Raw genomic sequence first — 49,727 nt, 5'->3', positions numbered from 1 at the left:
GTCCTGGCGCCTGCTGCGCAAGCTCCGCTGCAGCACCACCCGCATCACCGACCTGGTCAAGGCCGTACTCGCCCTTCACCTGGCCACGTCAAGCTAAGGTTGGAAAAGCCTCATTGTCAAAAACTCTGGATCGACCGTGTCGACGGCGTCCACGATGGGCATGAACCCTCGTCGCCGTCCCCGGGGCCCCTTGGCAGCCGCCTGATCCGGCGGTGCCGTCGCTGCCTACCGCAGGTGCGAGGGATCCACGTCGGCCGACGAAGCGTCAGCCCGCGTCGAGGTGTTCGGACAGGCGGAAGAGCCCAGGCAGTGCGGCCGCCACCGCCGCGCGGTCGGCCTCGTCGAGGGCGGACAGGGCGGCGTCCAGCCGGCGTTCGTGGGCGCGGGTCCACGCGGCGAGCTGGTCACGGCCGGAGTCGGTGAGGGTGACGACGGACGCGCGACGGTCGGCCGGGTCGACGTCACGGGACACGAGACCGGCGTTGATCATCTGGCCGATGAGGCCGCTGACGGTGCTGGGGGCCAGGCGCTGGCGGTCGGCGAGGTCGCTGATCCGGGCCGGAGAGTGCTCGCCGAGTGCCTGCAGCAGCTCGACCTGTGCCATGGGCAGGGTCTCCCACGGGTAGTCGGTGCCGATCGAGGCGCGCAGCGCGCGGCGCAGCCGGGTGACGGCCTCGGTGAGCAGACGCGCGTCCGACGCCGCGTCGGCGGGCCGGGGCGGAGCGGCCTCGGAGCGGGGCTGCGCAGACATGCTGCAAGGGTAGCCGGGCCCGCATGTGTGCCCGATGGGCCGGTTCCCGCCGGGGCGTTCCCTGCTGGGCGGGCCCGGCCACGGAGGCTTCGGTGTCCGACGTGGTGTCGGGTGGCTCGTCACCCCGGCTCACGGCAAGGTCCCGGTGTGCGCGAGGCCCGGTGGTGCCCGGCGGCAGCGCATCTCGTACTCAGGCGGGTGCGTAGGTCAGGCAGTCGGCCTCGGTCTGCACGTATCCCACGGTGATGCCGGGGGCGCGGCATTCGAGGTCGGCGTTGTGCCGGCAGCCGGACATCTTGCAGGCCCCGACCCGGCCGGTGGCGGACGGGTCTCCGCCCTTGGACGGGGAGGCGAAGAAGGTGTCGCAGCGTGCGTGCCCGGGGTCTCCCACGGTGATGGCCATGGCGTGGCAGGCGTGCTCCCGGTTGTAGGCGCAGTCCTCGACTGCGCACTCGTTCACGACGGGCATGTCCATGGGTGTGCCCTCCTCGGTGTCTGTTTCCGGCTCGTGGGCGAGGGGCGGCAGGTGGCCGGCTTCGGCGCGCCGCGTCCCCCGTGTCGAGCGTGACCGTGAGTGCCGCCGACGGCCAGCGGACCTCCGCCGAACAGGGCAATCCGGTCAGCGACCGCCTTGCCGGGAGTGCCGTTCAGGACCGCTGACAGCGGTCCGGCCTGCCCGTAGCCGCGCCGGTACGCCCTGACGGCCAGCCGGCCCTGACGGGATGCCGGCACCGCCCCCACCGCCCCACCCCGGCCGGCGCGGCCGGCCGGTCGGCCCGCGACAGCACCGCGCCGGTCACCCGTTCCAGCCGTGACCAGGACGGCCAGGCCTGTCGTCCAGGCGTCCCGCACCCGCTCGGACTTGTTCCGGAGCACTGTGCCGCTCCTTCCGCGATCCGGTTCAGCGGGCGTCTCGCGCCCCGGTCGCCGCCTGCCCGGGCCCAGCCAGGCCGAGGTGAGCGCGACGGCCGAGACTCCCGTGAGGATCAGCGCGGACCACTGGGCTCCGGCTTCGGTCCCGCCGCCGGAGCCCAGGTGCAGGGCGAGGGTGACCAGCGCGACGCCCAGGGCGGTGCCCAGACCTCGGGTCATATTGACCAGGCCGCCACCGGTGCCGGACGAGCGGGCCGGGATCGCGCCCATGATCATGGTGTTGTCGGCCGGGGTGAAGGTGCCCAGTCCCAGCCCGGCCAGCGCCAGCACCGGCACCAGCCCGGCAACCGTCAACGGGACGACCAGCAGCGCGGCCGCGGCGGCGGTGAACATGACGGCGCCGAGCAGGCACCGGCTCCGGTCCGTCAGGGAGCCGGGCAGCAGCCGGTCGCGGCCGACGCGAACCCGGCGGGCAGCGCCGTCAGCACCGCACCCGCGGTCAGTTCGGAGCAGCCACCCGCGGACAGCACGACCGGCACCAGCACCAGCGGCCCGAACAGCACCAGGTAGCCGCTCAGGGCGCCGACCAGCCCGAATGCCACCGCCCGCACCCGAACCAGCGCCAGGTCCAGCAGCGGCGAGGCGGCCCGGTGCTGCCGCCGGACGAACCCCCATCTTGGACGTACGAGGAGTCGTACGGGCGGCCATGAACGCCAGATTACATCGGTAACCGAAATATTCTGGTGCCGTCATGAACGGAACCCATCGGCCAGGACAGGGCCGAAGGTCCCTTGGCGTGCGCGTGCGCACAGGTGTCCGCTGGAGGCAGAAGAGACCAGGGAGGTCAGGCAGTGGGCGGCGATTTCTCCCAGCAGCCGATCGTGGTGGGCGTGGACGGATCGGAGTCGAGCAGAGCCGCGCTGCGGTGGGCGGCCCGCCAGGCGGAGCTCACCGGTGCGGAACTGCGCCCCGTTCAAGCGTGGCGGCTGCCGCCCGCCCTCGGCATGCCGGCGGGTTACGGGGAGGCCGACTTCGAGGAGCAGGCCCGCGACAGCCTGCGCCTGACCGTGGAGGAGGTGCTGGGAGAGCACCCGGGCGTACCGGTCACCCCGCAGGTCGTGGAGGGCCACCCGGCCGCCGTGCTGACCGAGGCGGCCGAACACGCCGGCCTGCTGGTGGTCGGCAGCCATGGTCACGGCGCCTTCGCCGGGATGCTCCTCGGCTCGGTCAGTCAGCACTGCGTACAGCACGCCGCCTGCCCCGTACTCGTCGTACGCACCACCGAACGCTGATCCCGCCCTTGCCCGATCACCATGCCGCGCGGCATCGCCGAGGCCGCCAGGGCTCGCAGCGGCCCCTCGGGACCGTCCGGGCCCCTCGGGGCTGTCCGGGCCCCTCGGGGCTGTCCGGGCCCCTCGGGATCGTCCGGGCCCCTCGGGGCTGTCCGGCCAGGTGGCCGCCGTCGTCGCCCGCCGGCTGGAGCGGGACAACCTCAGCGGAGCAACCTCAGGGACCCATGGGGCCGAGCGGCCCACCGCGGGAGGACATGCAGCACCTCCCGTGCCGTGTCGTGGCATCGGAGGCTGGATGGGCACCGAAGCGAGCAGAAGCGAACAGCCTTGAGGAGCCTGTGATGAAGGCAGCAGTGGTCCGGTCTTTCGGCGAGCCGTTGGTGATCGAGGAGCGGCCGGACCCGCAGCCCGGTCCCGGTCAGGTCCGTATCCGGCTCGAGGCGTCCGGGCTGTGCCACACCGACATCCACGCCGCGCACGGCGACTGGCCGATCAAGCCGAACCCGCCGTTCGTCCCCGGTCACGAGGGCGTCGGCATCGTGGAGGCGCTCGGTGAGGGCGTGACGCACCTGGACGTCGGGCAGCGGGTGGCCGTGCCGTGGCTCGGCTGGGCCTGCGGGCGGTGCGAGCACTGCCTGTCCGGCTGGGAGACGCTGTGCGAGCAGCAGATCAACACCGGCTACGGCTGCGACGGCGGGTACGCCGAGAAGATGCTGGCCCCCGCCGACTTCGCCGCCCGCGTCCCCGACGGCATCGACCCGCGTGACGCCGCCCCGCTGACCTGCGCCGGCGTGACGACGTACAAGGCGCTGAAGGTCGCGGGCGTGCGGCCGACCCAACTGGTGGCGATCTCCGGCGTCGGCGGACTCGGTCACCTGGCCGTGCAGTACGCCAAGATCGCCGGAGCGACGGTCGCCGCGATCGACGTCACCGACGACAAGCTCGAACTCGCCCGGGAACTCGGCGCCGACATCCTGATCGACGCCCGCAAGGAGGACCCCGCCGAGGTGCTGAAGCAGCACGGCGGTGCGCACGCCGCCGTCGCGCTCGCCGTGAACGAGGCCGCGTTCGCCGCCGTCTACGGCGGACTGCGGCGCGGCGGCAAGCTGGTCATGGTCGCCCTGCCCGCCGGCGGCACCATCCAGGTCCCGATCTTCGACACCGTGCTCAACGGCACCTCCGTCATCGGTTCGATCGTCGGCACCCGCCAGGACCTCGACGAGGTGTTCCAGCTGCACGCCGCCGGGCGGACGAAGGTCATCTACGAAACCCGGCCCCTGGAGTCGGTCAACGAGTCCATGGCCGACGTCCTGGACGGCCGCGTCAAGGCGCGTATCGTCTTCGAGATGTGACCCTCCCTGCCCAGGTCCACGCGAGGCGGCGCCGGAGCTTCCCAGCCGGCGCCGCTCGCGTGTGCCGGACCGCAGGGGCTGCCGGGGCGTCCGCCCCGCTGTGCTGAAAGGTGCTGACATGGGCGAGCCGCGCGGCGCGGACCGGCATCACCCGGCGGTGGTGGCGCACCGCCTGAAGCGGGCGGAGGACGTGCAACTGCGCATCGCCGACGCCATCACCCGGTTCGCCGGTTCGATGCCGTTCGTCTACGTGCACGCGGTCGGGTTCGCCGTGTGGATGCTGTTCCTCGAAGGGAGCCCCTGGCCCTCGCTGACCCTGGTGGTGTCGCTGGAGGCCATCTTCCTGTCCACGTTCGTCATGATCGGGCAGAACCGGCAGGCCGCGTTCCAGCAGATGAAGGCCGACCACGACTTCGTCGAGCAGGAACTGGAGCTGAAGACCAACACCGAGCTGACCCGCGCGATCCACGTCATGACGCAGGAACTCCACCGCCGCCTGCTGGAGGAGCAGGACGAGGACCCGGTCGTGCGCTGACCGACGGCGCCGGCGACGGCAGCCGCCGTGGTTGCGGTTGCGGGCGCGGGCGCGCGGAGGTATGGGCGTACGGGGTACTCGTTCCCTCGTCGGCGGGGGCCGCTCGGGGCCGCCGCCGGGAAGGGGCGGAGATGCATTCCGTCGTCGAGTGGCTCACCGGGCTGCCGGGGCCCTTGGTCTATGCCGTGGTCTCGGCGCTGGCGTTCGCCGAGGACGCCCTGTTCTTCGGGTTCGTGCTGCCGGGCGAGACCGCCGTGATCGTCGGCGGTGTGCTGGCCGGACGGGGCGTCGTCGACCTGCGTCTGCTGATGGCCGTGGTGGTGCTCGCGGCGGTCGCCGGGGACAGCGTGGGGTACGAGGTCGGGCGGCGCCTCGGGCCGCCCGTGCTGCACAGCAAGCCGCTGCGGCGGCGCGCCCGGCACGTGGATCACGCGCGGGAGCTGGTGCGGCGGCGCGGTCCGGCCGCCGTGTTCATCGGCCGGTTCGTCGCCCTCCTGCGGTCCCTGGTGCCGGCCGCGGCCGGTGTCGCCGGCCTGCCGTACCGCCGTTTCCTGCTCTACAACGCCCTCGGCGGGCTGGTCTGGAGCGTCGGCAACGCCCTCCTCGGCTACGGCGCGGGCGCCGCCTACGAGCGGGCGGAGCGCCTGGTCGGAGGCACCTTCGCCCTGCTGGCGGCGGTGGCCGTGGTCGTGGCGCTCGTCGTCTGGCGGGTCCGCCGCCGGCGCCGGGAGCGGGACGGGCAGGGCCGGGCGGACGATCGTCACCGGCCCGCCGACGGGACGGCCTGACCACCGCGGGAGTCCGGCCCGCTTGCGCCGGTCAGGCCGACCGTTTGCGCCGTTCAGGCCGACCGTTTGCGCCGGTCAGGCCGACCGTTTGCGGGGCGCGGCCTTCTTCGCCGCCGTCTTCTTGGCGCCGCCCTTGGCCGACGTGGACCTGGCGGCCGTCTTCTTGGCGGTGGTCCTGGTCGCCGCCGTCTTCTTCGCACCCCGCGCCGACTTCGCCGGGGTCTCCTTGGCCGCCGCCGTCTTCTTCGCCGCGGACGTCGACTTCTTGCCGCCGGTCTCCTTCGGGGTCGCGCGCGCCGACTCGCGGCGGGACAGACGCGTGACCTCCGCCTCCTCCCCGGCCTCCGCGCCGGCCTTCTCCGCCGGCTCGCCCCTCGACTCCTTCGCCGCCTTGACGCTCTTCTCCAGCGCCGCCATCAGGTCCAGGACCTTGCCGCCCGCGGCCGGCTGCGGGGCCTCCGGCGGAGCCTCGCCGGCGGCCTTCGCGGCGACGACCTCCTCCACCGCCTCGCGGTACTCGTCGTGCAGGTCCCCGAGGTCGATCTCGCCGAGGGTGTCCATCAGGGCGTCCGCGAGGTCGAGTTCCTTGTCGTTCACCGTGACCTTCGTGTCGGGGGCGACGCCCTCGGGGGCGCGGACCTCGTCCGGCCACAGCAGGCCGTGCATGGCGATCGCGTCGCCCACCACCCGGAGCATGCCCAGGCGCTCCTTGCCGCGGAGGGCGAACTTGGCGACGGCGACCTTGTTGCTGCGCTTGAGCGCCTCACGCAGCAGGGTGTACGGCTTCGCGGCCTGGGCGCCGCCCGCCGCCAGGTAGTACGCCGCGTCCATCTGGAGCGGGTCGATGCGGTCCCCGGGGACGAAGGCCACGATCTCGATCGTCTTCGCCGTGGGGATCGGCAGGTGGGCCAGGTCCTCGTCGGTGATCGGGACGACCGAGCCGTCCGCGTCCTCGTAGGCCTTGCCGATCTCCGACTGGGTGACCTCGCGGTCCTCCAGCTCGCAGACCTTGCGGTAGCGGATGCGGCCGCCGTCCTCCGTGTGGATCTGGCGGAAGGAGATCGAGTGGTTCTCGGTGGCGTTCACCAGCTTGATCGGGATGCTGACCAAACCGAAGGAGATGGCGCCGTTCCAGATGGATCTCACGTGCAGCATCCTTTCGGTCGTTATGCACCATTGGTCACCATTCGCATGAGATTCTCATCGTATGACGCCTATCACCGAGGTGGAGGGGAGACGGGTCGCGCTCAGCAACCTGGAGAAGGTGCTGTATCCCGCGACCGGCTTCACCAAGGGCGAGATGCTGCACTACTACGCCACCACCGCCGACGTCCTGCTCCCCCATCTGCGTGATCGGCCCGTCTCCTTCCTCAGGTATCCCGACGGGCCGGACGGGCAGGTCTTCTTCGCCAAGAACGTGCCGCCGGGTACCCCCGGCTGGGTCACGACGGCCGAGGTGCCGCGGTCGGAGGGGCCGGTGCGGATGGTGCTGGTGCAGGATCTGGCGAGCCTGATGTGGGCCGCGAACCTCGTCACCGAGTTCCACACCCACCAGTGGCTCGTCGGCACGCCGGGGGTGGCCGACCGGATCGTCTTCGACCTCGATCCCGGGGCGCCCGCCGACATCGTCCAGTGCTGCGAGGTCGCGCTGTGGCTGCGGGAGCGGCTGGCGGCGGACGGGATCGAGGCCCTCGCCAAGACCTCCGGGTCGAAGGGGCTGCACCTGCTCGCGGCGGTCGCGCCTGCCCCTTCGGAGCAGGTGAGCGACTACGCCAGACGGCTCGCCGTCGAGGCCGAGCGGGCCATGCCCCGGCTCGTGGTGCACCGGATGACGCGGAGTCTGCGGCCGGGCAAGGTGTTCGTCGACTGGAGCCAGAACGCCGCCCGCAAGACCACCGCGGCCGCCTACACGCTGCGGGCCCGCCCCGAGCCGACCGTGTCGGCGCCCGTGACCTGGCGCGAGGTCGAGGACTGCGGCGCGCCCGCGCAGTTGACCTTCCGGGCGCCGGACATCGCGCCCCGCGTACAGGACTACGGCGACCTGCTCGCCCCGCTCCTGGAACCGCAGCGCGCGGGCAGCCTGCCCTGAGGCCCGGACGGCGGAGACACCAGTGGACCCCGGCACCCGGGAGCCCGGCGCCCGCCCACCGGATCAGCGCCCGCCCACAGGATCGACGCCCGCCCACCGGATCAGCGCCCGCCCACCGGATCGGCGCCCGCCCACAGGATCAGCGCCCGGTCACACCCGCGTCCATGTGTGCCGGTCGCGGGCCATCGCGTGCAGGGCCTCCACGTCGGCCGGCTTGAGGATGCCGCCCAGGCTGGCCAGATCCTCGATGTCCGCGTCCGTGACGACGCGGACCCCGCGGGGCGGGACGGGGACCGAGACCTCGGCGGGGCCGGCCAGGGCCAGGACGGGGCGGACCTCGGCGGTCAGGGCGTAGGAGGCGCGGCCCGCGTCGGCGCGCACCCGGCGCAGCAGCGGCCGGGGCTCGCGGCGGCCCAGGGCCACCATCGGGTCGGCGACCGTCACCCGCTGCTTGTGGGCGGGCAGCGCGTGCACGGCGAACAGGCCGCCGGGGCCGATCGCGAGGTGGTGGATGCGGTCACCGCCCGGCAGCGGGATCGAGTGCAGCGCGTGCCAGCCCGCGCCGTCCAGCCGGTCCAGGGCCTCGCCCACCGCCTGCTCGGCCGCGAGGGCCTTGCGGCGGGGGTCGGGGCGGAAGCGGTGCGGCGGGCCGGGATCACGGTCCAGGTCGATCTGGAGCGCCTCGCCGGGGCGGTTGGGCGCCAGGTCGTCGTCCGGATGGAGCGACAGCCGGGCCAGCTCGGCCGGGGTCGGCACCGGGGGCGGGCCGACCGTCACCGAACCGGTGAGGAAGGGGCCCAGGACCTCCAGCACGTCCTGTCTCCGGTCGTCGCTGAGCAGGTTGACCCGGCCCGCCTCCCGGTCGTACCAGGCGATGTTCCGGCCGTCCTCGAGGCAGACGTAGAGCCGTTCCTGACCGTGTCGCCAGGTCGGTATGACGCGCAGTCCGCTCATGCTCATCACCCCTTCGACCATGGGAACAGGCGGGGTGCTCCAGGGGCAAGAACCCGGTTACCTTGGAGAGGCGCTGGAGGCATGTTACGTACGGGCATGTTGGGGAGGCGTTGTTGCGCAGCCGCAGGAAGCAACCCGACGTACCGGCTCCGGACGCTCCGTGGAACGAGATCGTGCCCGGCCTGTGGATGGGCGGGCACGAGTTCCGGGGGCATTCCGGGCAGGTGGAGTTCGCCGTCGTGCGGGACGAGTTCGACCTGGTGCAGACCCTGCTGAGGCTGCCGGGGCACGGGCCCGATCCGGGCGTGGAGCACCATGTGTGGCCGATTCCGGACGGCCCGCTGGACGGCACGCAGCTCGCGGGCGTGATGCGCCTGGCGCAGGCGGCGGGCGACGCACTGGAGGAGGGCCGGAAGATCCTCGTCCGCTGTTACCACGGGTACAACCGCTCGGGGCTGGTCGTCGCGCACGCCCTGGTGCGGCGCGGGGCTTCCGCGGACGAGGCGATCCGGCTGATCCGGGACCGCCGTTCCCCCTGGGCGTTGCACAACGACCTCTTCGTCGAGTACCTGCGCGCCGGGCTGGCGACGGCGCGGCTGCTGGAGGAGCTCACCGAGTGACGCGCCCCTATGGCCCAGCGTGACGGGCGACGCGATCATTCCCCTCCTAATGTGGCGATCAGTCAGCTTCCATCCACATTCACGGAGGTATCGCCATGTCCCTGCGTTCCGCCCTCACGCGTCTGGCCATAGCCGCTGCCGCCGGTGCCCTCGTCACGTCGGCCGTCGCCACCCCCGCCCTCGCCGACGACTGGGACCAGGACGACGGCCAGAGCAGCGGCCAGTACGAAGGTCAGTGGGACGACCAGAGCAGCGGCCGGTACGAGGGCCAGAGCAGCGGCCAGTACGACGGTCAGCACGACGGCGGCCGGCACGACCGGTTCGCCCGGGGCGTGGTGACCGCGAGCACGCTGCTGCTGCGCAGCGCGCCGAACCGTGGCAGCCAGGTCATCCGCGTGGCCCACCGGGGCGAACACGTGTCGATCTTCTGCAAGACCACGGGCGAGAGCGTCCAGGGCGACCGGCTCTGGTACCTCCTCCCGGACGGGACCTGGGCCTGGGGGGCGGCGCGCTTCATCGAAGTGATCGGGGCGTCACCACGCTGGTGCTGAGCCCCGGAGATCACAAGACGCACTATTTGGGTAGGTTCCGGGCATGATCAACGCCGGAACGACCGTGGAGCGGACGGACGACCCCGCCCCCGCGGTGCACCTCCCCCGGCGCCGTGGCATCGAGCTCGCCCTCATCGTCGTCGCCGTACTGCTGTCCGTGTGCGGCTACTGCGGTGTCGGGCTCGCCCGGCACGGCGCCGTCCCGCCCGGCGCCGCCGGTTACGGCGCCGGGCTCGGCGTGCTCGCGCTGCTGGCGCATCTCGCGGTGCGGCTGCGCGCCCCGTACGCCGACCCGCTGCCGCTGCCGATCGGCGTGCTGCTCAACGGCCTCGGGCTGGTCCTGATCTACCGGCTCGACCTGGAGACCCCGGGCGGCCCGGCGGCCCCCGCCCAGCTGGTGTGGTCCGCGCTGGGCGTGGCCCTGTTCACCGTGACCGTTCTGCTGCTGCGCGACCACCGCCTCCTGCAGCGCCACGCCCGCGGCTGCGTGGTCGCCGCGCTGCTGCTGCTCACGCTGCCGATCCTCTTCCCGCCGGTCAACGGCGCCCGGATCTGGATCCGGATCGCCGGGTTCTCCATCCAGCCGGGCGAGTTCGCGAAGGTGCTGCTGGCGGTGTTCTTCGCCGCGTACCTGGCCTCGGACCAGGGCGGGCCGGGGTTCGCGGGCCGCCGCGTCTGGCGGCTGCGGCTGCCCACCGGCCGGGCCCTCGGCCCGATCCTCACCGTCTGGCTGGTGAGCGTCGGCGTGCTGGTGCTGGAGCACGACCTGGGCACGTCGCTGCTGTTCTTCGCCCTGTTCGTGGTCCTGCTGTACGTGGCCACCGGCCGCACCGGCTGGATCGCGGTCGGCCTGCTGCTGGCCGCCCTGGGCGCCGTGGCCGTCGGGGCGCTGGAGCCGCACGTGCACGACAGGGTCGAGGACTGGCTGCACCCGTTCGCCTCCATCGAGGCCGGCCGGGGCCCCGGCCAGCTCGCGCAGTCGCTGTTCGCCTTCGCCGCGGGCGGCGTCCTCGGCACCGGGCTGGGGCTCGGCCACTCCGTCCTGATCGGCTTCGCCGTCAAGTCGGACTTCATCCTGGCGACCGCGGGCGAGGAGCTGGGCCTGGCGGGCCTGTCCGCGATCTTCATCCTGTACGGCCTGCTCGTGGAGCGCGGCTACCGGGCCGCCCTCGCCACCCGGGACGCCTTCGGCCGGCTCCTCGCGGTGGGCCTCTCCTCGATCATCGCCCTTCAGGTGTTCGTGATCGCGGGCGGGGTGACGGGCCTGATCCCGCTGACCGGCATGGCGATGCCGTTCCTCGCGCAGGGCGGCTCCTCGGTCGTCACCAACTGGGCGATGACGGCGCTGCTGATCCGGCTGAGCGACTCGGCCCGGCGCCCCCGCACCCCGCAGGCGGCGCCGTGACGCGCCACATCCGCCACGCCGCCCTCTTCTGCGCCCTGCTGCTCGTGGCGCTGCTGGTCAACGCCGCCCGCGTCCAGGTCGTCCAGGCCCCCTCCTACGACGGCAACCCGGCCGACCGCCGCCCGACGATCGCCCGTTACGGCCAGCCGCGCGGCGACATCCTGGTCGGCGGCGAGGCGGTCACCGGCTCCCGCGACTCCGGCGAGCAGCTCCGCTACGAACGCACGTACACCAACGGCCCGTTGTACGCGCCCGTCACCGGCTTCGCCTCGCAGAGGTACGGCACGACGCTGCTGGAGCACACCGAGGACGGCGTCCTGTCCGGCACCGATCCGCTGCTCGCGCCGCTGCCGCTGTGGAGCGACCTCACCCGCGCCCGCGGCCCGGGCGGGCACGTCGTCACCACCCTGGACCCGGCCGCGCAGCAGGCGGCGTACGAGGGGCTCGCCGGGCGCAAGGGCGCGGTGGCGGCGATCGAACCGGCGACGGGCCGGGTGCTGGCGCTGGTGTCGTCCCCGTCGTACGACCCCGCGGTGCTGTCCGGGAACGCGGCGTCGACGACGCGGGCGTGGGCGCGGCTGAACGCCGATCCGGACAAGCCGATGCTTAACCGGGCAGTCCGCCAGACGTACCCGCCGGGTTCGACGTTCAAGGTGGTCACCGCCGCGGCCGCGCTGGACGCGGGCGTGGTCGCGGACATCGACGCGCCGACCCGCTCGCCGGACCCGTACACCCTGCCGGGCACCTCGACCGCGCTGACGAACGAGTCCGGCGGCTGCGCGGACGCCTCACTGCGGAAGGCGTTCGTACGGTCCTGCAACACGGTGTTCGCCAAGCTGGGCTTGGCCGTCGGCCGGGCCGCCATGGCCCGGACGGCATCGGCCTTCGGCTTCAACGACCCGGCGCTGCGCATCCCCTTCTCCGTCTCGCCGAGCACCTTCGACACCTCGGTGGACCGGGCGCAGCTGGCGCTGTCGTCGATCGGGCAGTACAACACGCGGGCCACGCCGCTGCAGATGGCGATGGTCGCGGCGGCCGTCGCGAACGGGGGGCTGGTGCGGCCGCCGTACCTGGTGCGGCGGACGACGACGCACGACGGCGACCTGGTGTCCCAGACGGCCCCGCCGCCCGCCCGCCGGGCGATGCGGCCGGCGACGGCCGCCCGGCTGAGAGAGCTGATGGAGGACGTCGTGGCCGCGGGCACGGGCCGGAACGCGTTCGTCCCCGGCGCGGTCGTCGGCGGCAAGACCGGCACCGCCCAGCACGGCCTCGGCAACGCCGGCACGCCGTACGCCTGGTTCGTCTCCTGGGCGCGTGGTGAAGGGGACCTGGAGGCGCGGGTGGCGGTCGCGGTGGTCGTGGAGGACGCGTCGGCGCAGCGCCGGGAGATCACCGGGGGCGGGATGGCGGCGCCGATCGCCCGCGCGGTGACGGAAGCGGTGCTGCACTCCCGCCCGGACCAGCTCTAGACAGCTCGGCAGCGGCCGACGGCACGGCGCGCCCTTCCAGCGGAGCGCTCAGGCACCGCCGGGCAGCGCCTCCCGGCGGTGCAGCCACTCCGGGGGAACGCCGTCGGCGCCGGTCCGGGCGGCGACGACGCCTCCGGTGATGGCGCAGGTGGTGTCGACGTCGCCGAAGCCCTCGGCGGTGGTCCACAGGGCGGCGGTCAGGTCGTCCGGGTGGCGGGCGGCGGACCAGAGGGCGAACGGCACGGTGTCGTCGGCGCGGACGCGCTGCCCGTTGCCGAGGAGGTCGGAGGCCTTCCAGGGCTCGGTGGCGAACGGCAGCCGGGCGGCACGCAGGAGCCCGTCCCGCACCGCGCTGTCCGGGGTGAGCGCGGCGACGGCCGCCACGGTCAGTTCGTGCCGTGCCGACAGCGCCGCCGCCACGGCCACGGCGACCGCCCCGGCGACGCCCTCCGGGTGGGCGTGGGTGACCTCGGCGGACAGCACCGCCTGCTCGACGACGCGCGGGAGGCTGTCGTGGAACCAGGCGCCGAGGGGCGCCACCCGCATCGCGGCGCCGTTGCCCAGGCTGCCCTCCCCGCCGAACAGCCCGCGCGCCAGTTCCGGCCAGCGGTCCGGCTCCGCGAGCAGCCGGGGCAGCAGGTCGTGCATGCCGTGGCCGTAGCCGCGGGCCGGATCGGCGTCGTAGCCGAGCGCGAAGGCCAGGGCGAGGTCCCGCTGCCGGATCTCGCCGTGCTCGTCGAGGACCCGCAGGACGCCCAGCGCCATCGCCGTGTCGTCCGTCCAGTGCCACCGGGGCTCCGGCGGTGTGCGCCGGGCGCGGACCTCCTCGTAGGCCTGGCGCGGGTCGCGGAAGAGGGGGAACCAGCGCTCGCCGAACGCATCACCGAGGGACAGTCCTTCGAGGCTGCGGCGGGCGGCGGCACGGTTCGTCGGCGTCATCCGGTCAGCCTCCCACGGCCGCCGTCAGCCCTCGGCTCCGGCCTCGATCGCCTCCTCCACCTCCGCCACGCGTTCCCGTTCCTCCGCCGCGAACCGCTCGGCGTCCAGCCGCTCCGCGATCTCCTCGTCCTGGGCCATCAGCAGATCCAGGTTGGAGTCGCCCATCTCGAACACGCCCATGTCGACATACGCCTGCTGCAGCCGCTTCCCCCACAGCCCGATGTCCTTCACGCACGGCACGATCCGGGAGAACAGCAGCTGCCGGAACAGCGCGAGGAACTCGGACCGCTCGCTGAACTCCTCCGCCTCAGCCCGCGGAATGCCGAAGTTCTCCAGGACCTCCACGCCCCGCAGCCGGTCCCGCATCAGGTAGCAGCCCTCGATGACGAACTCCTCCCGTTCCCGGAGTTCGGCGTCGCTCAGCTGCCGGTAGTAGTCCCGCAGCGCCATGCGGCCGAAGGCGACGTGCCGGGCCTCGTCCTGCATGACGTAGGCGAGGATCTGCTTGGGCAGCGGCTTGTCGGTGGTGTCCCTGATCATGCCGAAGGCGGCCAGCGCCAGCCCCTCGATCAGCACCTGCATGCCCAGGTAGGGCATGTCCCAGCGCGAGTCCCGCAGGGTGTCCTCGAGCAGCGACCGCAGATTGTCGTTGATCGGGTAGAGCATCCCGATCTTCTCGTGCAGGAAGCGGCCGTAGACCTCGGCGTGCCGGGCCTCGTCCATGGTCTGGGTCGCCGAGTAGAACTTGGCGTCCAGATCGGGCACGGACTCCACGATCCGCGCCGCGCACACCATCGCGCCCTGCTCACCGTGCAGGAACTGGCTGAACTGCCAGGACGCGTAGTGCTTGCGCAGCTCGCCCTTCTCCCGCTCGGTGAACTTCGCCCAGTATCTGGTGCCGTACAGGGTCATCGCCTCGTCCGGCGTGCCCAGCGGATCGTACGGGTCGACCTCCAGGTCCCAGTCGATCCGCCGCTGTCCGTCCCACTGCTTGTCCTTGCCCTTCTGGTACAGGGCGAGCAGGCGGTCACGGCCGTCGTCGTACTCCCAGCTGAATCGGGCCGCGCCGCTCGCCGGCACCTGCCAGAGGGGGTCTCCGGGGTCCTTGGCGTACAGCTCGTATGTCGGCATGTCTCGCAGGCTCACACGCGGTAGACGCGGGGTCAACAAGTCGCGCGCAGGGGATTGACGAGCTTGCTGACAGGCAGTCTCATAAGAGGCGATGTGACCGCCGGTAACGAAGCGAGGGAACGATGACGACCCTGACGGAAGCCGACGCGCTCGAAGGACTGCGCGACGCGCTCGGACTGCTCAAGGACCGGGAGCAGGTGGCCGAGCGGCTGCTCGCCTCTTCCGCCAAGCACTCCTTCGACCCGGACAGGGAGCTGGACTGGGACGCGCCCTTCGAGGAGGGCAAGTGGTTCTGGCCGCCGGAGCTGGTGTCGCTGTACGACACGCCGATGTGGAAGCGGATGGGCGAGGAGCAGCGCATCCTGCTCTCCCAGCACGAGGCCGCGTCCCTGGCCTCGCTCGGCATCTGGTTCGAGCTGATCCTCATGCAGCTCCTGGTCCGGCACATCTACGACAAGTCGGCCACCAGCGCCCACGTCCGCTACGCCCTCACCGAGATCGAGGACGAGTGCCGGCACTCGAAGATGTTCGCCCGCCTGATCTCGCACGGCGGCACCCCCTGGTACCCGGTGAGCCGGACGCACCAGCACCTGGGCCGCCTGTTCAAGACGATCTCCACCACGCCCGGCTCCTTCACCGCCACCCTGCTCGGCGAGGAGGTCCTGGACTGGATGCAGCGCCTGACCTTCCCGGACGAGCGCGTCCAGACCCTCATCCGGGGCGTCACCCGCATCCACGTCGTGGAGGAGGCCCGCCACGTCCGCTACGCCCGCGAGGAGCTGCGCCGCCAGATGGTGACCGCCCCGCGCTGGTCGCAGGAGTTCACCCGGGTCACCTCCGGCGAGTTCGCCCGCGTCTTCTCCGTCGCCTTCATCAACCCCGACGTCTACACGAACGTAGGCCTGGACAAGCGCGAGGCCATGGCACAGGTGAAGGCCAGCGCCCACCGCCGCGAGGTCATGCAGACCGGCGCGAAGCGCCTGACGGACTTCCTGGACGACATCGGCGTCCTGCGCGGCGTGGGCCGCCGCCTGTGGAAGTCGTCGGGCCTCCTGGCGTAGCGGTGTCCGGGCCGTCGCGCGACCCGCGCCCGCCGACGGCGGGAAGGGGACGGGACGGGGGTGTCCGCCCGCAGCGGTTGGCGCGTCAACCCCCGCACCTCCCGAACCCCCGATTCCGCGCCGTTCCGAGGACGGACACCCCCGTCCCGGCCCCGACGTACACGCACCGCAGGCGCAACGCGCACCCCCCGATACCCGCGCATGCCGCCGCAGGCACTGCGCACCCCCACCGAACCCGCACAGCCGCCGCAGGCACTGCGCACCCCCACCGAACCCCCACAGCCGCCGCAGGCACCCCGCACCCCCGCGGACGCGAAGCGCGTCACACCTGCTCGGCCCCCGCGACCTCGGCGTCCGAAGGCTCCGCCTCCCGAACGTCCCCGCCCACAGCGCCGTCCGCCGGAAGAACGCCGAAATCCGAAGGAACGACAGGCCCCTCCGCCCCGCACCACTGATGCAGCGCCCGCCGCACCCGCTCCTCGCAGCCGTCCGGGTCCGACTCGCCGTCCACCCAAGCCGCATAGCCGTCGGGCCGGACCAACAGCGCGGCCACGCCACCTAGTCCGGCCACCGGCCCGGCGACCCGGACCGGACAGACCCGCGACCCCCAGGCCTCGGCGAGCGAGGCGGCCCGCCCGTCCGCGGTGAGGTCGAGCAGCAGAAAGCGGCCGTCGCGCATCAGCTCGTACAGCCGTACCGGAGCCGCCTCCGGCCGCGGCACCGTCATATCCGGCACCCGCTGCCCCGAACGCACCCGCACACCACGTCCGAGCCCGCCACGCCCAAGTCCGCCACGCCCAAGTCCGCCACGTCCGAGCCCGCCACGCCCAAGTCCGCCACGCCCGCCGTACCCCGACCGCAGCCCCGATACCGCCTCCCCGGCGAACCGGCGGATCCGCCGCTGCCCGAGGAGCCGCCCCAGCATCACCCGGCGCAGCGTGGTCACCGCCGCCGACGGACTGGTGGCCATCCAGGTCGCCCGGTCGGTGGCCCGCAGGATGCGCTCGGCCTGCGGCCGCCGCTCGGCCTCGTAGGAGTCGAGCAGCCCCGCCGGCGCCCACCCCTGCACCGCCGCGGCCAGCTTCCAGCCCAGGTTCACCGCGTCCTGGATGCCCAGGTTCAGCCCCTGCCCGCCCAGCGGCGAGTGCAGGTGCGCCGCGTCCCCGGCGAGCAGCACCCGCCCGGACCGGTACTGGTCCGCGATCCGCTGGTGGATCTTGAACCGGGCGAGCCAGACGGGATCGTACGGCTCCGGGTCGAAACCCAGCGACCGCGTCATCAGCTCGGCCAGTTCCTCCACCGTCACCGGCTCCCGCGTCCACGGCCGGTCCCGGCGCGCCACCGCGATCCGGTACAGCCCGTCGCCGTACGGCACGGTCACCACCACTCCGCCGCCGCCGGACACCATCAGCACGTCGTCCGGCGGCTGCCGGCGCAGCCGTACGTCGGCGAGGACCGGCGAGATGTCGTAGGAACGGCCGCGGAACGCGATGCCCGACAGCTCGCGCACGGCGCTGTGCGCGCCGTCGCAGCCGACGACGTAGTCGGCGCTCTCCTCCCACTCCCCGCTCTCGCCCCGCACCTGCACCGAGACGCCGGAGCCGTCCTGCTCCAGGCCGTACACCTCGGCCCCGCGCTGGATGATCACCCCGAGGTCGAGGGCCCGCTGCTGCAGCACCTCCTCGGTACGGCTCTGCGGCACGACGTGCAGCGCGGGGAAGCGCGTGTCGAGTTCGGTGAAGTCGACGACCGCGCCGCGCGCGGGCACCATGCGGCCCACCGGCCGCCCGACGGCCGACAGCGCGTCGGCGTGCCCGCGCAGGTCGAGCACCTCCATGGTCCTGCTGTACAGGCCCATGGCGCGGGACTGCTCGGACGTGGTCAGGCGGCGTTCGAGCACGGTGCAGGACACTCCGGCGGCGGCCAGCTCACAGGCCAGCGCGAGTCCGGTGGGTCCGGCTCCGGCGATGATGACGGACTGTTCAGGGGCGTTGCCCACGGGTTCCTCCTTGGACGTCGGTCAGCGGTTCGGCCTGGACGGGCCGGACGCCGGATTCGGCGGCGGGACCGCTGAACCGGGCCGCCCACGCACCGGCGCCGAGCACGAGGGCGCCGAGCAGCAGCCAGCCCGGGGCGCCGGGCCGCACCACGAGGAAGGTGACGACCAGCGGCCCGTAGGTGTTGCGGGCGGCGTTGCCCAGGCTGAAGAAGGCGAGGTAGACCTGGCGCCGGTCCTCGGGGGCGAGCTCGTAGGAGATCGCCCAGGCCCCCGCCTGCTGGTGCATCTCCGCGAACGCCTGGAAGGCCACCGCGACGAGCAGCAGCGCGACGGCGGCAGCCGTCGGCAGCGAGCCGGTGACGGCCAGCCCGCAGCAGCTCACGGCGAGCAGCACACCGCTCAGCCGGAGGGCGCGGCCGCCGTCCTCGGCGGTCTGCGTGGCGCGGGTCGCCCGCACCTGGAAGAGCACCACGACGACGGTGTTGAGCACCACCGCCCAGGCGATCACGGCGTGGGGCAGGCGGTCGTGGGCGAGCACCCACAGCGGAACGCCCGCCGTCAGCACGGTCACGTGCAGGCTCACCACGGAGTTGAGCACGGTCAGCGCGGCGAAGCGGCGGTCCCGGAACACCCCGAGCCGCCGCCGCCAGGGCAGCGGCCGACTCCCACCCGGTGCTCCGCCCGGCGCCCCGCCCCCGCCCCCGGCCCCGCCCGGCACCCCGGTGCGCAGCCGGCCGACCAGCACCGCGGCGATCACGAACGACGCCGAGTTGGCGTACACCACCGCGAGGTACACCGGGTCGCTGTCGGAGACGAGCGCCGCGCCCGCCACCAGACCGCCCAGCGCCAGGCCCAGGTTCTGCAGCGAGCGCGCCCGGCCCATCGCCCGCACCCGCTGCCCGCCGTCCACGGCCGCCCCGAACAGCCCCTGCACCAGCGGCGAGGCGGCCCGGTCGGCCACCGCGAGCAGGGACACCACGCACAGGAACGGCACGAAGCCGGAGGCGAACGGGTACACGGTCAGCAGCGCCGCCCGCACCAGGTGCGCGGCGATCAGCATCCGGCGCGCGCCGGCCCGGTCCGCCAGGATCCCGGTGGGCACCAGCAGCGCGAACGACAGCGCGCCCGCGACGGACAGCCCGACGCCCACCTGGCCGTCGCCCAGGTCGAGGTAGCGGGTGAGGAAGACGACGGACACCGACATGTACAGCCCGCTGCCGAGGGCGTCGACGAACACGGCGGCGAGCAGGGCGAGCACCGTGCGCGGCAGCCGCTCCCGTGCGGCCTCACTGTTCATGTCGGCTCCCGGTCAGAGCAGTCGGTCGAGGAGAACGCACCGGCCGAACGCCCGGCGTCAGCCGGAGTCGGACGGGGCGTAGTAGTCACGCATCAGGTCGTCCACCCACTCCGGCTGTACGACCTCCTCGCGCGGCCCGAACTGCCGCAGGTAGGGCTTGATGTCGAGTACCGGAGTGCCGTCCACCGCGTCGAGCCCCACGACGTGCACGTCGAGCCCGTCCACCTTCACCAGCCGGCAGCGCGAGACACCGATGCGGTTGGGCCGGTTCTTGCCGCGCTGGGCGAAGATCCCGGCGAGCGGCCAGTCGGGGTTGTTGCGCGGGTGCCGGGCGGACGTCTGCACCTTCTCCGGCGGGACCCGGTGGAAGTGGAAGACGACCTCGAGGTGGGAGAAGGAGTCGAGGGAGAGCAGCGCCTCGGGGGTGAACCGGCGCTCGTCCAGCCGGATCACCGCGGGTACGTCTCCCCAGTGGTCGTCGGTGAGTTCGCGCCGCTCACTGTGGACATGGGCGACGGGCACCAGCTCGTCGATCCCCGCGGGGACCGCTGCCGCGGGGACCGCTGCCGCGGGGACCGCCGTCGCGGCGTCCGCCGCCGTGGCCTCCGCCGCCCAGACCTCGCCACGCACCAGCAACTCGCCCGCGGCGACGCGCTGCACGGCCAGGTAGATCTCCTCCGGCCGCACGTCCAGCAGTTCGCCCAGGCGCGTCCGCAGCAGCCGCAGCAGCGCGCTCACCTGATCGGTGCCGTAGCTCTCCTTGCAGACGACGAACCCGGCCGGGGCCGGACCGCGCTCACCCTCGCGCCACTCCGGACGGTGATACGTCCCCGGCGCGAGCTGCTCCCACCACACCCAGCAGTGCCCGGCCGGCAGACCGAGCAACTCCGTGACGGAGTTGGCAAGTTGCTCCAGGACCGCGGCGCCCGGACTCGGCGCCGGAGAGTGCAGCCTGATCACCGGCATCTCAGCGCACCCCGCCCAGCGGCTTGACGCCGATCAGCATGCAGGTGCGCACCGGGATGAGGAACTCGTCGCCGTCCTGACGGATGCCGAGCGCGGCGCGGTGCGCCTCGGGCGCCGCGGCCAGCCGGCGGCGGATCGCGTGCTCGGCCTCGGCCCCCGAGGAGGCGATCTCGCACCACCGCTTGACCGGCACGCCGGTCCGGCTCTCGGCCTGCTCACCGCGGGCGACCGGGACGTTCAGCCCGGCGCCCTGCAGGAATCCGATCCATTCGGTGAGGGTGTAGCTGCGCATGTGGGTCGGGTCGTGCAGGACCTCCAGCTCGTGGTTGAGCGTGTCGATCTCCGGGTCCTCGTTGCCCTCCAGGTCGATCACGGCCAGCCGTCCGCCGGGGCGCAGCAGCCGGGTCATCTCGGCGACCGCCTTCCGGATGTCCAGGAAGTGGTGCGGGGCGAGCCGGGAGACCACCAGGTCGAACGAGGCGTCGGGGAAGGGCAGTTCCTCGGCGGCGGCCTGCGCGGTCTCGACGGTGACCGACCGCTCCGCCGCCAGTGCGCGGAAGGACTCCAGCATCGACGGCGCGGGGTCCACGCCGACGAGCCGGGCCGGGTGCTCGTCGGCGAAGGACAGCGCCAGGTGGCCTGCGCCGCAGGCGACGTCGCAGATCGCGCTGCCGGTCTGCGAGCCGAGCGTCTCGTGGAGCGCCTCCATCGTCGGGCTCGACCGGTGCACCTCGCTGGTGGCGAAGTTACCGGCGATCTTGTCGAAACGCCGGCTGGAGAGCGTCTCGGTGGCGGGCATGTCGTCCTCTTTCCTTCGGCGGACCGGAGTGACCGGGAGGTACTGAACGGTGCTGATGGAGCCGAGCTGCTGGAGCTGACCTGCTGATGGAGCCGACGGATCCTCCCCGGGCGCCCGTCCCCGAGCACCCGTCCCCGAGCGCCCGTCCCCGAGGGCCGCCCCCGAGCCCCGTCACCAGGCGGGCACCACCAGCGAGCCGAGCTCCGCGAGCGGGTCCCGGGCGGGGCCGGAACCGCACGGGTGGAGGGTGTGGCCGAGCCCTTCGAGCACATGGACCCGGACCGCCGGCGTGGGGGAGCCGATGAGGTGGCGTGCGGACCAGTCGGCGTAGACGGTGGGCTCGAAGACGACCGGCGGCAGTGAGGTGTCGAAGCTGTCGACGAAGCCGAGCAGGTCGTGGCCGCCGTAGACGAGTTCGATGGCGGGGATGCGGGAGGTCAGGAAGACGTCGTCGTCGACCACGGTGCCCACCAGGACCAGCCGGTCCGCGCGCGCGGGCGCGCCCGACTCCAGCAGCCGCAGCAGGGCCTGCCCGCCGAGCGAGAACCCGATCAGGACGAGCGGCCCGGTCAGCAGGTGGCGGTGGCCGTCCAGGAGCTGTTGCAGCCGTTCGGCCCGCGCGCGCACGTCCGGCTCCCCGGCGGGCGTGCCGGGGTCCCGGGCGGGCATGTCGCACTCCAGCACCTGCGCGCCGGAAGCGACCAGACCGGCCGTCAGCCGCCCGAGCAGCAGGTCGTCCCGGCCCTCGCCGTCGAGGGCCGAGACGGCTCCGGGACCGGCGAGCAGCACGGTGCGGCTCGCCGGCGTGGCGGGGAACGACCGCCTGGTGCGGTACGCCGTCCCGCCGCCGTCCCTGCGCCACCGCAGGTGCCGGTGGACCCGGTGGGCCCGGTCCACCCCATGCGGCCGCTGGACCTGCTGGAGGTCCTGGACCTGATCGACGCTCACCGGATCACCTCCGGCACACGGCGTCGGCGAAGCTGCCGATGCGCTGGTGGAAGTAGACGCTGATGATCTCCTCGTGCAGGGCCTCGCCGTCCAGCGTCGGCACCACGCTCTCCGCCGTCCCCGGCACCGGCTCGACGAGCCGGCGCTCCAGCAGTTCGGCGAACACCGAGGCGAACGGCTCGTCCCGGAACAGCTCGACGCCGAACCGGCGGCGGAACCGGCCCGCGTCGATGGGCTGGTTGGCCTTGAAGTTGAAGCCGAGCACCAGCCCGGCCGCCTCCAGGCCCGCCAGCCGGCGCCCGAAGGCCAGCGGCAGACCGGGGCCCTGCTTCAGGTGCCGGGCGTAGCCGCTGATGTCGGCGATGTTGTGGGTCTGCACCACCGTGTCGTCGTCGCCGGTGAGCCAGCCGTAGGCGCCGGGGCCGTAGGCGATCATGGAGTCGTGGCGCTGCCACTTGTTGCGCGACACCCGCGGGATGTTGCCGTCCGGGTAGACGCCGGGCCGGTTCCACCAGCCGCACGGGCTCGGGTGGTAGCCGGCGTCGAGCAGCAGCTCCACGATGGCCTCGCGCATCGCGTAGGTGTCGTCGAGGCCGGGGAACAGGTCGTCCTCGCGCAGCCGGTCCCGGACGCTCTCGACGTTCCACAGGGCCCGGTTGCCGATGCCCATCTTCGCCCGGTCCGCGTTGCGCAGCCGGTAGATGGTGATCGTCGGCACGCCCCGGTCGATCAGGCAGCGGATGTCGTCGGCCACCTTCGCCGGGGTCTGGTGCGGCAGGCCGAACATCATGTCGACGTTGAACGGCTTGCCGGTGGCCCGGAGTTTGTCGATGGCCGTGAGCGACATGGCCGCGTCGTGGCCCCGGCCCGCGAAGGCGTTGACCTCGCTCTGCAGCGACTGCACGCCCACGCTGAACCGGTTGAAGCCGATCTCGCAGGCCTCGGCCAGCTCGTCGTGCTGGAAGTTGTCGGGGTTTCCCTCGAGAGAGATCTCGCAGTCCCCGGTCAGCGTGTAGGAGGCCCGCATGTGGCCGGTCAGGCGCCGCAGCTGCTCGGTGCCCAGCAGCGAGGCGGTGCCGCCCCCGAGGTAGACGGACTCGATCGCGGCCTCGGCCAGCCAGGGGGCGTGGGCGAGCCGGCGGCGGGACTCGTCGAGCAGCATGTCGGTCCACTTCTGCGGCGCCCTGTCCCCCTCGGGGCCGCTGGGGACCTTGCGCTTGACGTAGTTGCAGAAGTGGCAGATGTACGCGCACAGCGGCACGTGGAAGTACAGGTGGGCGGGCCGCCCGGCGCCGGGGTGGGCGCGCAGGGCGTCGGCGACCTCGGCGGGCGTCAGCCGCTCGCCGTAGTTGGCCGTGACGTTGATGTTGTAGTCGTCCTGGCCGATCCGCAGCGCGGGGTTCTCCCGGAGCAGCCGCGCGAGACCCGTGCCGGGGCGCACGGCGGTGGTGCCGGCTGAAGCAACCGTCTTGCTCATCGCGACCTCGTCTCCTCACACCTCGTCGGACTCGGCCGTTCCCGGCCCGTCCCTCTGCGGGCCGGGAAGGCCGTGCGGCGCCCGCCCCTGTGGGTCCTTGTCGGGGTGCTCGTCGGGCGCGCTCCCCGGCCCATCCCTCTACGGGCCGGGAAGACCGTGCGGCGCCCGCCCCCGCGCGTCGTCGGGGGCTCGTCGGGCGCGCTCCCCGGCTCGTCCCTCTACGGGCCCAGGAGGTGGTGCTCCGCTCCGGTCGTCACCCGGGTGGATCAGATCTCGACCTCGATGACCGTGGCCTCGGTGATGTTGGTGGCCTCCACCAGGGTCTCGGCGGGTGCGGTGGCCGACGCGGCGCCGACGGCGCTCAGGGTCACGCCGTCCTGCCCCGGCTCCAGGTGGATGCGGATGACCTTCTTCTCTTCCGGCATGTCGTGTTCCCTTCACTGGTGGGGCGGCGGCTCGGTGCGCCGCCCGCGGACGGGGGCCCGCTCACGTCGTCGGGAGCGGGGGCGGTGGGGCCCGGCGGATCGCCGGGCGGCCTGCGCTACCGCGGGGTGAGCGTCAGGCGTACGTCGCGCTGCTTGCGCTCGCGCCAGTAGCGGCCGGCGCGCAGCATGAACTCCTGGAGGTACTCGGTGGCCCCGCAGCCGCGCGGATCACCGGAGAGGTTGCGGGCCAGCGGGGGGCAGCGGAACTGGCACCAGATGTCCTCGCGGGCCACCGGGCACGTCCCGCACACCGTGTGGTCCGCGAAGCGGATGTCGCGGAACTCGTCGAAGCCGGTCTCCCAGATCTCGGCGAACGGCCGCTCGGTGACGTTCCCGGCCCGGTGCAGCTGCCCGGACATGCAGTTGCTGCACGGGTAGACGTCGCCGCGGCTGTTCACGTAGACGACGGAGCGTCCGCACTTCTCCTGGCCGACGGCCCGTTCCAGCCGCTGGCAGAACTGGATGGTGTCCACCCCGCGGATCTCGTCCGCGGCGCGCCGCGCCGACTGCCCGGCGGAGGCCTCGGTGCCCCCGGTGACCCCGGCGGCCTCCGCCGCCTCGGCGGCCATGTCGTCGGGGCCGCTGGAGTAGCGCTCCATGCAGCGCCGGTAGACGTCGAAGACCTCGTCCACGTCCTCGGGACGCAGCAGCATGTCCGGGTGCAGCAGGGCGCGGCCCACCGGATGGGTCTCCAGCCACTGCGGCCGGGGGTACCCGCGCTCGGCGCACCACTCGAAGATCTCCTCGGCGTCCTGGATGTTGCCGCGGTGGACGGAGATCGCGGTACGGAAGACGTGCCCGTGGGCGCGCATCATCTCGAAGGCGCGCTCCAGCTTGGGGAAGTCCATCCGGCCGCGGACCGTGCGCTCGGGGTCGGCGGTGTCGAAACTGATGAAGAAGGACTGTCCCGCGGGGATGGCGGCGAGCCGTTCCTCGGTGATCAGCAGCCCGTTGGTGAAGATCTGCGTGCTGAACGGCTTGCTGCGCGCATGCCGGATGATCTCGACCGCGTCCCGGTGCGAGAAGATCTCACCGCCCGTCAGGAACACCTGCAGCACGCCGCTGTCGGCGAAGTCGTCGAGCAGCGCCTTGATCTTCTCGGTGGGCATCTCGTCGGGCCGCTTGAGCGCGGAGTCCGCGTAGCAGTGCTTGCAGCGCAGGTTGCACAGGTTGGTGGTCTCCACGAACGCGATGGCCGGGGCCGGCAGGTGGAAGCGGTCCAGCGTCACCAGCGGGTCGGACAGCGCGTGCGCCATCAGCTCCTCGGACGCCACCGGCAGCCCGGAGTTGTGCCGCAGGATCAGTTCTCGCGCCGAGGCGGCCAGGAACTCGACGTGCCCGTTCGGCAGCAGCGCGACGAGCCCGCCTTCGTTCGTCTGGAACGGAATCTTCTGCACGAGTCCCGCCTCTCCCTGCCTAAGTCAACGGACGTTGAACTCATGACGCGTTGAACTCTACGAGGGATGAATAACCTTGGCAAGAGGTGGTGAGCGGGCGGTGTCCCGCGCGCCTGTGGTGCGGTGGCCGGAGTCGATGCGAGGCTGAAGATATGAACATCCGTTTTCTGGGACACCGGCGCGAGCCTTCACGACCCCGTGACGCGGAGGGCCTCGCCGACCTCCTGGCCGAGTGCGAACTGCTGCGCTCCCAGGCGGCCCGGGAGGGGGTGCGGCTCGACGACTCCGCCGGCTCGCTGGAGGAACTCGACCAGGTACTGCCGCGCTGGCGCGACGACGAGGAGACGCTCGCCTGGCTGGGCAACGACGCGGGCCTGTACCTGGGCACCGTCATCGTGCGGACGGTGCCCGGCGCCGGGTGGGAGATCCGGCCCGACGGCCAGCCCGTCGTCCGGCTCGCCTCCGGCCGCGAGTTCGACGTGGTCGACTCGGGCCGCGAGTGGGCGGCCGGCGGCGTTCCCGAGCTGTCCCAGCTGTACGCCGAGGTCGCCGAGACGTGAGCCGCCGCCGCGCCCTCACCTCGGACGGCGGCTGTCCAAGATCGTCGAACACCGGCCGGAGGACGCCGGCCGCGCGAACCTCGACTACGATGTTCCGCTCACCCCCACGGTGAAGCCCGAACCGCCTTCAGGGGCACCGCTGCCGGGTGGGGCCCACGGTCCTCGCGACCGCGGGGGGCGGCAGTCGCAGAGCCATACCCGGCCGGCGCCGGCCGGAGATCACTGCTCGCGCGGTGGGACCGACACGTACGACGGGTCGTCCGCCGGCGAGGAGAAGGTCAGCCGCGCGCCGGACGGGTTGTGCTCGACGCCCACCGGGCGCACGCACCCTGACCGGCTCGACGCCCACCGGGCGCACGCACCCTGACCGGCTCGACGTCCACCGGGCGCACGCACCCGTGACCGGCCCGACGCGTCGTCACAACGCGGCCGGAGGGGCCGAACCTCCGCCCGAGCTCCGCCCGACCTCCGCCGTGCCACCACCCGAACTCCGGCTCCCCGACGCCCTCCCGCCCTCCCGCCCTCTCCTCCGCCCCGCGCTGCCGGATCAAGTGGCCCGGTGCTAGGTGCGGTCCGGCGTCGGTGCCGGAGCCGACGCGGGCAGCGGCGTCTGCGCGGCCCGCGTCACGTCGGCGACCAGCTCCACCACGTCCGGGCCGTAAGCCTGCGAGTTGACGACCCGCAGCAGCAGGACGAAGGAGTTGTTGCCGTACTTGCGGGACAACCGCTCGTGATTGCGGGCGAGATAGCGCGTCGCGGCCTGGTTGTTGATCGCGCGCTGCCCGCAGAACAGGAACACCGGCCGCGTCTCACGGCGGTCACCGGCGGTCAGCCGGGCGAGGATCGCGTACTCGCTGCGGCCGCCCTCCAGCCGGTAGCGTTCGCTGCCGATCAGTAACGCGGCCCGGTCCGGGCCCGGTTCGGCGTCCACGTTGACGTGGATGCCGGGCAGCAGGGAGTCGAGATGGGCCGCCATCCGGCGGTTGGACGCGGGGCCGCCGACGCAGAACTCGGTGCGCTCGCCGAAGCCCTGCTGGGCGGCGTCGTGCGCGACGACCTGCGCGTGCGCGTTGCAGTCCTTGATGAGCGCCGAGAGTTCCAGCAGCGCGAAGACGTCGTGGCGCTTGACGGACAGTTCGGCGCCGCCCGGCTCCCGGTTGACCACCAGCAGCGTCTCGGAGTTGTCGGGCAGCCCGAAGAAGGCCTGCTTGCGACGGAGCTTGCGCTTCCACAGGTAGGTGCGGGCCAGCCAGCCGAGGGCCGCGCTGATGCCGGCCGCGACCACGCCCAGCACGATGTTGCGCACGTCGTCATTCATGGGCGCGCATGGTAGCGGGCCCACGCAAACCCGTGTTCGAGCAAGGCGCTACGCACGGCGTCACGCGCTCCTGACGGGGCCCTGGCGATGCAATAGGCTGCGCGGACGGTTCCCGACTGGAGGTGCGCATGCGTCGGCCTGTCTTACGGAAACTGCCGGTCCTCGCGGTCTCGGCCGCCGTGGTGTCGGTGGGGGCTGCGGCCCCGCCCGCCGCCGGGACGACGGCCCCCGAGAAGGTCCCGGTCGCCGTCGGCTACGGCGGCGCGGTCGCGAGCGTCGACGCGGACGCCTCGGCGGCCGGCATCGAGGTGCTCAGGAAGGGCGGCAACGCCGTCGACGCGGCCGTCGCCACCGCCGCCGCCCTCGGCGTCACCGAGCCGTACTCCTCCGGCATCGGGGGCGGCGGCTACTTCGTCTACTACGACGCCAAGTCCCGCACCGTGCACACCATCGACGGCCGGGAGACGGCGCCCCTGACGGCCGACTCCGGCCTCTTCCTGGAGAACGGCAAGCCGCTCGCCTTCGCCGACGCCGTCAGCAGCGGTCTGAGCGTCGGCACACCGGGCACGCCGGCCACCTGGCAGACGGCGCTGGAGAAGTGGGGCAGCAGAAAGCTGGGCACGGTGCTCAAGCCGGCCGAGCGGATCGCCCGCGACGGCTTCACCGTCGACGACACGTTCCGCTCGCAGACGGCCGCCAACGAGACCCGGTTCCGCTACTTCCCGGACACCGCCGAGCTGTTCCTGCCGGGCGGACAACTCCCGGTCGTCGGGTCCACCTTCAAGAACCCCGACCTCGCCCGCACCTACGAGGAACTCGGCAGGAAGGGCACCGGCGCGCTCTACCGCGGCGACCTCGGCGACGACATCGTCGACACCGTCAACCACCCGCCGGTGGAACCCGCTTCGGGCTGGAACGCCCGCCCGGGCAAGCTGTCCGGCAAGGACCTCGCCGCGTACCGCGCCAAGCTCCAGGCGCCGACGAAGACCTCCTACCGCGGTCTCGGGGTGTACTCCATGGCGCCCTCCTCCTCCGGCGGCACCACGGTGGGCGAGGCCCTCAACATCCTCGAGGGCACCGACCTGTCGAAGGCGAGCGAGGTCCGCTACCTGCACCGCTACATCGAGGCGAGCCGCATAGCGTTCGCCGACCGCGGGCGCTGGGTCGGCGACCCCGCCTTCGAGGACGTCCCGACGAAGGAACTGCTGTCGCAGAAGTACGCCGACTCGCGCGCCTGCCTCATCGAGGACGACGCCGTCCTCACCAGCCCGCTGGCACCCGGCGACCCGCGCGACCCGGCCGCCTGCGCGTCCGGCGGCACGGCGGCCCCCACCACGTACGAGGGGGAGAACACCACGCACCTGACGGTCGCCGACAAGTGGGGCGACGTCGTCTCCTACACCCTCACCATCGAGCAGACCGGCGGCAGCGGCATCACGGTGCCCGGCCGCGGCTTCCTGCTCAACAACGAACTGACGGACTTCTCCTTCGCCCCGGCCAACCCGGCCGTGCACGACCCGAACCTGCCCGGGCCGGGCAAGCGGCCGCGCTCGTCGATGTCGCCCACGATCGTGCTCGACCGGCACAACAGGCCCGTGGTGGCGGTGGGTTCGCCCGGCGGTTCCACCATCATCACCACGGTGCTGCAGACGCTCACCGGGTTCCTCGACCGGCACCTGCCACTGGTCGACGCCATCGCCGCGCCGCGCGCCAGCCAGCGCAACGCGGCGCAGACCGAACTCGAACCGGGCCTGTACGACAGCCCGCTGAGGGCTCAACTGGAGGCCATAGGGCACTCCTTCAAGCTGAACGCGGAGATCGGCGCGGCCACCGGTGTGCAGCGCCTGCCCGACGGCAGGTGGCTGGCGGCCGCCGAGAAGGTCCGGCGCGGCGGCGGCTCGGCGATGGTGGTACGCCCGGCGTTGTAGCTCCGGCGAGGGTGTGCGCGCCCGGCGTTGTAGCTCCGGCGAGGGTGTGCGCGCCCGGCGTTGTAGCTCCGGCGAGGGTGTGCGCGCCCGGCGTTGTAGCTCCGGCGAGGGTGTGCGCGCCCGGCGTCGTAGGTCCGGCGAGGGTGTGCGCGCCCGGCGTCGTAGGTCCGGCGAGGGTGTGCGCGCCCGGCGTCGTAGGTCCGGCGGTGGTCGTGCGCCCGCGCGTCGTCGTTCCGGCGATGGCGGTGCACCCGGCGGCGCAGGGCGCGGTGCTCACAGTTCGGGGGCGGGCGGCAGGTCTTCCGTGGAGAAGGCGAGCCGCCCGTCCGCGACGCCCACCGTGACCCGGCCGCCCTCGACGACCCGGCCGTCGAGGAGCAGCTTGGAGAGCTCGTTGTCGACCTCGCGCTGAATGGTGCGGCGCAGCGGGCGGGCGCCGTACTCCGGCTGGTACCCGCGCTCGGCCAGCCAGTCGACGGCCGCGTCGGTGAACTCCACCGTCACGCCCTGCGCGTGCAGCAGCCGGCGGGTCCTCTCCAGCAACAGGTCGGTGATCCGCCGCAGTTGGTCGCCGGTCAGCTGGCGGAAGACGACGATCTCGTCGATGCGGTTGAGGAACTCCGGCCGGAAGTGCTCCCGCAGCGGCCGCAGGACCTGTTCGCGCCGCGCCTCCTCGTCGGCGTCGGCGCCGCCCGGCCCGAAGCCGATGCCCGCGCCCCGCCGCGTGATCACGTCCGAGCCCAGGTTGCTGGTCATCACGATGACCGTGTTGGTGAAGTCCACCGTGCGGCCCTGCGAGTCGGTCAGCCGCCCGTCGTCCAGGACCTGCAGGAGGATGTTGAAGACGTCGGGGTGGGCCTTCTCCACCTCGTCGAGCAGCAGCAGCGAGTACGGGTGGCGGCGCACCACCTCGGTGAGCTGGCCGGCCTCCTCGTGGCCGACGTACCCGGGCGGGGCGCCGACCAGACGGCTGACGGTGTGCCGCTCCTGGTACTCGCTCATGTCCAGGCGGACCATGCGCTCCTCGCTGCCGAACAGCGCCTCGGCGAGCGCCCGGGCCAGCTCGGTCTTGCCGACGCCGGTCGGGCCGAGGAAGAGGAAGCTGCCGATCGGCCGATCGGGGCTGGCCAGCCCGGCGCGGGAGCGCAGCACCGCCTCGGAGACGACGCGCACGGCCTCGTCCTGCCCGACGACCCGCTCGTGCAGGTGCACCTCCAGGCCGAGCAGGCGTTCCTTCTCCTCCTGGGTGAGACTGCTGACCGGGATGCCCGTCTGCCGGGACACCACCTCGGCGACGGCCTCGGCGGTGACCTCCAGGTGCTGCCCCTCGTCGGCCTGCCCGTCGCCGCCGGCGGCCGTGATCCGCTGCTTCAACTCCACGATGCGGTCGCGCAGTTGAGTGGCCTGCTCGTACTGTTCGTCGGCGACCGCCTGGTCCTTGTCGAGGGTGAGCTGCTCGACCTCGCGCTCCATGGTGCGGACGTCGGTGCCCTTCGTCTTCGCGCGCAGCCGCACCCGGGCGCCGGCCTGGTCGATCAGGTCGATCGCCTTGTCGGGCAGCCGGCGGTCGGTCAGGTAGCGGTCGGACAGCTCCACCGCCGCCACCAGCGCCTCGTCGGTGTACCGGACCTGGTGGTGGGCCTCGTAGCGGTCGCGCAGCCCGCGCAGGATCTCGATGGCGTCGGGCACGGACGGCTCGGGCACCAGGATCGGCTGGAACCGGCGGGCCAGCGCCGCGTCCTTCTCCACCCGGCGGTACTCGACCAGCGTGGTGGCTCCGACGACGTGCAGTTCGCCGCGGGCCAGGGCCGGCTTGAGGATGTTGCCCGCGTCCATGGTGCCGCCCTCGCCGCCCGCGCCGGCGCCGACGACGGTGTGCAGTTCGTCGATGAAGACGATCAGCCGGTCGGAGTTGGCCCGGATCTCGCCGACGATGTTGTTCAGGCGCTCCTCGAAGTCGCCCCGGTAGCGGGTGCCGGCGACGACGGCGGTCAGGTCCAGGGCGACCACCCGGCGCCCGGCCAGCACGTCGGGCACGTCGCCGTCGGCGATGCGCTGCGCGAGCCCCTCCACCACGGCGGTCTTGCCGACGCCCGCGTCGCCGATCAGCACCGGGTTGTTCTTGCCGCGGCGGGAGAGCACCTCGATGGTCTGCTCGATCTCGTCGTCCCGCCCGATCACCGGGTCGATGCGGCCCTGCCGGGCCAGGTCGGTCAGGTCACGCGCGTACTTGTCCAGGGTGGGCGTGCCCGTGGTCCGGGGCCGTTCGGCGCGGCCCTGCGGCGTCTCGGGGGCCTCGGGCGGGCCGGACGGTGTGTAGCGGGCCGAGTTGAGGATGTGCCCGGCGGCGGAGTCGGGGTTCGCGGCGAGCGCGCTGAGCACGTGCTCCGGGCCGATGTAGCCGGCGCCGGCGGCCCGGGCCAGCTCGTGCGCGTCCAGCAGGGCCCGCTTCACGGCCGGGGTCAGGGACAGCGAGGTCGGCGGCGGTGTCTCGCCCGCCGGGTGCTGGACCGGCCCGGAGCGCTTGTCGATCTCCGTCGCCAGTACGTCGGGGTCCGCGCCCGCGCGGCTGAGCAGGCTGCGGGTCGGTTCGGCGGCCAGGGCGGCCCGCAGCAGGTGCTGGGTGTCCAGGTCCCGGCTGCCGTGCTCGGCCGCGTACTGCGCGGCGCCGCGGACGAGGTCCCGCGCGGGCTGGCTGAGCAGCCGGCCGATGTCGATCTGCCGGGGACTCTGGCGGGGGCCGCCGAAGAAGCGGGCCAGGAATTCACCGAAGGGGTCGCCCTCCGGGCCGAGGTAGCCGCTGGTCATCGTGTTGGGTCCTTCGCTGACGAAGTGCCGGAGTCGGGCGGGTAACCCGGACAAAGGGCGCTCATGCCACGATGGCACGTTCTGGTCCGTCGGGCACGTCCAGCGCCCGCTCCGGAGCCCTGAGTCGCTGCCCGGCGCCACCCCGCCCCACCCCGCCCCGCCCTGCCGGACCTGGGCTGCCGCATCGCGCCAATTACTATACCGGTATTACTATGACGTCATGGTGCGCACCCCTCTCACCCCCGAAGAGCACGAGCGCGGCGAGCGGCTCGGCAGGCTGCTGCGTGAGGCCCGCGGCGGGCGGAGCATGACGGACGTCGCGGCCGAGGCGGGCATCTCCGCCGAGACCCTCCGCAAGATCGAGACGGGCCGCGCCCCGACGCCCGCCTTCTTCACGGTCGCCGCGCTCGCCGGTGCCCTCGGGATGTCGATGGACGAACTGGCTGGACGGTGCGCGCCGGTCCCGCTGTGAACGGCGGTCGCACGTCACGTTCCGGCAGGATCGGCGTACTCCGCGTCGAGCCCGAAAACTCTCTGTAGCGCCGCCGTAACACGGCGGGTGTTGGCTACGGGCCGGAGTATTCCGGTCTGGCGGGAGTTGGGCGATGGCTGTGGATCGACTCCCCGGCAGGGTACGGGAGTTCGCGAACTACCTGAATGGCCTGCTGGGGCGCCTGGACCAGGGCGGCGGCTGGTGCGCGGTGTTCTGGCAGCGCGACCCGGACGGGATGCGGGCGTGCCGCGACGGACGCGAGATACCGCCCTGGGACGTGGTGGAGGCGCTGCTGCAGGATCTCGCCGCGGCGGCCGGGCCGGGGCCGGTGGCCCGCGAGCGGGAGCACGCCCGCGCCCTGCACGCCGCCGCGGTCGCCGCGTACGACGCCCGGCCCGGCGGCCGGGACGCCCTCGGCGACCGGCTCGACGTCATGCTCCGCGAGCAGCGCTACGCCGCCGAACGCCTGGCGGCACTGGGCCGCGCGCTCGCCTCCGCCGCCGGCCGCGAGGAGGCCGACGCCCTGCGCGTCGACCTCGCCTGGGCCCGCGACGACCACGAGCGAGCCACCGCCCGGTGCGCCGAACTCAGCGGCCGTATGGACGCCATGACCCACCTAGCCACCCACGGCCGCCCCGGCCCGCCCGGGGCGGCCTCTCGGACGGCGGCTGACGGCGGGGGGCGGGGCGACGCCGGGACCGCGACGGGCGGCACCGTGTTCGGACCCGGCCCGGCGCCGGGGGAGGGGGCCGCGTTCGGCCCCGCTTCGGCGGGCGGTGCCGCGTTCCGCGCCGGTGTCCGGTCCGCGGCGGGCGCCACGCCCGAGGGCGGCCCCCGGTTCCCGGAGGGCGCCGCGTCCGGGGCAGTGCCGGCGGAGGGTGCCGTGCTGTGGGCCGATGCCGGGCATGCGGAGCGCGGCGCCTTCGACGCCGGTTCGTGGTCCGGTGAGGGCGTCGCCTTCCGCGCCGGAGCCCGGAGTGCGGAGGCTGCCGCGTCCGGCGGCGACGCCTGGCCCGCCGGAGGACCCGTGTCCCGTGAGGCCGCCGGCGACACCCGCCACGTCGCCTTCCACGCCGACCTCCAGCGCCCCGAGCGTGCCGACGGCCGACCTCCGAGACGTGCGGAGGCCGGGTACCCGGAGCGTGCCGACGCCCCGTCCCCGAGACGCGCCGATGCCCAGTACGCGGAGCGTGTCGGCGCGGCGCGGCCCGTCTTCCGGATCGAGGCCCAGGCGGAGACGGGTGTCCCACCCGCGGGCCCCGGCTCCTCCGGCGGCGGCCTCGGCGGCGTACCGCAGCGGGGGGACGCCCGGGCGGGGAGCGGTGGCGCCGTACCGCGCCTCCCGGGGCGCGACCGGATGGACGCGGAGGCGTTCCCCGGGGCGCTCGGGTCCCCCGATGCGTGGCCGACCGGGGCGACCGGGGCAGCCGGGGCGACCGGGGCAGCCGGAGCGACCGGGGCAGCCGGGGCGACCGGGGCAGCCGGGGCGACCGGGGCAGCCGGGGCGACCGGGGCAGCCGGAGCGACCGGGGCAGCCGGGGCGACCGGGGCAGCCGGAGCGACCGGGGCAGCCGGAGCAGCCGACGCACCCGGGGACAGGGACGGGGACGCCGGTGCGGGCCCGCGGTCCCCTGGCGCGGCGTCCGCCGCGACGGCCCCGCCGCAACAGCCGTCGGGCGACGGCGCCAAGTCACGCAAGCGGCGCCGGGGCAGCGCCCGGTTCGCCGGGATGGCGGACGAGGACGCCGCTCCCGTCACCGTGCCGCCGGCCACCGGGCCGGCCCCGTCCGCGCCGGACGCCGCCGGCGCCCGTACGCCGCGCGGCGCCCGGTTCGCCGGAGCGGCCGAGGCGGACCAGGCGGCGCGGGGAGCGCGGGGAGCGCGGGCGCCGCAGCCCCAGCCCGAGCCGGTGGACGCCGAGGCGGTGCGCGAGGTCGCGGCCGCCGTCGAGTCGCTGCTGCGGCTGCACGCCGAGGGCCGCAGCGGGGAGGCGCACATGCTGCTCTTCGAGGCGGCCTACTGGCCCCCCGCCCGCTTCCCGCTGCTCGCCGCCGAGCTGCGGCGCGCCGGGCTCGGCGCCGACTGGGCGACGCTGCTGTGGGAGGCCGCGTCGCTGCCCGCCGACCGGCTGGTCGCCGCGGCCGACGCGCTGGTCGCGGCCGGCCGGCCCGCCGACGGGGAGCAGATCCTGCGCCAGGGCGTGGTGCGGCCCGCCACCGAGATCGGCGAGGCCGTGCTGGGCCTCGTGGCCGAGGGACGCCGCCGCGAGGTGCGCGCCCTGCTGGACGCCTACGTCCGCGTCCGCACCCCCGAGGAGGCGGTCCGCAGCGCCGAGCCCGACCCGCCGACCCTCGCCCCACTCCTCCTCCAGGCCGCGCAGGGCGTGTCCGAGGAGCGACGCTGGGACCTGGTCCACGCCTTCCGGGTGGCCGGTCTCGCCGCCTGACATCCCGCCCAGCGTCCCCCACCCTCCGCACCGGCCACTCCACTCACCCACCGGAGTGCGAAACGTGATCGACTCCGCGGGTTGACGACGATGGTCTTGGCAAGGCCGTCCCGGAGGCTTACGTTCATCCCTCTACGACCTGCGTCTACGGGCGTAGAGGCTCTGACGTCCCGTCGAAGGAGCAGCTCATGGCCAACGTCGTACGCGCCGCTCTGGTCCAGGCCACCTGGACCGGCGACACCGAGTCCATGGTGGCGAAGCACGAGGAGCACGCCCGTGAGGCGGCCCGCCGGGGCGCGAAGATCATCGGATTCCAGGAAGTCTTCAACGCCCCCTACTTCTGTCAGGTCCAGGAGCCCGAGCACTACCGCTGGGCCGAGCCCGTGCCCGACGGCCCGACCGTGCGCCGTATGCGGGAGCTCGCCCGGGAGACCGGCATGGTGATCGTGGTGCCGGTGTTCGAGATCGAGCAGTCCGGCTTCTACTACAACACCGCCGCCGTGATCGACGCCGACGGCACCGTCCTCGGCAAGTACCGCAAGCACCACATCCCGCAGGTCAAGGGCTTCTGGGAGAAGTACTACTTCAAACCCGGGAACGCGGGCTGGCCCGTCTTCGACACCGCCGTCGGCAAGGTCGGCGTCTACATCTGCTACGACCGCCACTTCCCGGAGGGCTGGCGGCAACTCGGCCTCAACGGCGCCCAACTGGTCTACAACCCGTCGGCCACCCACCGCGGGCTGTCCAGCCACCTCTGGCGCCTGGAGCAGCCCGCGGCGGCCGTCGCCAACGAGTACTTCGTCGCCGCGATCAACCGGGTCGGCGTGGAGGAGTACGGCGACAACGACTTCTACGGCACCTCGTACTTCGTCGACCCGCGCGGTCAGTTCGTCGGCGACGTGGCCAGCGACTCCAAGGAGGAACTCCTCGTCCGCGACCTCGACTTCGGCCTGATCGAGGAAGTGCGGCAGCAGTGGGCGTTCTACCGCGACCGGCGGCCCGACGCGTACGAAGGGCTGGTGCGCCCGTGAGCGAGGAACTGCTGGGCCGCCACCGGGCCGTCCTGCCCGACTGGCTCGCCCTCTACTACGGCCGGCCGATCGAGATCACCCACGGCGAGGGCCGCCACGTCTGGGACGCCGACGGCAACAAGTACCTCGACTTCTTCGGCGGCATCCTCACCACCATGACCGCGCACGCGCTGCCCGAGGTCACCAAGGCGGTCAGCGAGCAGGCCGGCCGGATCATCCACTCCTCGACCCTGTACCTCAACCGGCCGATGGTCGAACTGGCCGAGCGCATCGCCCGGTTGAGCGGCATCCCGGACGCCCGCGTCTTCTTCACCACCTCCGGCACCGAGGCCAACGACACCGCCCTGCTGCTGGCGACGACGTACCGGCGCAGCAACGTGATCCTGGCGATGCGCAACAGCTACCACGGCCGCTCCTTCAGCGCGGTCGGCATCACCGGCAACCGCGGCTGGTCCCCGACCTCGCTGTCCCCGCTGCAGACCCTGTACGTGCACGGCGGGGTGCGCACCCGGGGCCCGTACGCCTCCCTCGGCGACGACGAGTTCATCGCCGCCTGCGTCGACGACCTCGAGGACCTGCTCGGCCACACCCGGCCGCCCGCCGCCCTGATCGCCGAGCCCGTGCAGGGCGTCGGCGGCTTCACCTCGCCGCCCGACGGCCTGTACGCGGCCTTCCGCCAGGTGCTGGCCGAGCGCGGCGCGCTGTGGATCGCCGACGAGGTGCAGACCGGCTGGGGCCGCACCGGCGACCACTTCTGGGGCTGGCAGGCGCACGGGCAGCACGGCCCGCCGGACATCCTCACCTTCGCCAAGGGCATCGGCAACGGCATGTCCATCGGCGGCGTCGTCGCCCGCGCCGAGATCATGAACTGCCTCGACGCCAACAGCATCTCCACCTTCGGCGGCACCCAGATCACCATGGCCGCGGGCCTCGCCAACCTCGCCTACCTGCTGGAGCACGACCTGCAGGGCAACGCCCGGCGCGTCGGCGGGCTGCTCATCGAGCGGCTGCGGGCCGTCGCCGCGCAGCTCCCGCACGTCCGGGAGGTGCGCGGACGCGGCCTGATGATCGGCGTCGAGCTGGTCCGGCCCGGCACGGACGAGGCCGACTTCGACGCGGCGGCCGCCGTGCTCGAACAGGCCCGCGCGGACGGGCTGCTCATCGGCAAGGGAGGCGGCCACAACACCAGCGCCCTGCGCATCGCCCCGCCGCTGTCCCTCACGGTCGCGGAGGCCGAGGAGGGCGCCGCGATCCTCGAAAGCGCTCTGCGGAGCATCCGGTAACAGCCTGAGCACGGTCGCCCCCTCGCCGCGGGCTCCGGCTCCCGGAGGCGAACCGAGCCGCAGAAAAGGGGAACACCGCCATGACCACCACCTTCGGATCCCCGGAGCGCCCGGAACAGCCGGAACACCCGGAACCGGCCCTGTCGGTCCGCCAGGTGCTGTCGCTGGAACGGGTGCTCGCCGGCGAGCCCGAGGTGGTGGCCGGCGCCGCCCGGCTCGACCGGCCGGTGCGCTGGGTGCACGTCGCCGAGGCGGCCGACGTGGGCGTGATGCTCAGCGGCGGCGAGATGGTCCTGACCACCGGCGTGCTGCTCGCCGGAGACGAGGAGAAGCAGGCCGAGTACATCCGCTCGCTGCACCACGCGGAGGCCGCCGCCGTCGTCCTGGGCCTGGGCCGGGCGTTCCCCGCCCCGCCGGACGTCATGCGGCGGGCCGCCGAACGGTGCGGGCTGCCGCTGATAGTCCTGCACCGGCCCTTCCCCTTCGCGGAACTGACGGAGGAGGTGCAGTCCCGGCTGGTGCGGCGCAAGTTCGCCGCGGTCAGCCTCTCGGAGTCGGTGCGCACGGCCCTCACCGGCCTCATCACCTCCGGCGCGCCTCTGCAGCGCCTGCTCGACGAGGTCGCCCAGCACAGCGCCTGCCCCGTCGTCCTCACCAACCTCGCCCACCGGGTCCTCGCCACGGCGGGGGAGCGGCCTGCCGTCGACGACGTGCTGCGCGACTGGGAGCGGATCTCCCGGCAGGCATGGGGGCACCACCCAGGCCTTTCAGGCACTGGGGGAGGCGGCGAGGGCGACGGCTGGGTCCGCGCCGAACTCGGCGGACGCGGCGAGCGGTGGGGCCGCATCGTGCTGTGCGGCTACCGCGGCGACACCGCCACCGGGCGGCTGCTCGCCGACCGGGCCGCCGAGGCCCTCGTCCTGCACCGCATGCTCGGCTCCAACACGGGCTGCAGCTGGGAGGAGCAGTCCGCGCAGAGCCTGCTGACCGACCTGGTCAGCGGGGTCGTACCGGCGAGGCAGCTGCTGCCGCGGGCGCGTGCGGCCGGGCTGCCGGTCAACCGGCGCGCCTTCGTGCCGCTGGTCGTGCGGGACAAGGACACCGCCCGGCTCGACCGCGTGCTGCGCATGCTCGGCCTGTCCGGACTGGTCGCCGAACTCGCCGACGGCGCCGTCGCGGTGCTGCTCAGCCTCGCCCGCGACCAGGACGCGCAGGCGCTCACCGCGCACTTCGCGGCACGGCTGCGCACCGAGTCGGGGACGCCGGGGACGGTGGTCGCCGCGGCCGACCCGCGCACCGCCTGGGACGACGTGCCCGCCGGGCTGCGCGAGGCCCAGCACGTCGCGGACGCCGTCGCCGACTCCGCGGCCGCCCTGGACCTGCCGGCCGTCGTCCGCCTGAGGGACGTGCACCTGCGCGGCCTGATCCGGCTGCTGCGCGACGACCCGCACGTGCAGTCCTTCGCGGAACGCGAGCTGGACGGGCTGCTGCGCGGGCCGGACGAGGAGACGGCGGCCCTGTTGTCCGTGCTGCGCACCTACCTCGCCACCGGCCGCAACAAGTCCCGCACCGCCCAGCTCCACCACGTCTCCCGGCCCGCGCTCTACCGGCGCCTGGAGGCCATCCAAAGCCGCCTCGGCGTGGACCTCGACGACTTCGAGCAGGCCGCCTCCGTGCACATCGCGCTCCTCGCACACGACGCGCAACAGGGCTGAAACACATGATGACCAGGGAAAACGGCGGTGAAACATGGCGCTGCGACAAGGTGACAACGTGGCACGCCGCAGGCCCGCAGACGTGACACGGTGCACCTCAAAGCCGGCCCCCGGACTTCCTAGCCTTCTCGCACACCGAGCGACCGGAGGTCCCGATGAGCCAAGTGATCCGCGCCGCCCTCTTCCAGACCGCGTGGACGGGCGACAAGGAGTCGATGATCCAGGTGCACGAGCGGGCGGCGCGGGACGCGGCCGCGCAGGGCGCCCAAGTCCTCTGCTTCCAGGAACTGTTCTACGGTCCCTACTTCTGCCAGGTCCAGGACAAGGCGTTCTACGAGTACGCCGAGCGCATCCCCGACGGCCCGATCGTCAAGCGCTTCCAGGCGCTCGCCCGGGAGCTGGGCCTGGTCCTCGTGCTGCCGATGTACGAGGAGGAGCAGCCGGGCGTCCTGTACAACACGGCCGCCGTGATCGACGCCGACGGCACCTTCCTCGGCAAGTACCGCAAGCACCACATCCCCCAGGTGCCCGGGTTCTGGGAGAAGTTCTACTTCCGCCCCGGCAACGCGGGCTGGCCGGTCTTCGACACCGCCGTCGGCCGGATCGGCGTCTACATCTGCTACGACCGGCACTTCCCGGAGGGCTGGCGGGCGCTGGGCCTGGCGGGCGCCGAGATCGTCTTCAACCCGTCGGCCACCTCGCGCGGACTGTCCCGCTACCTGTGGCAGCTGGAGCAGCCGGCCGCGGCCGTCGCCAACGAGTACTTCGTCGGCGCGATCAACCGGGTCGGCGTGGAGGAGTACGGCGACAACGACTTCTACGGCACGTCGTACTTCGTGGACCCGGAGGCCCAGTTCGTCGGCGAGGTGGCGAGCGAGAAGGAGACCGAACTCGTCGTCCGCGACCTGGACCTGGCCAAGCTGCGCGAGGTGCGCGACCGCTGGCAGTTCTTCCGGGACCGCCGCCCCGACGCGTACGCCCCGCTGACCGCACCCTGACCGAACCGTTCACCCTGGCAGGAGAGGGACCATGAGCAGCCGTACCGTCATCCGCGGTGGCCTCGTCGTCACCGCGTCCGACGAGATCCACGCCGACGTCCTGATCGAGGACGGCCGTATCGCCGCCCTCGCCGCCTCCGGCACCCCGGCCGCCGAGGCCTGGACGGCCGACCGGAGCATCGACGCCACCGGCAAGTACGTCATCCCGGGCGGCGTCGACGTCCACACCCACATGGAGCTGCCGTTCGGCGGCACCTCCGCCTCCGACACCTTCGAGACCGGCACCCGGGCGGCCGCCTGGGGCGGCACGACGACGATCGTGGACTTCGCCGTGCAGAGCGTCGGACACTCCCTGCGCGAGGGCCTGGACGCCTGGCACGCCAAGGCCGAGGGCAACTGCGCGATCGACTACGGCTTCCACATGATCGTCTCCGACGTGAACCAGGAGACGCTGAAGGAGATGGACCTGCTGGTGGAGGAGGGCGTCACCTCCTTCAAGCAGTTCATGGCCTACCCGGGCGTCTTCTACAGCGACGACGGCCAGATCCTGCGCGCCATGCAGCGCTCCGCCGACAACGGCGGCCTGATCATGATGCACGCCGAGAACGGCATCGCCATCGACGTCCTCGTCGAGCAGGCCCTGGCCCGCGGCGAGACCGACCCCCGCTACCACGGCGAGGTCCGCAAGGCCCTCCTTGAGGCGGAGGCCACCCACCGCGCCATCAAGCTCGCGCAGGTCGCCGGCGCCCCCCTGTACGTCGTGCACGTCTCGGCCGCGGAGGCGGTCGCGGAGCTGGCCAGGGCCCGCGACGAGGGCCTGAACGTGTTCGGCGAGACCTGCCCGCAGTACCTCTTCCTGTCCACCGACAACCTCGCCGAACCCGGCTTCGAGGGCGCCAAGTACGTGTGCTCCACGCCCCTGCGCCCCAAGGAGCACCAGGCCCGGCTGTGGAGGGGCCTGCGCACCAACGACCTCCAGGTCGTCTCCACCGACCACTGCCCGTTCTGCTTCACCGGCCAGAAGGAGCTGGGCCGGGGCGACTTCTCCAAGATCCCCAACGGGCTGCCGGGCGTGGAGAACCGCATGGACCTGCTCCACCAGGCAGTCGTCGACGGGCACATCTCGCGCCGCCGCTGGATCGAGATCGCCTGCGCCACGCCGGCCCGCATGTTCGGCCTCTACCCGAAGAAGGGCACCATCGCCCCCGGCGCCGACGCCGACGTCGTCATCTACGACCCGCACGCCGAGCAGGTCATGTCCGCGGACACGCACCACATGAACGTCGACTACTCGGCGTACGAGGGCAAGCGCACCACCGGCCGGGTCGAGACGGTCCTCTCGCGCGGCGAACCCGTCATCACCGAGCGGGAGTACACCGGACACGCCGGACACGGCGTCTACACCCCGCGCTCCACCTGTCAGTACCTCAACTAGGAGTGGCGCCCATGGACTTCGGACTCGTCCTGCAGACCGATCCGCCGGCCACGAAGGTCGTCGAGCTGATGAAGCGCGCCGAGCGCAACGGCTTCACCCACGGCTGGACCTTCGACTCGGCCGTGCTGTGGCAGGAACCGTTCGTGATCTACAGCCAGATCCTCGCCCACACCGAGCGGCTGAAGGTCGGCCCGATGGTGACCAACCCGGGCACCCGCACCTGGGAGGTCACCGCCTCCACCTTCGCCACCCTCAACGACATGTTCGGCAACCGCACCGTCTGCGGCATCGGCCGCGGCGACTCCGCGATGCGCGTGGCGGGCCGCAAACCCAACACCCTGGCCCGCATCAGCGACGCCATGAAGGTCATCCGGGCGCTGGGCCGCGGCGAGGAGGCCGACCTCGGCGGCGGCACCCTCGTCAGGTTCCCGTGGATCAAACCCGGCGCCGAACTGCCCGTCTGGATGGCCGCGTACGGGCCCAAGGCGCTGAAGATGACCGGCGAGGAGGCCGACGGGTTCATCCTCCAGCTCGCCGACCTCTACCTCACCGAGTACATGGTCAAGGCGGTCAAGGACGCGGCCGCCGCGGCCGGCCGCGACCCGTCCGAGGTGACGATCTGCGTCGCCGCCCCGGCGTACGTCACCGAGGACGACTCGCCCGAGGCGCTCGCCCACGCCCGCGAGCAGTGCCGCTGGTTCGGCGGCATGGTCGGCAACCACGTCGCCGACCTGGTCGCCAAGTACGGCGCGCACTCCGCCCAGGTCCCCGAGGAACTCACCGACTACATCAAGGCCCGCGAGGGGTACGACTACTCGCACCACGGGCGTGCCGACAACCCGGACACCGCGTTCGTGCCGGACGAGATCGTCGACCGGTTCTGCGTCATCGGCCCGGTCGAGCGGCACATCGAGAAGCTGAACGCACTGCGGGAACTGGGCGTCGACCAGTTCGCCGTGTACGACATGCACGACGCGCAGGAGGCCGTGATCGACGCGTACGGCCAGAAGGTCATCCCCGCGGTCAACTCCTGACCCAAGCAGCCGGGTTGTCCCGTCCCCCCACTCCCGTTCACCCCTCCCCGGCGCGTGCCGGGGAGGGGGCCGGAGCCCGCACTGGCCTTTCCGGAACCGCCCCTCGTTTGATTGGCCTGCCCATGACCGAAACCGCTCCCCCGGCCATACCGCCGACCGCCCAGGTCACCCGCCCCGACGGACGCGTGGAGATCGCCCCGGGATCCCCGCTGCCCACCGGCCCCTACGCCAACGACGACCTGCTGCCGGTCCCCGTCGAGAAGCGGACGTGGACCACGTACAACTTCTCCGCGCTGTGGGTCGGCATGGCCCACAACACCGCCTCCTGGACCCTGGCCTCCGGTCTGATCGCCGTCGGCATGGACTGGAAGCAGGCGGTGTTCACCATCGCCCTGGCCAACGTGATCGTGCTCGTCCCGATGCTGCTCACCGGGCACGCCGGACCGAAGTACGGCATCCCCTTCCCGGTGTTCGCCCGCGCCTCCTTCGGCGTGCGCGGCGCCAACCTGCCCGCCGTCGTACGGGCGTTGGTGGCGTGCGGCTGGTTCGGCATCCAGACCTGGATCGGCGGCGAGGCGATCTACTTCCTGGCCGGCAAGCTGATCGGCGACAGCTGGGCGAACGCCTCGCACATCGGCGGCTACGCCTGGACCATGTGGCTGTCGTTCGCGCTGTTCTGGGTGCTGCAGATCGCCATCATCTACCGCGGCATGGAGACCATCCGGCGCTTCGAGAACTGGGCGGCGCCCTTCGTGCTCGTCGGCGCGTTCGTGATGCTGATCTGGATGAGCGACAAGGCCGGCGGCTTCGGGCCGCTGCTCGACCAGCCCTCCAAGCTCGGCTGGGGCGGCGACTTCTGGAAGCTGTTCTGGCCCTCCCTCATGGGCATGATCGGCTTCTGGTCCACGCTGTCGCTGAACATCCCCGACTTCACCCGCTACGGCAGGAGCCAGAAGGCGCAGACCTGGGGGCAGGCGCTCGGCCTGCCGACCACGATGACGCTCTTCGCGCTGCTGTCGGTGCTGGTCACCTCCGGCTCGCAGGCGGTGTACGGCGAGACGGTCTGGGACCCGGTACAGCTGGCCGCCAAGACCGACAACGTGGTCGGCCTGCTGTTCGCGCTGGTGACCGTGCTGGTGGCCACCTTGTCCGTGAACATCGCGGCCAACCTGGTCTCCCCGGCCTTCGACTTCTCCAACATCGCCCCGCGGAAGATCAGTTTCCGCGTCGGCGCGCTGGCCACCTGCGTCCTCGGGGTGCTGATCTTCCCGTGGAAGCTGTACTCCGACCCGCAGGGCTACATCTTCACCTGGCTCGGCCTGGTCGGCGGGCTGCTCGGCACGGTCGCCGGCATCCTGATCGCCGACTACTGGATCCTGCGCCGCGGCAAGCTCGACCTGGTCGACCTGTACCGCACGGGCGGCCGCTACTGGTACGACGGCGGCTGGAACTGGCGGGCCGTCGCCGCCTTCGCCGTCGGCGGCGTCCTCGCGGTCGGCGGCGCCAGCTTCAAGCCGCTGATCGACGGACGGCCGATCCCGGCCCTCGAACCGCTCGCCGACTACGGCTGGGCGGTGGGCCTGGGCACGTCGATGGTGCTCTACGTGGCCCTGATGCTGCCGCGCGGCAGGCGGCAGTTGGAGGCCTGAACGCGGGCGGGGGAGGGCGGCCGGCCGGGGTTCCCGCCGGCTGCCCTCCCCGGTGTCCGTCCTACCGGCTGCCCTCCAGCGCCGCCACCGCGTCCTTCGCCGCCTTGATGGCGCCCTTGTTGATCTCGTCCGTGCCGGGCGCCTTCTTGGTCTCGAAGTCGCTGCCGTTGTAGGTGACGACCACCAGCGCGTTGGCCACCCGGGCCACCACCTCGCCCTCACGGGTCTGCTGCTTGTCTTCGGTGGTGAGGTTCACGACGGAGTAGCCCGCGTCGCCGAGTCCGGGGACGTCCCCTCCGCCGCTCTTCTCCGTGAGCCGGTCCTGGTACGACTTCTGCGCCGCCCGGTCCGAGTCCGTGATCTCGAAGGAGACGTCGAGCCAGCGGTAGTCGTAGCCCTTCAGCGCGTTCCAGGAGCAGGTGCGGCGCAGCGTCTCGTCCGTCGACCGGATCTCCTTCCCGGGCGTCTTCGCCCCCGGCACCAGCGACTTGACCGTCTTCGTCGCGACGGCGCCGCACGGCGCGGGAGCGGCGGTGTACGTCTTCGCGACGGCCGTCGACGACGGCGCGGAGGCCGACCGGGTGCCGGTCTGCGGCGCGTCCTTGTGCTGGGCGGCCGGCGTCGCGGAACCGGACGACATCGCCCAGCCCGCCGTGGCGAGCACGACGACCGGGGTCAGGCGCGCGGCCAGCGCGAGCGGCAGAGGAAGATGGCGCACGGGCACACTTCTCAGTGGGGGACGGTGTGCGGAGCAGTCCGCACTGCGGACGGCCGTAGTTTCACACGAGTCCCCCTGAGACGGAAGTGCCAACTCGCTCCGTACGCGCGTGGTTACCGAGGGGTAGGGTGGATGGGCGCCCGGCGCGGCCGGTTCGCGGGTGACGAGCCACAGCGCGTCGCGCGGGCGACGGCGTGTCGGGAGTCGTGCGGGGGCCTGGGCCCTCCGGGGCCGTGCGGGCGCCGGGCGGCGCGGTCCGGCGGGCGGGGCAGTACGGAGCCCACCACGTCCGCCGCTTCCATGACCCGCACTGTCCGCACCGTGACCGGCGTCATCTCCTCGCTTCCCCGGCCTGCCGGCACCGCCCGGACCCGGACGGGGTGACAGCGGGACGGCACGGCCGCGAGTGCCGCCGCGGTGGCGGAACCCAGGGCGTGCCGTAGTCCGCCGAAGAGGCGCGACGGCCTTGCCTGCTCCGTGTCCGCCCCCCGCGTCGCCCGCGCCCGAGTCCCCGCGCCCCGTACGGCGCTTACGCGGCGGTGCCGCCCGCGTAGTCGCTGTTGAACGTCGTCTCGATGGTCGTGGCCACCGACTGGGCCACTCCGGTGCCCGTGAGGATGATCCCCAACTCACGGTTGTTCGAGAGCGAGTTGCTGCTGATGTTCATCGAACCGGCCTCCACCTCCTGGGTGGACAGCCCGTAGTCGGCGACCATGGCCTTGGCGTGGATGTAGAAGCCGTTGGGGTCGGAGTACCCGACCACCGTGCCGCCCGCGGCCTTGACCGCGGACACCTGGCTGGAGTAGTTGCCCGGCGACTCCAGGACCACCCGCACCTTCACGCCCGCCTCGGCTCTGGCGACGATGGCGTTGACCACCGTGCTGTCGCTGAACTCCAGTTCCTCGACGTCGAGCGTCTTGGTGGCCGCGTTGATCACGGACAGCAGCCGGCTGCGGGAGTCGGTGGGCGACCACAGCAGGTGGTCGCCGTCGGTGGGAGTGACCGAGGTGCCGGCGTAGTCCGCGTTGAAGACCTTCTCGATCGCGGCGACGTCACGGGTGTCGTCGGTGAACACGCCGTAGTCACGGCCGGTCGAGTAGTACTGCGAGGTGAGGTTGCCGGTCAGGATCAGCGACTTGACGCCGTCCACCGTGATCGTCTTCTGGTGGGTGTAGACGAAACTGGTGGGCGACCAGGCGACTCCCACGCCCGCGTTCGTCAGCGCCGTGTACGCCGAGCTGTTGGCGGACTTGTGGGCCTGGTCCAGCACCACCCGCACCGTGACGCCCTTGTTCTTCAGGGCTATCAGGTCGTTGACGGCCGTGGTGTCCTCCAGCTCGTACATGGTCATGTCGAGGGAGGTGGTGGCCGAGTTGATGAAGTCGTAGATCGTGGGTTCGCTGCCGCTGAGCGAGAAGGCGAAAGCGGAGTAGCTCGCGGCGTTCGCGGGGACGGCGGTGGCGAGCACGGCGGTGCCGGCCGCCAGGGCGACACCTGCCCGGCCGAGGACCTTCCACAACATGCGTGACTCCTAGTCGAGTTGAAGCCCACGTGGGGGGTGGAGGTGGTGAGCGTGTGCATGACACCACGCGCGTAGACCCGACGGAAGGGAAGGCGGGTGAACTCGGGATCAACGGCGGTTCAAGAGGCCGGACGAAAGGGACTTCACGCAGGTGGGAGCCGGTTCATGCGGAGCTCGTGGGATCGCAAAATCTTCGTAGGCTCCCGAACGTGGAATGAAATGCTCCATGCGGGAGCGCTCGCTTCGGACCGGCCGAGGCGCCCGACGAGTGAGGTGACAGATGCGGTTCACCACCCGGCCCACCCTCCAGGGCACCTTCGGCATGGTGTCCTCCACCCACTGGCTGGCCTCGCAGTCCGCGATGGCCGTGCTGGAGGACGGCGGCAACGCCTTCGACGCCGCGGTGGCGGGCGCGTTCGTGCTGCACGTCGTCGAGCCGCACCTGAACGGACCCGCCGGCGAGGTGCCGATCCTGCTCGCCCCGGCCGGCGGCGAGGTGCGGGTGCTGTGCGGGCAGGGCGTGACCCCGGCCGGAGCGACGGTCGCGCACTACCGCTCCCTCGGCCTCGACCTCGTCCCCGGCACCGGTCCGCTCGCCGCCGCCGTGCCCGGCGCGTTCGACGCCTGGATGCTGCTGCTGCGCGACCACGGCACCAAGGCCCCGGCCGACGTCCTGAAGTACGCCGTCGGGTACGCCGAACACGGGCACGCGCCCGTGGAGAACGTGGGCGCGACCGTCGAGTCGGTACGGGAACTCTTCGAGACGGAGTGGACCTCCTCGGCAGAGCTGTACCTGCCCGGCGGCAGGGCGCCCCGCCCCGGCGAACTGCTGCGCAACCCCGCCCTGGCCGCCACCTGGAAGCGGCTGCTCGCCGAGGTCGCGGGCGCGGGGGACCGGCAGGCGCAGATCGAGGCCGCGCGGCAGGTGTGGCGGACCGGGTTCATCGCCGAGGCCCTGGTGCGGCAGGCCGCCCGGCCCACCAGGGACACCAGCGGCGAACGCCACACCGGCACCCTCACCGCCGCCGACCTCGCCGGCTGGTCCGCCGGCTACGAGACGCCGGCGACGTACGACTGGAACGGCTGGACCCTGTGCAAGGCCGGCCCGTGGAGCCAGGGCCCGGTCCTGCTCCAGCAACTCGCCCTGCTGCCGCCCGAACTGCCGCTGTACGGCTCCGCGGACTACGTCCATCTGCTGGTCGAGGGCTGCAAACTCGCCATGGCCGACCGGGAGGCCTGGTACGGCGACGCGGCCGAGGTGCCGCTCGGCGACCTGCTGTCGGCGGACTACAACACCGCCCGGCGCCGCCTGATCGGCGACACCGCCTCCCACGAACTGCGGCCCGGCAGCCCCGGCGGACGCACCCCGCGGCTGAGCGCCCACGCGCACGTCGTCGCCGCCGAGGACCCCGGCTTCCATCCGATGGGCGCCGGTGAGCCCACCGTCGCCAAGGGCCCCACGTCGCCCGTGCCCGGAGAGCCCCCGGTGGGCGCGGACGGTTTCACCCGCGGCGACACCTGCCACCTGGACGTCGTCGACCGCTGGGGCAACATGGTCGCCGCCACGCCCAGCGGCGGCTGGCTGCAGTCCAACCCGGTCGTCCCCGAACTGGGCTTCCCGCTCGGCACCCGGCTGCAGATGACCTGGCTGGAGGAGGGCCTGCCGAACTCACTGACGCCCGGCCGGCGGCCCCGCACCACCCTCACGCCCTCCCTCGCCCTGCGCGACGGGGAGCCGGTGATGGCCTTCGGCACGCCCGGCGGCGACCAGCAGGACCAGTGGCAGCTGCACTTCTTCCTCGCCGTCGCCCTGCGCGGCCCGGTGCGCGGCGGCCTCGACCTCCAGGGCGCGATCGACGCGCCGAACTGGCACAACGACAGCTTCCCCGGTTCCTTCTACCCGCGCGGCATGCGGCCGGGCAGCGTCACCGTGGAGTCCCGCACGGACCCGGCCGTGGTCGAGGAGCTGCGCCGGCGCGGTCACCGCGTCACCGTGGGCGCCCCGTGGTCCGAGGGCCGGCTGTGCGCGGTCGCCCGGGACCCGGCCACCGGCGTCCTGTCGGCGGGCGCGAACCCGCGGGGGATGCAGGGGTACGCGGTGGGCCGCTGACCGGGCGCCGGCACGGAACCGGAATCCCGGATTTCATCCAGATTCCACCGCAAGTGCACCGGACGGGTGGGGATTGTCAGTGGCCCGTGCTCTCATGGAGCCATGATCGAAGACACGGAAACCATCGACGAGTTTCTCGCCCGCCACTCGGCCGACGTGGAGGAGGCGGTCCGCGCGGCCGCCGCGGCCGAGATCATGCCGCGCTTCCGCCGGCTCGCCGCGCACGAGGTCGACCAGAAGAACGGCCCGCACGACCTGGTGACCGACGCCGACCGCCTCGCCGAGCGGTACCTCACCGAGGAGCTCGGCAAGCTGCTGCCCGGCTCGGTCGTGGTCGGCGAGGAGGCGGTGCACGCCGACCCGGCGTCGTACGACGCGATACGGGACGACGTGCCGGTCTGGATCGTCGACCCCGTCGACGGCACGCGCCAGTTCGTGCACGGCGATCCCGGCTTCTGCACCCTGGTCGCGCTCGCCCACCGCGGCACCGTGCTCGCCTCCTGGACGTACGCACCAGCGCTCGGCCGACTGGCCACGGCGGCAAGGGGCCGGGGCGCGTTCCTCGACGGCGAACGGCTGCACGCCGGTCCGCCCGGCCCGGGCCGCGACCTGCGCGTGGCCACCTCGCACCCGGACTACACGACGGACGAGCAGAAGCGGGCCCTGCTCGGCCTGTGGACCGACGGCGTCGCGCCCCGTCCCTGCGGTTCGGCCGGCCTGGAGTACCTCGCCCTCGCCCGCGGCGAGTCGGAAGCGGTCGCCTTCTCGTGGGAGGCGGCCTGGGACCACGCGGCGGGCCTGCTGCTGGTGGAGGAGGCGGGCGGCGCGCACCTGACCCTCACCGGGGAGCCGTTCCGGATCACGGGCGGCAACGCCCTGCCGTTCACCGCGGCCCGCGACGCGGCCACGGCCCGCAGGGTCAGGGCGCTGCTCGCGGGCGTGTCCTGACTCCGACGCAGGGGCCGGCGACCTGCGGGCCGGGGGCGCCGGTTTCCCGCCTATCCTGATGCCCACATGCCATCGGCTGACGAGGGGGTCCGAAGGTGCCGTCGATGCTCGATGCGGTCGTGGTGGGCGCGGGACCGAACGGACTGACCGCTGCCGTCGAGCTGGCCCGCCGCGGCTTCTCCGTCGCCCTCTTCGAGGCCCGCGGAACCGTCGGCGGGGGAGCCCGCACCGAGGAGCTCACCCTGCCGGGCTTCCGGCACGACCCCTGCTCCGCGGCCCACCCGCTGGGCATCAGCTCACCGGCCTTCCGCGCCCTGCCCCTCGAGCGGTACGGCCTTCGGTGGCTGCACGCCGAACTGCCCATGGCGCACCCCTTCCCCGACGGCACGGCCGCCGTGCTGTCCCGGTCGGTCGCCGAGACGGCCGCCTCCTTCGGCCCGCGGGACGCGGGCGCCTACCGCAGGCTGGTCGAGCCGTTCCTGCCCCGCTGGGACACCCTGGTCCGCGACTTCATGTCGCTGCCGCTCACCGCGCTGCCCCGCGACCCGCTGAC

At 73.0% G+C, this 49,727-nt stretch carries 44 protein-coding genes and 1 pseudogene (1 of these 45 only partly in view); 25 read left to right on the top strand and 20 right to left on the bottom strand.

Annotated elements, in window-relative coordinates; all coding sequences use genetic code 11:
- Positions 1–97: pseudogene (locus tag ACH4ZX_RS17450) on the top strand (IS5/IS1182 family transposase); the annotation flags it as partial.
- A 168-nt stretch (positions 98–265) separates the two neighbouring features.
- Here the strand turns inward: ACH4ZX_RS17450 and ACH4ZX_RS17445 are convergent.
- The 4 genes from ACH4ZX_RS17445 to ACH4ZX_RS17430 all read right to left on the bottom strand — a co-directional run bounded on the left by ACH4ZX_RS17445 (position 266) and on the right by ACH4ZX_RS17430 (position 2,226).
- Positions 266–751: a MarR family winged helix-turn-helix transcriptional regulator gene (locus tag ACH4ZX_RS17445; RefSeq protein ID WP_398272973.1), complete on the bottom strand. Its 486-nt coding sequence runs from the start codon at positions 749–751 to the stop codon at positions 266–268.
- A 190-nt stretch (positions 752–941) separates the two neighbouring features.
- Entirely contained in the window at positions 942–1,226 is a 285-nt protein-coding gene (locus ACH4ZX_RS17440; protein ID WP_398272972.1) for a DUF1540 domain-containing protein, read from the bottom strand.
- Complete coding sequence (locus tag ACH4ZX_RS17435) at positions 1,208–2,017, bottom strand: hypothetical protein (RefSeq protein ID WP_398272970.1); 810 nt, start codon at positions 2,015–2,017, stop codon at positions 1,208–1,210. Before ACH4ZX_RS17435 ends, ACH4ZX_RS17440 begins: the two co-directional genes overlap by 19 nt.
- 32 nt (positions 2,018–2,049) lie before the next feature.
- The gene (locus tag ACH4ZX_RS17430; protein WP_398272968.1) at positions 2,050–2,226 is read right to left on the bottom strand and encodes a hypothetical protein; all 177 of its coding nucleotides are present in this window, start codon (positions 2,224–2,226) and stop codon (positions 2,050–2,052) included.
- Between the two features lie 249 nt (positions 2,227–2,475).
- Here ACH4ZX_RS17430 and ACH4ZX_RS17425 point away from each other — a divergent pair, with 249 nt between their 5' ends.
- The 4 genes from ACH4ZX_RS17425 (at position 2,476) to ACH4ZX_RS17410 (ending at position 5,591) form a co-directional block, all read left to right on the top strand.
- A complete protein-coding gene (locus ACH4ZX_RS17425) occupies positions 2,476–2,916 on the top strand; it encodes a universal stress protein (RefSeq protein ID WP_398272966.1) in 441 nt (146 codons plus the stop codon).
- 341 nt (positions 2,917–3,257) lie between these two features.
- Positions 3,258–4,268, top strand: coding sequence for an alcohol dehydrogenase AdhP (gene adhP / locus ACH4ZX_RS17420; RefSeq protein ID WP_398272964.1), 1,011 nt, complete (start codon positions 3,258–3,260; stop codon positions 4,266–4,268).
- 118 nt (positions 4,269–4,386) lie between these two features.
- On the top strand, positions 4,387–4,803 hold the full coding sequence (locus ACH4ZX_RS17415; RefSeq protein ID WP_360755492.1) for a DUF1003 domain-containing protein: 417 nt from the start codon (positions 4,387–4,389) through the stop codon (positions 4,801–4,803).
- A 131-nt stretch (positions 4,804–4,934) separates the two neighbouring features.
- Positions 4,935–5,591, top strand: a complete 657-nt coding sequence (locus ACH4ZX_RS17410; RefSeq protein WP_398272962.1) for a DedA family protein — start codon at positions 4,935–4,937, stop codon at positions 5,589–5,591.
- Positions 5,592–5,666: 75 nt separating this feature from the next.
- Here ACH4ZX_RS17410 and ACH4ZX_RS17405 read toward each other — a convergent pair whose 3' ends face one another.
- On the bottom strand, positions 5,667–6,746 hold the full coding sequence (locus ACH4ZX_RS17405; protein WP_398272960.1) for a Ku protein: 1,080 nt from the start codon (positions 6,744–6,746) through the stop codon (positions 5,667–5,669).
- A 52-nt stretch (positions 6,747–6,798) separates the two neighbouring features.
- On the opposite strand from ACH4ZX_RS17405, the gene ligD reads away from it, so the two are divergent.
- Positions 6,799–7,680, top strand: a complete 882-nt coding sequence (gene ligD, locus ACH4ZX_RS17400) for a non-homologous end-joining DNA ligase (RefSeq protein ID WP_398272958.1) — start codon at positions 6,799–6,801, stop codon at positions 7,678–7,680.
- Positions 7,681–7,830: 150 nt separating this feature from the next.
- Here the strand turns inward: ligD and ACH4ZX_RS17395 are convergent, their stop codons facing one another.
- Complete coding sequence (locus ACH4ZX_RS17395) at positions 7,831–8,634, bottom strand: nuclease-related domain-containing protein (protein ID WP_398272956.1); 804 nt, start codon at positions 8,632–8,634, stop codon at positions 7,831–7,833.
- 113 nt (positions 8,635–8,747) lie between these two features.
- Here ACH4ZX_RS17395 and ACH4ZX_RS17390 point away from each other — a divergent pair, with 113 nt between their 5' ends.
- From ACH4ZX_RS17390 to ACH4ZX_RS17375, 4 genes are all read left to right on the top strand, one after another.
- Positions 8,748–9,254, top strand: coding sequence for a dual specificity protein phosphatase family protein (locus tag ACH4ZX_RS17390; RefSeq protein WP_398272955.1), 507 nt, complete (start codon positions 8,748–8,750; stop codon positions 9,252–9,254).
- A gap of 95 nt (positions 9,255–9,349) precedes the next feature.
- Positions 9,350–9,805, top strand: coding sequence for an SH3 domain-containing protein (locus tag ACH4ZX_RS17385; protein WP_398272953.1), 456 nt, complete (start codon positions 9,350–9,352; stop codon positions 9,803–9,805).
- A 43-nt stretch (positions 9,806–9,848) separates the two neighbouring features.
- Complete coding sequence (locus ACH4ZX_RS17380) at positions 9,849–11,210, top strand: FtsW/RodA/SpoVE family cell cycle protein (RefSeq protein ID WP_398272951.1); 1,362 nt, start codon at positions 9,849–9,851, stop codon at positions 11,208–11,210.
- Positions 11,207–12,679 (top strand): penicillin-binding transpeptidase domain-containing protein, encoded by a 1,473-nt coding sequence (locus ACH4ZX_RS17375; RefSeq protein ID WP_398272949.1) that lies wholly within the window; start codon positions 11,207–11,209, stop codon positions 12,677–12,679. Before ACH4ZX_RS17380 ends, ACH4ZX_RS17375 begins: the two co-directional genes overlap by 4 nt.
- 48 nt (positions 12,680–12,727) lie before the next feature.
- Here ACH4ZX_RS17375 and ACH4ZX_RS17370 read toward each other — a convergent pair whose 3' ends face one another.
- The gene (locus ACH4ZX_RS17370) at positions 12,728–13,618 is read right to left on the bottom strand and encodes an ADP-ribosylglycohydrolase family protein (protein WP_398272947.1); all 891 of its coding nucleotides are present in this window, start codon (positions 13,616–13,618) and stop codon (positions 12,728–12,730) included.
- Between the two features lie 24 nt (positions 13,619–13,642).
- The gene (locus ACH4ZX_RS17365; RefSeq protein WP_398272945.1) at positions 13,643–14,749 is read right to left on the bottom strand and encodes a ferritin-like domain-containing protein; all 1,107 of its coding nucleotides are present in this window, start codon (positions 14,747–14,749) and stop codon (positions 13,643–13,645) included.
- Positions 14,750–14,871: 122 nt separating this feature from the next.
- On the opposite strand from ACH4ZX_RS17365, the gene ACH4ZX_RS17360 reads away from it, so the two are divergent.
- Positions 14,872–15,810, top strand: coding sequence for a diiron oxygenase (locus tag ACH4ZX_RS17360; RefSeq protein WP_398272943.1), 939 nt, complete (start codon positions 14,872–14,874; stop codon positions 15,808–15,810).
- Between the two features lie 322 nt (positions 15,811–16,132).
- Here the strand turns inward: ACH4ZX_RS17360 and ACH4ZX_RS17355 are convergent, their stop codons facing one another.
- The 8 genes from ACH4ZX_RS17355 to ACH4ZX_RS17320 all read right to left on the bottom strand — a co-directional run bounded on the left by ACH4ZX_RS17355 (position 16,133) and on the right by ACH4ZX_RS17320 (position 25,178).
- A complete protein-coding gene (locus ACH4ZX_RS17355) occupies positions 16,133–17,809 on the bottom strand; it encodes an FAD-dependent monooxygenase (RefSeq protein WP_398272941.1) in 1,677 nt (558 codons plus the stop codon).
- Positions 17,793–19,106: an MFS transporter gene (locus tag ACH4ZX_RS17350; protein ID WP_398272939.1), complete on the bottom strand. Its 1,314-nt coding sequence runs from the start codon at positions 19,104–19,106 to the stop codon at positions 17,793–17,795. The genes ACH4ZX_RS17355 and ACH4ZX_RS17350 overlap by 17 nt, the downstream gene beginning before the upstream one ends.
- Before the next feature lie 57 nt (positions 19,107–19,163).
- Entirely contained in the window at positions 19,164–19,628 is a 465-nt protein-coding gene (locus ACH4ZX_RS17345; protein WP_398272991.1) for an SAM-dependent methyltransferase, read from the bottom strand.
- A gap of 445 nt (positions 19,629–20,073) precedes the next feature.
- Positions 20,074–20,871 carry a class I SAM-dependent methyltransferase gene (locus tag ACH4ZX_RS17340; RefSeq protein WP_398272937.1) on the bottom strand — a complete coding sequence of 266 codons (798 nt, stop codon included), beginning with the start codon at positions 20,869–20,871 and terminating at the stop codon, positions 20,074–20,076.
- 171 nt (positions 20,872–21,042) lie between these two features.
- Positions 21,043–21,819: a hypothetical protein gene (locus ACH4ZX_RS17335; RefSeq protein ID WP_398272935.1), complete on the bottom strand. Its 777-nt coding sequence runs from the start codon at positions 21,817–21,819 to the stop codon at positions 21,043–21,045.
- Positions 21,820–21,823: 4 nt separating this feature from the next.
- Entirely contained in the window at positions 21,824–23,296 is a 1,473-nt protein-coding gene (locus ACH4ZX_RS17330) for a coproporphyrinogen-III oxidase family protein (RefSeq protein ID WP_398272933.1), read from the bottom strand.
- Between the two features lie 266 nt (positions 23,297–23,562).
- Positions 23,563–23,721 carry a hypothetical protein gene (locus ACH4ZX_RS17325; RefSeq protein WP_351894043.1) on the bottom strand — a complete coding sequence of 53 codons (159 nt, stop codon included), beginning with the start codon at positions 23,719–23,721 and terminating at the stop codon, positions 23,563–23,565.
- A 116-nt stretch (positions 23,722–23,837) separates the two neighbouring features.
- Complete coding sequence (locus ACH4ZX_RS17320; RefSeq protein WP_398272931.1) at positions 23,838–25,178, bottom strand: radical SAM/SPASM domain-containing protein; 1,341 nt, start codon at positions 25,176–25,178, stop codon at positions 23,838–23,840.
- A 152-nt stretch (positions 25,179–25,330) separates the two neighbouring features.
- On the opposite strand from ACH4ZX_RS17320, the gene ACH4ZX_RS17315 reads away from it, so the two are divergent.
- Positions 25,331–25,738 carry a DUF6278 family protein gene (locus tag ACH4ZX_RS17315; protein ID WP_398272929.1) on the top strand — a complete coding sequence of 136 codons (408 nt, stop codon included), beginning with the start codon at positions 25,331–25,333 and terminating at the stop codon, positions 25,736–25,738.
- A gap of 562 nt (positions 25,739–26,300) precedes the next feature.
- On the opposite strand, the gene ACH4ZX_RS17310 is transcribed toward ACH4ZX_RS17315, so the two are convergent.
- Complete coding sequence (locus tag ACH4ZX_RS17310) at positions 26,301–27,056, bottom strand: hypothetical protein (protein WP_398272927.1); 756 nt, start codon at positions 27,054–27,056, stop codon at positions 26,301–26,303.
- Positions 27,057–27,184: 128 nt separating this feature from the next.
- On the opposite strand from ACH4ZX_RS17310, the gene ggt reads away from it, so the two are divergent.
- Positions 27,185–28,984 (top strand): gamma-glutamyltransferase, encoded by a 1,800-nt coding sequence (gene ggt, locus ACH4ZX_RS17305; RefSeq protein WP_398272925.1) that lies wholly within the window; start codon positions 27,185–27,187, stop codon positions 28,982–28,984.
- A gap of 273 nt (positions 28,985–29,257) precedes the next feature.
- On the opposite strand, the gene ACH4ZX_RS17300 is transcribed toward ggt, so the two are convergent.
- Entirely contained in the window at positions 29,258–31,792 is a 2,535-nt protein-coding gene (locus ACH4ZX_RS17300) for an ATP-dependent Clp protease ATP-binding subunit (protein WP_398272923.1), read from the bottom strand.
- Positions 31,793–32,012: 220 nt separating this feature from the next.
- Between ACH4ZX_RS17300 and ACH4ZX_RS17295 the strand changes: the two genes are divergently transcribed.
- From ACH4ZX_RS17295 to ACH4ZX_RS17255, 9 genes are all read left to right on the top strand, one after another.
- On the top strand, positions 32,013–32,264 hold the full coding sequence (locus ACH4ZX_RS17295; protein WP_398272921.1) for a helix-turn-helix domain-containing protein: 252 nt from the start codon (positions 32,013–32,015) through the stop codon (positions 32,262–32,264).
- Between the two features lie 133 nt (positions 32,265–32,397).
- Positions 32,398–34,731, top strand: coding sequence for a hypothetical protein (locus ACH4ZX_RS17290; protein ID WP_398272920.1), 2,334 nt, complete (start codon positions 32,398–32,400; stop codon positions 34,729–34,731).
- A 188-nt stretch (positions 34,732–34,919) separates the two neighbouring features.
- Complete coding sequence (locus ACH4ZX_RS17285; RefSeq protein WP_398272918.1) at positions 34,920–35,762, top strand: nitrilase-related carbon-nitrogen hydrolase; 843 nt, start codon at positions 34,920–34,922, stop codon at positions 35,760–35,762.
- Complete coding sequence (locus ACH4ZX_RS17280; protein ID WP_398272916.1) at positions 35,759–37,045, top strand: aspartate aminotransferase family protein; 1,287 nt, start codon at positions 35,759–35,761, stop codon at positions 37,043–37,045. Before ACH4ZX_RS17285 ends, ACH4ZX_RS17280 begins: the two co-directional genes overlap by 4 nt.
- 80 nt (positions 37,046–37,125) lie before the next feature.
- Positions 37,126–38,760: a PucR family transcriptional regulator gene (locus tag ACH4ZX_RS17275; RefSeq protein ID WP_398272914.1), complete on the top strand. Its 1,635-nt coding sequence runs from the start codon at positions 37,126–37,128 to the stop codon at positions 38,758–38,760.
- 155 nt (positions 38,761–38,915) lie between these two features.
- On the top strand, positions 38,916–39,758 hold the full coding sequence (locus ACH4ZX_RS17270; protein ID WP_398272912.1) for a nitrilase-related carbon-nitrogen hydrolase: 843 nt from the start codon (positions 38,916–38,918) through the stop codon (positions 39,756–39,758).
- A gap of 31 nt (positions 39,759–39,789) precedes the next feature.
- Positions 39,790–41,193 carry a dihydropyrimidinase gene (gene hydA / locus ACH4ZX_RS17265; protein WP_398272910.1) on the top strand — a complete coding sequence of 468 codons (1,404 nt, stop codon included), beginning with the start codon at positions 39,790–39,792 and terminating at the stop codon, positions 41,191–41,193.
- 11 nt (positions 41,194–41,204) lie between these two features.
- The gene (locus ACH4ZX_RS17260; RefSeq protein ID WP_398272908.1) at positions 41,205–42,227 is read left to right on the top strand and encodes a TIGR03842 family LLM class F420-dependent oxidoreductase; all 1,023 of its coding nucleotides are present in this window, start codon (positions 41,205–41,207) and stop codon (positions 42,225–42,227) included.
- Positions 42,228–42,349: 122 nt separating this feature from the next.
- The gene (locus ACH4ZX_RS17255; protein WP_398272906.1) at positions 42,350–43,876 is read left to right on the top strand and encodes an NCS1 family nucleobase:cation symporter-1; all 1,527 of its coding nucleotides are present in this window, start codon (positions 42,350–42,352) and stop codon (positions 43,874–43,876) included.
- A gap of 61 nt (positions 43,877–43,937) precedes the next feature.
- Here ACH4ZX_RS17255 and ACH4ZX_RS17250 read toward each other — a convergent pair whose 3' ends face one another.
- Positions 43,938–44,594, bottom strand: coding sequence for a hypothetical protein (locus ACH4ZX_RS17250; protein ID WP_398272904.1), 657 nt, complete (start codon positions 44,592–44,594; stop codon positions 43,938–43,940).
- Positions 44,595–45,123: 529 nt separating this feature from the next.
- Complete coding sequence (locus ACH4ZX_RS17245; protein ID WP_398272902.1) at positions 45,124–46,116, bottom strand: phospholipase D-like domain-containing protein; 993 nt, start codon at positions 46,114–46,116, stop codon at positions 45,124–45,126.
- Between the two features lie 280 nt (positions 46,117–46,396).
- Between ACH4ZX_RS17245 and ACH4ZX_RS17240 the strand changes: the two genes are divergently transcribed.
- From ACH4ZX_RS17240 to ACH4ZX_RS17230, 3 genes are all read left to right on the top strand, one after another.
- Positions 46,397–48,226, top strand: coding sequence for a gamma-glutamyltransferase family protein (locus ACH4ZX_RS17240; RefSeq protein ID WP_398272900.1), 1,830 nt, complete (start codon positions 46,397–46,399; stop codon positions 48,224–48,226).
- 102 nt (positions 48,227–48,328) lie between these two features.
- Complete coding sequence (locus ACH4ZX_RS17235) at positions 48,329–49,174, top strand: inositol monophosphatase family protein (RefSeq protein ID WP_398272898.1); 846 nt, start codon at positions 48,329–48,331, stop codon at positions 49,172–49,174.
- A gap of 104 nt (positions 49,175–49,278) precedes the next feature.
- On the top strand, positions 49,279–49,727 hold the 5' portion of the coding sequence (locus ACH4ZX_RS17230) for a phytoene desaturase family protein (protein WP_398272896.1). 961 nt of this gene lie beyond the right edge of the window; only the first 449 of its 1,410 coding nucleotides appear in the window; the start codon lies at positions 49,279–49,281; the stop codon falls past the right edge of the window.

Origin of the sequence: Streptomyces sp. NPDC020490 (genome assembly GCF_044335305.1) — a bacterium.
Lineage (GTDB): Bacteria > Actinomycetota > Actinomycetes > Streptomycetales > Streptomycetaceae > Streptomyces.
Note: the sequence above shows the minus strand (reverse complement) of the source record. Positions and strands in the feature narration are given on the sequence as shown.

What these genes read in the sequence shown, in the direction of transcription:
- ACH4ZX_RS17395 (WP_398272956.1), bottom strand. Translation starts at nt 8,634, where the DNA reads ATGAGCGGACTGCGCGTCATACCGACCTGGCGACACGGTCAGGAACGG.
- ACH4ZX_RS17410 (WP_398272962.1), top strand. Translation starts at nt 4,935, where the DNA reads ATGCATTCCGTCGTCGAGTGGCTCACCGGGCTGCCGGGGCCCTTGGTC.
- ACH4ZX_RS17300 (WP_398272923.1), bottom strand. Translation starts at nt 31,792, where the DNA reads ATGACCAGCGGCTACCTCGGCCCGGAGGGCGACCCCTTCGGTGAATTC.
- ACH4ZX_RS17405 (WP_398272960.1), bottom strand. Translation starts at nt 6,746, where the DNA reads ATGCTGCACGTGAGATCCATCTGGAACGGCGCCATCTCCTTCGGTTTG.
- ACH4ZX_RS17290 (WP_398272920.1), top strand. Translation starts at nt 32,398, where the DNA reads ATGGCTGTGGATCGACTCCCCGGCAGGGTACGGGAGTTCGCGAACTAC.
- ACH4ZX_RS17415 (WP_360755492.1), top strand. Translation starts at nt 4,387, where the DNA reads ATGGGCGAGCCGCGCGGCGCGGACCGGCATCACCCGGCGGTGGTGGCG.
- adhP (WP_398272964.1), top strand. Translation starts at nt 3,258, where the DNA reads ATGAAGGCAGCAGTGGTCCGGTCTTTCGGCGAGCCGTTGGTGATCGAG.
- ACH4ZX_RS17285 (WP_398272918.1), top strand. Translation starts at nt 34,920, where the DNA reads ATGGCCAACGTCGTACGCGCCGCTCTGGTCCAGGCCACCTGGACCGGC.
- ACH4ZX_RS17295 (WP_398272921.1), top strand. Translation starts at nt 32,013, where the DNA reads ATGGTGCGCACCCCTCTCACCCCCGAAGAGCACGAGCGCGGCGAGCGG.
- ACH4ZX_RS17325 (WP_351894043.1), bottom strand. Translation starts at nt 23,721, where the DNA reads ATGCCGGAAGAGAAGAAGGTCATCCGCATCCACCTGGAGCCGGGGCAG.
- ACH4ZX_RS17360 (WP_398272943.1), top strand. Translation starts at nt 14,872, where the DNA reads ATGACGACCCTGACGGAAGCCGACGCGCTCGAAGGACTGCGCGACGCG.
- ACH4ZX_RS17235 (WP_398272898.1), top strand. Translation starts at nt 48,329, where the DNA reads ATGATCGAAGACACGGAAACCATCGACGAGTTTCTCGCCCGCCACTCG.
- ACH4ZX_RS17380 (WP_398272951.1), top strand. Translation starts at nt 9,849, where the DNA reads ATGATCAACGCCGGAACGACCGTGGAGCGGACGGACGACCCCGCCCCC.
- ACH4ZX_RS17385 (WP_398272953.1), top strand. Translation starts at nt 9,350, where the DNA reads ATGTCCCTGCGTTCCGCCCTCACGCGTCTGGCCATAGCCGCTGCCGCC.
- ACH4ZX_RS17445 (WP_398272973.1), bottom strand. Translation starts at nt 751, where the DNA reads ATGTCTGCGCAGCCCCGCTCCGAGGCCGCTCCGCCCCGGCCCGCCGAC.
- ACH4ZX_RS17350 (WP_398272939.1), bottom strand. Translation starts at nt 19,106, where the DNA reads ATGAACAGTGAGGCCGCACGGGAGCGGCTGCCGCGCACGGTGCTCGCC.
- ACH4ZX_RS17275 (WP_398272914.1), top strand. Translation starts at nt 37,126, where the DNA reads ATGACCACCACCTTCGGATCCCCGGAGCGCCCGGAACAGCCGGAACAC.
- ACH4ZX_RS17245 (WP_398272902.1), bottom strand. Translation starts at nt 46,116, where the DNA reads ATGTTGTGGAAGGTCCTCGGCCGGGCAGGTGTCGCCCTGGCGGCCGGC.
- ACH4ZX_RS17240 (WP_398272900.1), top strand. Translation starts at nt 46,397, where the DNA reads ATGCGGTTCACCACCCGGCCCACCCTCCAGGGCACCTTCGGCATGGTG.
- ACH4ZX_RS17255 (WP_398272906.1), top strand. Translation starts at nt 42,350, where the DNA reads ATGACCGAAACCGCTCCCCCGGCCATACCGCCGACCGCCCAGGTCACC.
- ACH4ZX_RS17270 (WP_398272912.1), top strand. Translation starts at nt 38,916, where the DNA reads ATGAGCCAAGTGATCCGCGCCGCCCTCTTCCAGACCGCGTGGACGGGC.
- ACH4ZX_RS17330 (WP_398272933.1), bottom strand. Translation starts at nt 23,296, where the DNA reads ATGAGCAAGACGGTTGCTTCAGCCGGCACCACCGCCGTGCGCCCCGGC.
- ACH4ZX_RS17440 (WP_398272972.1), bottom strand. Translation starts at nt 1,226, where the DNA reads ATGGACATGCCCGTCGTGAACGAGTGCGCAGTCGAGGACTGCGCCTAC.
- ACH4ZX_RS17260 (WP_398272908.1), top strand. Translation starts at nt 41,205, where the DNA reads ATGGACTTCGGACTCGTCCTGCAGACCGATCCGCCGGCCACGAAGGTC.
- ggt (WP_398272925.1), top strand. Translation starts at nt 27,185, where the DNA reads ATGCGTCGGCCTGTCTTACGGAAACTGCCGGTCCTCGCGGTCTCGGCC.
- hydA (WP_398272910.1), top strand. Translation starts at nt 39,790, where the DNA reads ATGAGCAGCCGTACCGTCATCCGCGGTGGCCTCGTCGTCACCGCGTCC.
- ACH4ZX_RS17315 (WP_398272929.1), top strand. Translation starts at nt 25,331, where the DNA reads ATGAACATCCGTTTTCTGGGACACCGGCGCGAGCCTTCACGACCCCGT.
- ACH4ZX_RS17340 (WP_398272937.1), bottom strand. Translation starts at nt 20,871, where the DNA reads ATGCCCGCCACCGAGACGCTCTCCAGCCGGCGTTTCGACAAGATCGCC.
- ACH4ZX_RS17310 (WP_398272927.1), bottom strand. Translation starts at nt 27,056, where the DNA reads ATGAATGACGACGTGCGCAACATCGTGCTGGGCGTGGTCGCGGCCGGC.
- ACH4ZX_RS17435 (WP_398272970.1), bottom strand. Translation starts at nt 2,017, where the DNA reads ATGTTCACCGCCGCCGCGGCCGCGCTGCTGGTCGTCCCGTTGACGGTT.
- ACH4ZX_RS17365 (WP_398272945.1), bottom strand. Translation starts at nt 14,749, where the DNA reads ATGCCGACATACGAGCTGTACGCCAAGGACCCCGGAGACCCCCTCTGG.
- ligD (WP_398272958.1), top strand. Translation starts at nt 6,799, where the DNA reads ATGACGCCTATCACCGAGGTGGAGGGGAGACGGGTCGCGCTCAGCAAC.
- ACH4ZX_RS17370 (WP_398272947.1), bottom strand. Translation starts at nt 13,618, where the DNA reads ATGACGCCGACGAACCGTGCCGCCGCCCGCCGCAGCCTCGAAGGACTG.